The sequence below is a fragment of the Pseudarthrobacter sp. MDT1-40-2 genome, from assembly GCF_059383595.1.
Genome location: NZ_JBWZCL010000001.1, coordinates 744,517 through 800,862, shown reverse-complemented (window position 1 = coordinate 800,862; position 56,346 = coordinate 744,517). Strand labels below are relative to the sequence as shown.

Sequence of the window (56,346 nt, the reverse complement as noted above, 5' to 3'; positions counted from 1 at the left end):
CGTTGGGTGCATCGCCCAGGTTGATCACGTTGGCGGCGTCAAGGAGCTTCAGGCCGCCGCCTACCAGCAGGGCAATGCCGGCCGTGATGGCCACTGCCGGTGCCCCGGGGCCGGAAGGGCGGGGCTTGGCCGGTGGTGCCGGGCGTTGCGGCGGCATTCCTGCCGAACCCTGACCATATGGTCCTTCACCGTACGGTGCCCGGTAGGGGGCGCCGCCCGAGGCCACATACGGAGCGGCATAGGGCGCCGCGTAAGGGGTTGTATACGGTGCCGAACCAGCGGAGTAGTCAGGAGCGCCGTAGCTGGTAGTTCCGTAGGAACCGCCAACCTGGCCGGCAGCTGCAGTGCTCCGGCGGCCCCTGTCGACCAACAGGTAAACCACCAGGACAACGATGCCCAGCCAGAAGCACGCCCACAGGAAGCCGCCCAGTCCGCGCTCACCGCCCCAATAGCCGCCGCCCAGGCCACCAAAGCCCAGCAGGGTTGTGACGAGCGATCCTGTCATGCCACCGGTCCAACGGCCGGCCGCTGCTTCCTGGACGTGGATCCGTCCATCCGGCTCCGGCAGGAAAGCCCAGCCGATGCCGTAGAGAAGCACGCCGATCCCTGCGAACAGGGCCAGCACAATGAAGATTCCGCGGACAATAATCGGGTCGATGCCGAGCCTCGCTGCGACTCCACTGGAAACGCCGCCTACCCAGCGGTTCGATCCGCGCTGAATGCCACGGCTGCGGACCCAGTTGAAGAAGTCCTGGGGAGGCGGTGCCATGGTTGGCGGCCCCGAAGGCGTAGGCCCGGCGGATCCGGCGGCGCCCTGTCCGGTACGGTAGCCGCCACCGGGCTCCCCGCCTGGTTGTCCGTCCGTGGACCGGGGGAGGGGTTCTGTGGGGTTGGTCGGGGAACCTGCGCCGGGCTCCGGCGTGTGGCCCGCGCCGGCACCGTCCGGGCCGGCGGGGTCTTCAGGGGTGGGGTGCTGAGTGTTCATGCCTCAATCCTTCCCCGGTACGGGTATCCGCTCTACTGGGGGACACCCTGAACGCACCCTGAGTCACCCCCGGTTGGCGGCTGATTCCGCTCCGGGGTGCCCTGATCCGTGTTTGGATTGAATCATGACCACCGCTCCCCTCCGCCCTCCGTTGACCCGCAGCGGAGACCGCATGATTGCCGGGGTGTGTTCGGGCCTCGCCCGGCACCTCGGCTGGCCGGTGCGGAATATCCGGATCGCCATGGCGCTCGCGGCCGTGTTGGGCGGCTCGGGTGCTGTCTTTTATGCGTGGCTGTGGATCATGGTTCCCACTGCGGATGAAGCGGCCCGGCGCAATGCCCGCCGCCCGGCGTCGGCCATTGCTCCCGCCGTCAGCCAGCCTTTTGGTCCCAGTGCTGGGTTGTGGCCGGCCGGGCCCCCAGCACCCGGCTCCGGCCCCGAAGCTGGTGCCCCGCAGGGCGGCGAGGGCCCCGGCGGCCGCAGCGGGCCCAGCAGTCGCACCAACTTCAGCGGGCGCACAGAGGATGGCAGCGTCAACGGGGGCCTCCGAGGTTGGTCCACCATTCCCTACGGCAAGGAAATCCTCCTGGGTTCCGGGCTGCTCCTGGTGGCAGGGATCCTGATTGCACAAATGCTCGGTGCCAATGTCCCGTTGGGCACCATCATTCCAGCGGCTGCAGTGCTGGGCGGGGCTGCCATCGCATGGATGCAGCTGGACGAGAACCGCCGCACGGGCCTGCTGGAGAAGGCCGGTGCCCGCCAGCAGGGCGGCTGGGTGCGGGTGGCTGCGGGGTTGGCCCTGGTAGTTGCCGGCGTGCTGGTAACGGTGTCCGGCTCGGGGTCGTGGGAACAGACCTGGCTGGCACTCCTTGCATCCGTGGCCGTGCTGGGCGGCGTAGCCCTGGTACTGCTCCCGTGGGGCCTGAAGTTCTGGCGCGATCTCGAGATCGAACGGGCCGGCCGGGTCCGTGAAACCGAGAGGGCAGAGATTGCGGCCCACCTTCACGACTCCGTCCTCCAGACCCTCGCGCTGATCCAGCGGCGGGCAGGCAACGAGCACGACGTCGTCCGGCTGGCCCGTGCCCAGGAACGCGAGTTGCGTGCCTGGCTATACCGGGACACGGCCGCGGATCCCGCACAGCTATCAGAGCGGATCAAGGCAGCAGCGGCGGAGGTCGAGGATGCTTTGGGTAACGCCGTCGAGGTGGTGACCGTTGGGGACACCCTGGTGACCGAACAGCACGAAGCCCTGGTCCAGGCTTCCCGCGAGGCCATGTTCAACGCCGCCCGCCATGGGGGTGGGACAGTTTCCGTCTATGCGGAGATTGCCGGGAACAGCGCCGAAGTCTTTGTCCGCGACCGCGGGCCGGGATTCGATCCGCAGGCCCTGCCGCCTGACCGTTATGGAGTACGGGAATCGATCATCGGCCGTATGAAACGCCATGGTGGAGAAGCGGTTATCACCAGTTCAAATGAAGGTACCGAGGTCCGCCTGACACTGCCGGCCAGTACGGAAAATGTGGAGGCAAAGCCATGACACAGCAATCTGCGCGGGTGGTCATTGTGGACGACCATGCGATCTTCCGGTCCGGGCTCAAGGCAGACCTGGGCGACGGGATCGACGTCGTGGGTGAGGCCGCAACCGTTGAACAGGCCATCGCCGTCATCGCGCAGACGCGTCCCGACGTCGTGCTTCTCGACGTCCACCTGCCCGGCGGGCTGGGCGGCGGCGGGCGCGAAGTCATCGCCGGTTCCGCTCCGCTGCTGGGCAGCACTAAATTCCTGGCCTTGAGTGTCTCGGACGCCGCGGAGGATGTCGTAGCTGTCATTCGCGCCGGTGCCCGCGGCTACGTCACGAAAACCATCTCCGGGGTAGAAATCACCAACGCGGTGTTCCGGGTGGCCGGAGGCGACGCGGTGTTCTCCCCACGGCTCGCAGGGTTTGTGCTGGATGCCTTCGGCACGGCACCGGCGGACATCGCCGACGACGAACTTGACCGCCTTTCAGCCCGCGAGCTCGAGGTGATGCGGCTGATCGCCCGCGGCTACAGCTATAAGGAAGTAGCCAAGGAACTGTTCATCAGCATCAAGACCGTGGAAACCCACGTCTCAGCTGTGCTTCGTAAGCTGCAGCTGTCCAGCCGGCATGAGCTGACCAAATGGGCGGCAGAGCGCCGTCTCCTTTAGCAGGGCTCGTAAGGACCCTTACCGGGCTTTACCCAGGAAGTCCTGGAGCCGGGCAACGCCGGTGGCCAGGTCCTCGTCACCGAGTGCGTACGACAGGCGCAGGTAGCCGGAGGGGCCGAATGCTTCTCCCGGCACCACTGCCACCTCTACCTCGTCCAGGATCAGTGCTGCCAGTTCTGCCGAAGTCGACGGGGTGGCGGAACCGGCCGCCGTCGGGAATGCCTTACCCAGCAGCGCACGGACGTCCGCGTAGACGTAAAAGGCACCTGTCGGCGTCGGGCATTCGACACCTTCGATTGCGTTGAGTCCGGCAACTATCGCCTTGCGGCGGCGGTCAAAGGCCACCTTCATCTCGTCGACGGCGGTCAGCGGACCGGAGACCGCTGCCAGTGCTGCGACCTGCATGATGTTCGAGACGTTGGATGTTGCGTGCGACTGCAGGTTGGTGGCTGCCTTGATGACGTCGGCCGGACCGATCATCCAGCCGACCCGCCAGCCGGTCATGGCGTAAGTCTTGGCAACACCGTTGAGGATGACAACCTTGTCCCCGAGTTCGGGGGCGGCGGTGGCGATGGAGGTGAACGGGACGCCGTCGTACGTGAGGTGCTCGTAAATTTCATCGGTAACCACCCAGAGGCCCTTGGCCGCGGCCCACTTGCCGATCTCCGCGACCTGTTCCGGCGAGTACACCGAGCCGGTGGGGTTGGACGGCGAGACGAACAGCAGGATCTTGCTTCGCTCCGTCAGCGCGGCTTCCAACTGCTCAACGGTGACCAGGTAGTCCTGCTCAGGGCCCGCGAAGACCTCCACGGGTACACCGCCAGCCAGGCGGATCGCCTCCGGGTAGGTGGTCCAGAACGGGGTGGGGACAATCACTTCGTCGCCCGGGTCCACCAGGGTGGCGAAGGTGTTGTAGACGGCCTGCTTGCCGCCGTTGGTTACCAGGACCTGGGATGGGTCCACGGCGTAACCGGAATCGCGCAGCGTCTTGGCGGCAATGGCCTTCTTCAGTTCGGGCAGCCCGCCCGCGGGGGAGTAGCGGTGGTACTTCGGCTGACCGGCCGCCTCAACGGCTGCCTTGACGATGTAGTCCGGCGTGGGAAAGTCCGGCTCGCCGGCGCCGAATCCAATGACAGGCCGGCCAGCGGCCTTCAGCGCCTTGGCCTTGGCATCCACGGCGAGGGTGGCGGACTCGGCGATGGCGGAGATTCGGCGGGAAACGCGGGCGGCAGACATGGCAGGTCCGTTCGTCACTGGCAGCACGGGGCTGGTTTGGTGGATTGGTTCGGGTCCTACTCTATGCTGTTCGCCGGATATTCCAGGCTCTGCCGGATCAAATATGAACCACCGGGGAGAGGCCTGAACGCCCACTGGTTCCGCTTGAAACATGCCGCTGAAGTACGCCGCAGGACGCTGGTTCGACGTAGGGCAAGTTCTTGCGTAGACTGGTTCACCGGTGTTGAAAACACGGACGATGCGTTATGCCTTTCGAATTGTCTCGGTAATTGCCCTGGTAATTGCCTTGGTATCTGCTGGGCCGGCGCACCTCCGGAAGTGTTTTTGATCCATAGGGTAGTGGCGCAATTGGTAGCGCAGCGGTCTCCAAAACCGCAGGTTGCAGGTTCGAGTCCTGTCTGCCCTGCGCAAGCTGTTCCGGCGGGTAGCCGGAACCAGCGCAGCAACATGGTCCGGCTCCGGACCGGGTAAACCGACATCGCAAAGAAGAGTGAGGCTCTGGTGACCGAAACGGCTGCGGGCAGCTCCAAAGGCAGCCCGGCTAAAAAGGCTGGATTCTTCGCCCGCATTACTCTCTTCGTCCGCCAGGTTATTGGCGAACTGAAGAAAGTGGTATCTCCTACCCGGAAAGAGCTGATCAACTACACCATAGTGGTGCTGGTGTTTGTGGCCATCATGATGGTCATCGTCAGCCTGCTTGATATCGGGTTCGGAACCGCCGTCGGCTGGGTCTTCGGCAGCTCGGGTTCAACGGACCAGTAGGGCTATAGCTCCGCAGGCTGCGTGTTTCTCCGGTAACCGGAGCAATTCACGGGGTCTGTGGAATTGAGCCATTTAAATAGCATGTTTAGCAATGAGGAAGCAGGAGACCAAGTGTCTGAGCAGGAGCTCGAGGTAACCGGGACTGAGCTGGAAGAGTCCACGGACAACACGGCAGAGGCTACGGCTGGCGCCGGCGATGAGTCCGTGGCTGAGTCTGCTGCGCCCGCCGGCGAGTCCGACGAAGACATCGTTGCAGGCGAAGACGCCGAGCCCGCCGAAGACGCGGACGACTCCGAAGGTGCTGCCGATACAGAAGGCACGGAAGGCAGCGAAGCGGATGCACTCGCTGCTGCCGCCGCAACTGCTGCTGCCGATCCGGCTGAAGAGTTCAAGGCCAAGCTGCGCCGCCAGGAGGGTGACTGGTATGTCATCCACTCCTACGCAGGTTACGAGAACCGCGTGAAGGCAAACCTTGAGACCCGCATCCAGACCCTGGACATGGAAGATTACATCTTCGAAATCCAGGTGCCCATGGAAGAGGTCGTTGAGATTAAGAACGCTCAGCGCAAGGTCATCAACCGCGTCCGGATTCCCGGTTACGTCCTGGTCCGCATGGACCTCACGGATGCCTCATGGGGCGCCGTCCGCCACACTCCGGGTGTCACCGGCTTCGTGGGCAACGCCCACAACCCGGTCCCGCTGCGCCTCGATGAAGTCTTCTCCATGCTCGCTCCCGTCTTCGAAGAAGAGCAGGCCGAGAAGGGCAAGCCGGTCAACAAGCAGAGCCAGGCCCCCGTGGACATCGACTTCGAGGTTGGCGAATCCGTCATCGTCAAGGAAGGCCCCTTCGAGACCCTTCCCGCCACGATCTCCGAGATCAAGGTCGATTCCCAGACCCTGGTGGTCCTCGTGTCCATATTCGAACGCGAAACCCCTGTCACCCTGGCGTTCAACCAGGTCAGCAAGATCTAGCACCATCACAGAATTCGTTCCGCAACTGCCCGCTTAGCAGCGGCGGAACGGCCGGCCGCCTCGCCATGGCGGCCAAAAACCTGAGGCACGCTCCTGTGCCCCAGGACGTAATTGAGAGAAGGACCCTACATTGGCTCCCAAGAAGAAGGTCACCGGCCTCATCAAGCTGCAGATCCAGGCAGGTGCCGCTAACCCGGCCCCGCCGATCGGTCCTGCGCTTGGCCAGCACGGTGTCAACATCATGGAATTCTGCAAGGCGTACAACGCTGCGACGGAATCCCAGCGCGGCAACGTCATCCCCGTGGAAATCACGGTCTACGAAGACCGTTCATTCACATTCATCACCAAGACCCCGCCGGCTGCGGAACTCATCAAAAAGGCTGCCGGCGTAGCCAAGGGTTCCCCCACCCCGCACACGGTCAAGGTTGCAAAGCTCACCCAGGCCCAGGTTAACGAGATCGCCACCACCAAGATGGAAGACCTCAACGCCACCAGCCTCGAAGGTGCAGCAAAGATCATTGCCGGTACCGCCCGTTCCATGGGTATCACTGTCGAGGGCTAATAGCCCTCCCCGCCGGGAAACCGGCACCACCGAAACATTAAAATGTCGCAAGATCCGGGCTGGATAGAACAGCCGGAACGGCGACTGTGGCAGGGCCCAGCGCGGTCCGCAGACCACAACTGCACAAGGAGAAATAAGCAGCATGGCAAAGCGCAGCAAAGCATATGAGGCAGCAGCCGCCAAGATCGGGACAGACAGCGTCTACACCCCGTTCGAAGCAGTTACGCTCGCCAAGGACACCAACCCGTCCAAGTTCGACGCCACTGTAGAGGTTGCCTTCCGTCTGGGCGTTGACCCCCGCAAGGCTGACCAGATGGTCCGCGGCACGGTTATCCTTCCCCACGGCACGGGCAAGACGGCCCGCGTCCTGGTGTTCGCGAACGGTGACAAGGCAGAAGCAGCAATCGCTGCCGGCGCCGACTTCGTTGGTTCCGATGACCTGATCGAAAAGATCGCAGCCGGCTGGACCGACTTCGACGCAGCCGTGGCTACCCCGGACCTCATGGGCAAGGTTGGCCGCCTCGGTAAGGTACTGGGTCCCCGTAACCTGATGCCGAACCCGAAGACCGGCACCGTTACCGCTGACGTCGCGAAGGCTGTCAACGACATCAAGGGTGGCAAGATCGACTTCCGCGTCGACAAGCACTCCAACCTGCACTTCATCATCGGCAAGGTTTCCTTCGACGCCCTCAAGCTGGCCGAGAACTACGCCGCAGCACTGGAAGAGGTGCTCCGACTGAAGCCGTCCGCTTCCAAGGGCCGCTACATCCAGAAGGCCACCGTGGCCACCACGTTCGGCCCGGGCATCTCCGTGGACCCGAACGTCACGAAGGTCCTGACCGAAGCGTAAGCTTCCTCGAACAAAGCAAAGCCGCCCGGCATCACCGGGCGGCTTTGCTGTTTAACTGCCCGAACAAACCATCCCTGGTTTTCGTCGCGGCCGGGCGGGCAGAGGCTTAGGCTGGCAGGATGAGCAAGCGGACGGGCAGCCTGGACATCACCGCTGTGGCGGTTCCTCCCCTGCACTTCGAACCAGGGGAGCCCGGCGGCACACCTGCCGATGTGCCGCCGTCGGCCGATTTTGATGCCTGCCAGGCACTGCGCGAGACGGTGGAGCTGGAGCGCTGGGGAGACCTGGACCGGTGCCCTACCCGCGCAGAGAGCCTGGTGCACTGGCAGGGAACGCCCTACGAGGACCGGCGGCTGTTCCTGGCGCGGCTGGACGGTGAGCCGGTCGGGAGGTGCTCGGTTGAGCTGCCGCTGCGGGAGAACACGGCGACGGCGGGAATCCAGGTCATCGTGGCGCACGACTTCCGCATGCAGGGGCTCGGAACAGCCCTGCTGGAGTTTGCCGAGCGCGTGGCCATGCGGGAGCGCCGTACCTCGCTGGACGGATACGTGGAGATCCCGGCCGGACTGCTCGACGGCGCCACTGACCTTTTGCCCGCGAATTCCGGCTCCGGAGCCTTGCCGCTGTCCGAACCCGCCATTGCCTTTGCCTCGGCAGCCGGATATCAGCTGGAACAGGTGGAACAGTCCAGCCGGGTGGACCTTGAAGAAATTGAACCGAAGCTGGCCGAGCAGGAAGCGGCCATCCTTCCGCAGGCGGCCGGATACGAACTGGTGTGGTGGCGTGGATCGTGTCCGAAGGAGCTGCTGGACGGATTTGCCGCGCTCAAGCGTCGCATGAGCACCGACGTCCCTACTGCCGGCCTGGATTGGGAAGAGGAAGACTGGGACGCCGAACGGGTGCGGCGTGCTGAAAGTCAGCTTGCCCTCAGCGGGTATGAGTCGTTGCTGACAGCCGCCAAGGATCCCCTCAGCGGGCAGCTTGTGGCCTACACCGAGCTCAATTGGCGGCCCGGCTCGAGGACGGCGTTCCAGCAGGACACCCTCGTCATTTCCGGTCATCGGGGGCGAAACCTCGGGATGCGCGTCAAAATCGAGAACCTTCGCCGGGCCAGTCGGCAATGGCAGGACGCGCGGCACGTCTTGACGTGGAACGCCGTGGAGAACCGGCATATGCTGGCGATTAACATGTCGCTTGGTTTCAGGCCCGCCGGGTATCAAGGTGAGTGGCAAAAACGGCTGAATTGAGTCCCATGGCAGATAACGTACGGATTGAGCAGCTTTGGATTCCTGACTCGCTGGAAGCGGAGGATGCGCTCGACTTCCTCGCCGCGATCGAGGTGGGCCGCAAGGTCAGGATGCAAACGTGGGGGAGCGATGACCTGGCCTATACCGCGCAGGAAAAAATGCTGGAGCTGGCGGATCCGTATGAGCGCCAGATCATTCTGATCGCGCGGGTGGACGGTGAAATTATCGGCACGGCGGACATTGCCTTACCCCTGACCGAGGACCTTGACGTAGCAGAGTTCACGCTGGATATCCTGCCTGAGTTCCAGCGCAGGGGAGTTGGCCGCCGGTTGCTGGAGGCCGCCGAGCACCTGGCCAGGAGCGCGGGCCGCAGCCGGATCCTGGTAGACACCAACCATCCGGGGGCCACCTTGGATGAGTTCTCGCGCGGCCAGCTGGTACCCGAATCCGGCCAGGGATTTGTGCCGCTCGAAAGCCGCGAGGTGGACTTCGCACAACGCACCGGATACACCTTGGAGCACATTGAGCAGTTCAGCTCCTGCCTGCTGCCATTGGATACCAAGCTTGTTGGGGACCTCACCGCCGAGGCCGAGGAAGCCAATGCGGGGAGGTACCGGCTGCACCATTGGACGGATCGCTGCCCTGACGAGTGGCTGGAGGGCGTCGCACTCCTGGAAAACCAGGCCGGAGCGGACCTGGATGCGGACCTTCAAGGCGGCTTGGAGCAGGGCCTGGTGTTCGACGGCGCCATGTTGCGGGAAGCCGAAGACGTCACCATTGCCCAGGGCCGGCGTACGGTGGTCACCGCCGTCGAGGAAATCGCCAGCGGGGCACTGGTGGGGCTGACGACCATCACCGTCCTGGCCCACCGCCCGGACATCGTCTTCCAGGATGACACCCTGGTACTGCAGGGGCACCGAGGCCACAAGCTGGGCCTGCTGATCAAGGTGGCCAACATGGTCCGCCTCACCGAACAGTTCCCGGATGCCCGGGTCATCTACACCTGGAACGCTCCCGAGAACAGGTACCTGCTGACAGTCAACCGGCAATTGGGCTTCACCACCGCCGGGGTCACCGGAACGTGGCGGAAGGAACTGCCCCACATGGGGTCCAGCAGCAGCTGAGGGCGGATTTGGTGGTAGCCGGGCTTGTCCCGTAAGCTTGAACTACCAAAGACCGTCGGTTGTTGGAAATCCACCCCCTGAAGTTCAACTCACTTCTGCAGTTGCGCGCCAGGGAACCAGTGGGTCTCCGGACGAAGGCCCCTCAACGCAGGGCGGCCGGCGCAGGTGAACGAAGCAAAAACTCCGCAGGTTTGTTCTGTGTTGAGCCAAGCCCCGTGCATCTGCGCGGGGCGTTTTTAGTTTTAGCCCACCTGGGCAGGGACCTCCGAATACCGGCACTATTCCCGGAAGGAGGGTTATGGCAACGCCTACCAAGGTTTCAGCAGTAGCTGAGATCACTAACGATTTCAAGGAATCGAACGCCGCTGTCCTGACCGAATACCGCGGGCTCACCGTTGCACAGCTCAAGCAGCTGCGTGTTTCTCTCGGCCAGGACACCAAGTTCTCGGTCGTCAAGAACACCCTGACCGCCATTGCAGCCAAGGAAGCAGGCGTTGAAGCTTTCAATGACCAGCTCGCCGGCCCCACTGCAATTGCTTTCATCAAGGGTGACGCCGTTGCAGCTGCCAAGAGCCTGACGGATTTTGCCAAGACCAACAAGCAGCTGGTTATCAAGACCGGTTACTTCGAGGGCAAGGCACTGAACGCCAGCGAAGTTGTTGCCCTGGCAGCACTCGAGTCCCGCGAGCTGCAGCTCGCCAGGGTTGCAGGTGTCCTCAAGGCACCCGCCGCCGCCGCTGCACGCACCATTGATGCCCTGCGCCTCAAGCTTGAAGAAGAGAACGGTGCACCGGCAGCTGCCGAGGCTCCCGCCGCTGAAGAAGCCCCCGCAGAAGCTGAAGCTTCGGTTGAAGCTCCTGCAGCCGAAGAGAACTGATTTTCTCTTCCACCCAACAGACTCCGGTGTGTGAGGCCCCAGGCCGCACGTCACCACTAAAGGAAGGACGCCAACCATGGCGAAGCTCACCAACGAAGAGCTCATTGAAGCTTTCAAAGAACTGACCATCATCGAGCTCTCCGAGTTCGTTAAGCTCTTCGAAGAGACCTTCGAAGTTACCGCTGCTGCTGTAGCTGTTGCTGGCCCCGCCGGCGGCGGCGCTGCAGAAGAGGTCGAAGAGAAGACTGAATTCGACGTCGTCCTCGAATCTGCCGGCGACAAGAAGATCGCGGTTATCAAGGAAGTTCGTGCCATCACGTCCCTGGGCCTCAAGGAAGCCAAGGACGTTGTCGACAGCGCTCCGAAGGCCGTCCTCGAAGGCGTCACCAAGGAAGCTGCCGAGAAGGCCAAGGATCAGCTCGAAGCTGCAGGCGCCACCGTTACCGTCAAGTAACACACGCTTTCTGCTCCAAAGCACGCAGAAAACCCCGTCCACTTCGGTGGGCGGGGTTTCCTGTTTTAAACCGCCTGCTTTATATCGGGTGGCGGCGGAAGGAAACTTCGGGGCTTAGCCTGGCTCCGAAATATCCGCGACGACGGCATCCAGTGCGGCGATCAGGGCGTCAGAGTCCACAAAAGCACTCACGCCGTGTTCGCCGGCACCCATGGAAATCCGGTGCCCGGCCACGGCACTGTCCGCGTAAACCGGCCATGCCATGCGGCTGCCCAGCGGCGTGATGGTCCCGCGTTCGTAGCCCGTAGCTTCGAACGCGGCATCAGCAGGCGGCAGGGACAGTTTGTTGACGCCCACCAGCGCCCGCAGCTTGGGCCATGAGATCTGCCTGTCACCCGGTATCAGGGCGAAGAGGAACGTGCCGTCCTTGTGCTTGACCACCAGGGACTTCACAATATCCGACGGCGGGATCCCCAGGATCTGCGCCGCTTCAGGCAGGCTGCGGGCGGACTGCCGCTCCACCAGGTCCACTTCCAGGCCGAGCGCGCGTGCGCCGGCCAGGAACCTGTCCCGTCCGCTGGGGCCGGCGGCAGTACCCATTGAATGCTGACCGGTCATGGGCAGCGTCCCATCAGCGGCGTCGCACTGGCGGAGCCCACTAGTCGCGGTACAGCAGCAGGGCTTCGCCCTGACCGCCGCCGCCACAGAGTGAAACTGCCGCCTTGCCCTGGCCGCGCCGCTTCAACTCGAAGGCGGCATGCAGCGCAAGCCTGGCTCCTGACGCGCCAATTGGATGGCCAAGAGCAATAGCGCCGCCGTGGAGATTGCATTTGTCCAGCGGCAGCTTCAGGTCCTGCAGCGACTGCACGGCCACAGAACCAAAGGCCTCATTGATCTCCACGAAGTCCAGGTCCGCGGGAGTCCAGCCCGCCTTGTCCAGGGCGGCAAAGATGGCATTGGCAGGCTGGGAGTGCAGCGAGTTGTCAGGACCTGCAACCTGGCCCGGTTTACCCACTACCGCCAGGTACTCCAGTCCGTTTGCCTCGGCGTAGGCGCGGGACGTCAGCACAAGTGCGGAAGCGCCGTCGGAAAGCGGTGAAGAGTTGCCCGCCGTGATAGTGCCGTCTGTGGCAAAGGCCGCGCGCAGCCCTGCCAATGTGTCCACTGTGGTTTGGGGACGGATGCCCTCATCCGTGGCCACGAGGATGGGATCGCCCTTGCGCTGCTTGACGCTGATGGGCGTGATCTCTGCCGCGAGCACCTCCGCGGCCGCCGCCGCGCGCTGGTGCGAGGCTGCTGCTACTTCGTCCTGCGACGTCCTGTCGATCCTGCGGGAAATGTTGCCGCTCTCGGTGGAGAGGCCCATGGACTGTCCGTCGAACGCGTCCGTCAGGCCGTCATGGGCGGCCACATCCAAGGCCTGGATGGCACCGTAGGTCCAGCCCTGACGGGATCCGGGCAGCAGGTGTGGCGCCCTGGTCATGGATTCCTGGCCACCGGCCACCACAACCTGGGCATCGCCGCTGCGGATTGATCTGGCGGCGTCGATGACCGCTGTCAGGCCGGACAGGCACACCTTGTTGATAGTGACGGCCGGGACGTCCCAGCCGATTCCGGCACCGATTGAACTTTGCCGCGCAGGGTTCTGCCCGGCGCCCGCCTGCAGGACCTGGCCCATAATCACGGCGTCAACCTGCTCTGTGCTGATTCCGCCCGCAGCCAGGGCACCCTTGATGGCGTGGGCCCCGAGCTCGACAGCGGTGAAGCTGGCGAGTTGGCCGTTCAACTTCCCCTGAGGGGTGCGGGCTGCTGAAACGATGACAACGTCAGTGTTGTCTACGGTGTTGGTCATGGCAATCTTCCGTCCGGAGTCAATGTAGGCCTAGGCTACCGTGGCCTCGAACGCCGTGCGCTGAGAACGCCTGCATTCAAGGCCTCTTTTTAAACGTCCGACACCCGGCTGTAATTCCTGCAAGGGCACCATTCCAGGTACTGCCGAATGCGTCACCCTTCGCCTCCAGGGAAGCTGCGCAACAGGGTGCTTGCAATACGCGGGGATGTGAGGTAGACAAGATGACGGCTTTGGCGTATTGTGGATATTTGCGTCTTCCCTGTTTACCTTCAGCCTTCATATAGCGGTGGGCTTAGCCTGGCACCCGGTTAATTAACGCGCCGTCAACACGGCGTTGGACCGGCACCAGGTCTCCGGGTCATATAGCGGAACCGGAAAGGTAGCACTGCGGAGTCACTCCACAGGTGCACAACGGGGGAGATCTGAAAACGCCTGAAGGTCTGTGGAAGGATCCCTCTTGGTCGCCTCGAGCACCTCTAATAACGAAACCGCTAACACCGCCGACAGCACTGATGGTGCCACTCGCCGGCTCTCATTCGCAAAGATTCACGAACCTCTTGATGTTCCGAATCTCCTTGCCCTGCAGACGGACAGCTTTGATTGGCTGGTCGGCAACGAACGCTGGCAGGCACGCGTAGCGAAGGCCGTCGAAGAAAACGATCTCAGCGTCGCCACCACGTCCGGACTGTCGGACATCTTCGAAGAGATCTCCCCGATCGAGGACTTCCAGGGCACCATGTCCCTGAGTTTCTCCGATCCGGAGTTCGCTGATCCGAAGTACACCATGGCCGAATGCAAGGACCGGGACGCAACGTACTCGGCACCCCTGTACGTCAAAGCCGAATTCATGAACAACAACACGGGTGAAATCAAGCAGCAGACCGTGTTCATGGGTGACTTCCCGCTAATGACCGAGAAGGGCACCTTCGTCGTCAACGGCACAGAGCGTGTTGTTGTCTCGCAGCTGGTCCGTTCGCCGGGCGCCTACTTCGAGCGCACCGCTGACAAGACCAGCGACAAGGACATCTTCACCGCCAAGATCATCCCGTCCCGCGGTGCCTGGTTCGAGCTGGAGATCGACAAGCGCGACCAGGTCGGCGTTCGCCTCGACCGTAAGCGCAAGCAGTCCGTCACGGTACTGCTGAAGGCCCTCGGCTGGACCGAAGGCCAGATCCTTGAGGAATTCGGCCAGTACGACTCCATGCGCGCCACGCTGGAGAAGGACGCCACGGAAACCCGCGAAGACGCCCTCTTGGACATCTACCGCAAGCTTCGTCCAGGCGAGCCGCCCACAGTTGAAGCCGCAGAAGCGCTGCTGCGCAACCTGTACTTCGAACCCAAGCGTTACGATCTGGCCAAGGTCGGCCGTTACAAGATCAACCGCAAGCTGGGCATCGACCGCTCCCTTGGCGACAAGGAAGCTTCGGTCCTGCACGTTGAAGACATCGTTGCGATGATCAAGTTCCTGGTAGCCCTGCACGCCGGCGAGAAGACCCTCATGGGTAAGCGCGACGGCCAGGACCACGAACTGCGCGTCGAAATCGATGACATCGACCACTTCGGCAACCGCCGTATCCGCGCCGTCGGCGAGCTCATCGAGAACCAGGTCCGCACCGGCCTGTCCCGTATGGAGCGCGTCGTCCGCGAGCGTATGACCACCCAGGACGTCGAGGCCATCACGCCGCAGACCCTGATCAACATCCGCCCCGTGGTTGCAGCGATCAAGGAGTTCTTCGGAACCTCCCAGCTGTCACAGTTCATGGACCAGAACAACCCGCTGTCGGGTCTGACCCACAAGCGCCGCCTGTCGGCCCTTGGCCCGGGTGGTCTGTCCCGTGACCGTGCAGGCATGGAAGTCCGCGACGTTCACCCGTCCCACTACGGACGTATGTGCCCCATTGAAACCCCTGAAGGCCCGAACATCGGCCTGATCGGTTCCTTGGCCTCCTACGGCCGCATCAACCCGTTCGGCTTCATCGAGACGCCGTACCGTCTGGTCTCCGAAGGCGTTGTCTCCGACGAGGTCCAGTACCTCACGGCAGACGACGAAGCCGAAGTCCTCATCGCCCAGGCAAACGCCCCGCTCGACGAGAACAAGAGGTTCGCCGAAGAGACCGTGCTGGTCCGTGCCCGTGGTGGTGGGGGAGAGCCCGTGCTCGTCCCGGCTGCCGACGTCGAGTTCATGGATGTGTCCCCGCGCCAGATGGTGTCCGTGGCAACCGCCCTGATCCCGTTCCTCGAGCATGACGATGCAAACCGCGCACTCATGGGTGCCAACATGCAGCGACAGGCCGTGCCGCTGGTCCGTTCCGAGGCTCCCGTTGTGGGAACCGGCATGGAACGCGCAGCAGCCGTCGACGCCGGTGACGTCGTCATCGCGAAGAAGGCAGGCGTTGTCACCGAGGTCTCCGCTGAGCTGGTCATCATGCTCAATGACGACGGCACGGAAACCAACTACCGCATCAACAAGTTCGCGCGCTCCAACCAGGGCAACTGCTACAACCACCGCGTACTGGTCAGCGAAGGCCAGCGCCTGGAAGTTGGCGGCATCATCGCTGACGGTCCGGCAACGGACCAGGGCGAGCTTGCCCTCGGGAAGAACCTGCTCGTGGCATTCATGTCATGGGAAGGCCACAACTTCGAGGACGCCATCATCCTCTCGCAGCGCATTGTTGCCGAGGACGTCCTTTCCTCCATCCACATCGAGGAGCACGAGATCGATGCCCGCGACACCAAGCTTGGTGCCGAGGAAATCACCCGTGACATCCCCAACGTGTCCGAGGAAGTCCTGGCGGGCCTGGACGAGCGCGGCATCATCCACATCGGTGCCGAGGTTGAAGCCGGCGACATCCTGGTTGGAAAGGTCACGCCCAAGGGCGAGACCGAGCTGACCCCGGAAGAGCGCCTGCTCCGTGCCATCTTCGGTGAGAAGTCCCGCGAAGTGCGCGACACCTCCCTGAAGGTTCCCCACGGCGAGTCGGGCACCGTCATCGGAGTCCGCGTCTTCGACCGCGACAACGACGACGAACTGCCGCCGGGCGTGAACCAGTTGGTCCGCGTCTACGTGGCCGCCAAGCGTAAGATCACCGATGGCGACAAGCTCGCCGGCCGTCACGGCAACAAGGGTGTTATTTCCAAGATCCTCCCGATCGAGGACATGCCCTTCCTTGCCGACGGTACCCCCGTTGATATCGTCCTGAACCCGTTGGGTGTTCCGGGCCGTATGAACGTCGGCCAGGTGCTGGAAACGCACCTCGGCTGGGTTGCCAAGACCGGTTGGAAGATCGAAGGCGAGCCTGAATGGATGAAGCAGCTGCCGAACCTGCCCCGCGAGTCCGGTCCCACCACAGTGGCCACCCCGGTCTTCGACGGTGCCCGCGAAGAGGAAATCACAGGTCTGCTCGACTCGACCAACGTGACCCGTGACGGCGATCGCCTGATCAACTCCTCCGGCAAGACCCGCCTGTTTGACGGCCGCTCCGGCGAGCCGTTCCCGGATCCGATCTCGGTCGGCTACATGTACATCCTGAAGCTCCACCACCTGGTGGACGACAAGATCCACGCGCGCTCCACCGGCCCGTACTCCATGATCACGCAGCAGCCGCTGGGTGGTAAGGCGCAGTTCGGTGGCCAGCGCTTCGGTGAAATGGAAGTGTGGGCGCTCGAAGCTTACGGCGCCGCCTACACGCTCCAGGAACTCCTCACGATCAAGTCGGATGATATCCACGGTCGTGTGAAGGTCTACGAAGCAATCGTCAAGGGCGAGAACATCCCCGAGCCGGGCGTTCCTGAGTCCTTCAAGGTCTTGATCAAGGAAATGCAGTCGCTGTGCCTGAACGTGGAAGTACTTTCCACGGACGGAACCACAATTGAAATGCGTGACTCTGATGACGCAGTCTTCACGGCTGCGGAAGAACTGGGCATCGATCTGTCTCGTGCAGAGCCCAGCTCCGTAGAAGAGGTCTAGTCAGGATGTTCCGGGAAGGGCAGCCGGCCAGCCGCGCTGCTCTTCCCGAAACAGCCTCCCTCTTCCCGTAACCCAAGACTTCAGAATTTAGAGAACAAGAGAGAACAGGGACCATATGTCCAGCGAATCCTCCTTCGGCCTCATGCAAATCGGCCTCGCCACCGCGGAAGACATCCGTGGTTGGTCGTACGGCGAGGTTAAGAAGCCGGAAACCATCAACTACCGCACGCTCAAGCCCGAGAAGGACGGCCTCTTCTGCGAGAAGATCTTCGGCCCTTCCCGTGACTGGGAATGCTACTGCGGCAAGTACAAGCGCGTCCGCTTCAAGGGCATCATCTGTGAGCGTTGTGGCGTTGAAGTCACCCGCGCCAAGGTACGCCGCGAGCGGATGGGCCACATTGAGCTTGCCGCTCCCGTTACCCACATCTGGTACTTCAAGGGTGTTCCGTCCCGTCTGGGCTACCTCCTTGACCTGGCACCGAAGGACCTTGAAAAGGTCATTTACTTCGCCGCCTACATGATTACCAGTGTTGACGCTGATGCCCGTCACGAAGAACTGCCCAACCTCCAGGTTGAGCATGACATCGAGAAGAAGCAGCTGATCGACAACCGCGACTCCGACATCGCCACGATTGCCCGTGACCTCGAAAACGAGATCGCGCGCCTCGAAGGTGAAGGAGCCAAGGCCGCCGACAAGAAGAAGGCCCGCGACTCCGCCGACCGCCAGATGGCGAACGTGCGTAAGCGCGCCGACGCCGAAATCGAGCGCCTCGAGCAGGTCTGGGACCGCTTCAAGAATCTCAAGGTCGCTGACCTTGAAGGTGACGAAGGCCTGTACCGCGAACTGCGCGATCGCTACGGCATGTACTTCGAAGGCTCCATGGGTGCCGAAGCCATCAAGAAGCGTCTTGAGAACTTCGACATGCAGGCCGAGTCGGACCTGCTCCGCGACATCATTGCCAACGGCAAGGGCCAGCGTAAGACCCGTGCCCTCAAGCGCCTGAAGGTGGTCAACGCATTCCTGACCACCAACAACAGCCCGCTTGGCATGGTTCTTGACGCCGTTCCGGTGATCCCGCCGGAACTGCGCCCCATGGTCCAGCTGGATGGTGGCCGCTTCGCGACCTCCGACCTCAACGACCTCTACCGTCGTGTGATCAACCGCAACAACCGGCTCAAGCGCCTGCTTGACCTCGGTGCCCCGGAGATCATTGTCAACAATGAGAAGCGCATGCTTCAGGAAGCCGTTGACAGCCTCTTCGACAACGGCCGCCGCGGCCGCCCGGTTACCGGTCCTGGCAACCGTCCGCTGAAGTCCCTGTCCGACATGCTCAAGGGCAAGCAGGGCCGTTTCCGCCAGAACCTCCTCGGCAAGCGTGTTGACTACTCCGGCCGTTCGGTCATCGTCGTTGGCCCGCAGCTGAAGCTGCACCAGTGTGGCCTGCCCAAGCAGATGGCACTGGAGCTCTTCAAGCCGTTCGTGATGAAGCGCCTGGTTGACCTCAACCACGCCCAGAACATCAAGTCGGCCAAGCGCATGGTCGAGCGTTACCGTCCGCAGGTCTGGGACGTGCTGGAAGAGATCATCACCGAACACCCGGTGCTGCTCAACCGCGCACCTACCCTGCACCGCCTCGGCATCCAGGCATTCGAGCCGCAGCTTGTTGAAGGTAAGGCAATCCAGCTCCACCCGCTGGTTTGTGGCGCCTTCAACGCCGACTTCGACGGCGACCAGATGGCAGTCCACCTGCCGCTGAGCCCCGAGGCCCAGGCTGAGGCCCGCATCCTGATGCTGTCCTCGAACAACATCCTGAAGCCCTCCGACGGCCGCCCGGTTACCCTGCCTTCGCAGGATATGATCATCGGCCTGTACCACCTGACCACCAAGCGTGTCGGTTCAGCCGGCGAGGGACGCGTGTTCGGTTCGGTTGCGGAAGCCATCATGGCCTACGACCTTCACGAGCTGCACTTGAACTCCAAGGTCAAAATCCGCCTTGAGGGCTTTGTTCCGTACGCAGGCTGGGAAGCTCCGGAAGGCTGGGAGCCGGGTCAGACCGCTCTGGTCGAAACCTCTCTCGGACAGGTCCTTTTCAACCAGACGCTGCCTGAGGATTACCCCTGGGTAGAGGCTGTTGCTGACAAGGGCGAACTGTCCCGGATCGTCAACGACCTCGCTGAGCGCTACCCGAAGGTTGTTACCGCGGCAACGCTGGACAACCTCAAGGATGCCGGTTTCTACTGGGCAACCCGTTCGGGCGTCACCGTTGCCATCTCTGACATCGAGGTACCCAAGGACAAGCCGGCGATCCTCGCCGGTTACGAGACCATGGCTGCCAAGATCCAGGGCCAGTACGACAAGGGCCTGATCGACGACGACGAGCGTCGCCAGGAACTGATCGAGATCTGGAACAAGGCAACGAACGAAATCGCCCAGGCGATGCGTGACAGCCTGTCCCCGATGAACACCATCAACCGCATGGTGTCCTCCGGTGCACGTGGTAACTGGATGCAGGTCCGTCAGATCGCGGGTATCCGTGGCCTGGTGGCCAACCCTAAGGGTGAGATCATCCCGCGTCCCATCAAGTCCTCCTACCGCGAGGGCCTGTCGGTGCTGGAATACTTCATCGCCACCCACGGTGCACGTAAGGGCCTGGCCGATACCGCGCTGCGTACCGCCAACTCGGGTTACCTCACCCGTCGTCTGGTGGACGTGTCGCAGGATGTCATCGTCCGCGAAGAAGACTGCGGCACCGAGCGTGGCCTGGTCACGCCGATCGCCATCGCAGACTCCAACGGCGAGCTCGTCCTGGATGAGAACGTCGAGAACAGTGCCTACGCACGTACCCTGGCCGTCGACGTCGTCGATGCCAAGGGCAACGTACTGGCAGCTGCCGGAACCGACTGCGGCGACGTCGTCATTGACCAGCTGTTCGCAGCCGGCATCACCGAAGTCAAGGTCCGCTCTGTCCTCACCTGTGAGTCCAGCGTCGGTACCTGCGCACTGTGCTACGGCCGGTCCCTGGCTACGGGTAAGACCGTGGACATCGGCGAGGCCGTGGGCATCATTGCCGCACAGTCGATCGGTGAGCCCGGTACCCAGCTGACCATGCGTACGTTCCACACCGGTGGTGCTGTTTCCGCCAGCGGTGGCGACGACATCACCCAGGGTCTGCCCCGTATCCAGGAGCTCTTCGAAGCCCGTACCCCGAAGGGTGTCGCACCGATTGCAGAAGCAGCCGGCCGCATCACCATCGAGGAGACGGAACGCCAGATGCGTCTGGTGATCACGCCCGACGACGGCTCCGAAGAGATTGCTTACCCGGTCCTGCGCCGTTCACGCCTCCTCATCGAAGACGGCGAGCACGTCAGCGTTGGCCAGAAACTGATCAATGGTCCGGTCGATCCCAAGCAGGTGCTGCGCATCATGGGTCCCCGTGCCGCGCAGAAGTTCCTGGTTGACGAGGTCCAGGGCGTGTACCGCAGCCAGGGCATCGGTATCCACGACAAGCACGTCGAGGTTATCGTCCGCCAGATGCTGCGCCGCGTCACGGTCATCGAATCCGGTGAATCGGATCTGCTGCCCGGCGAGCTCGCCGAGCGCAGCCGCTTCGAGGACGCCAACCGCCGCGTTGTATCCGAGGGCAAGACGCCGGCTTCCGGCCGTCCCGAGCTCATGGGTATCACCAAGGCGTCGCTGGCGACCGAGTCCTGGCTGTCCGCAGCTTCCTTCCAGGAGACCACCCGCGTCCTGACGCAGGCGGCCATGGAAGGCAAGAGCGATCCGCTGCTCGGCCTCAAGGAGAACGTCATCATCGGTAAGCTGATCCCGGCCGGCACGGGTCTCCCGCGCTACACCGAGGTCACGGTGGAGCCCACTGAGGAAGCAAAGGCCAATCTGTTCACCGGCCCCAGCGCCTTCAGCGACTTCTCCTACGACACCCTGGGCGGCGAGGGAGCTCCTGAGTTCCACGCCATCCCGCTCGACGATTACGATCTCGGCAACGATTTCCGCTAACGGGCACAGCAGGTTCCCTCGTGTCGCACCCCGCGGCACGTAGGGACTCCGCCCCGCTCTTATGAGAGGCCCCGTTTCCCGCCGTGCATGCCATCGGTGGGGGACGGGGCCTTTCATATACACCCGATTAAGGCGCCAGGGCAAGCCGTGCTAGAATTTTGGTAATTGTTCTGTGTGGCAGTGGATGAAGGCCGCCGCAGCATCATTTTGGTTTTGTTCTCATGATGCTGGGCGTGAGCTTGTTTCCGGGTTGCGGGCTAGGTGCGCAACGAATGCCACACTTTTGCACGCCTACGCACTTGTTTCAACCCCATGGCTGCAGGGACAACGCCAAAACCGGCGCAGGGACGGCTGACGCCAGATTGCACCGGTAGAGATCAAACCAACGGAGAACACGAGAGTGCCTACGATTAACCAGCTGGTCCGCAAGGGCCGCACGCCTAAGGTCTCCAAGACCAAGGCTCCCGCCCTTAAGGGCAGCCCGATGCGCCGCGGTGTTTGCACCCGCGTTTACACCACCACCCCGAAGAAGCCGAACTCGGCACTCCGTAAGGTCGCACGTGTGCGCCTCAACGGTGGCGTTGAAGTGACCGCTTACATCCCCGGTGTGGGACACAACCTGCAGGAGCACTCCATTGTGCTCGTCCGCGGTGGTCGCGTTAAGGACCTCCCCGGTGTGCGCTACAAGATCGTCCGTGGCGCCCTTGATACCCAGGGTGTGAAGAACCGTAAGCAGGCACGCAGCCGCTACGGCGCAAAGATGGAGAAGAAGTAATATGCCTCGCAAGGGTCCGGCCCCGAAGCGGCCGCTAGTAGTAGATCCCGTTTACGGCTCCCCCCTGGTCACGCAGTTGATCAACAAGGTGCTGGTCGACGGCAAGAAGTCCACCGCCGAGCGCATCGTTTACGGTGCCCTTGAAGGTGCACGCGCAAAGTCCGGCGGCGACCCTGTCGCAGCCCTCAAGAAGGCCATGGAGAACGTCAAGCCTTCGCTTGAGGTCCGCTCCCGCCGTGTTGGTGGCGCTACTTACCAGGTTCCGGTTGAGGTCAAGCCCGGCCGCTCCACTGCCCTCGCACTGCGTTGGCTGGTCGGTTACTCCAAGGCCCGCCGTGAAAAGACGATGACCGAGCGCCTCCAGAACGAAATCCTGGATGCCTCCAACGGTCTCGGTGCCGCTGTGAAGCGTCGCGAAGACACCCACAAGATGGCCGAGTCCAACAAGGCCTTCGCACACTACCGCTGGTAATACTTTCGTGCGCCGCCGGCCCCGGCCGGCGGCGGACGAGTAGTTCATCCGAAAGGGAGACCCCGTGGCACAGGACGTGCTTACCGACCTCAGCAAGGTCCGCAACATCGGCATCATGGCCCACATTGATGCCGGCAAGACCACTACTACCGAGCGCATCCTGTTCTACACGGGTGTGAACCACAAGATTGGTGAGACGCACGACGGCGCCTCCACCACTGACTGGATGGAACAGGAAAAGGAACGCGGCATTACCATCACGTCTGCCGCCGTGACCTGCTTCTGGGAAAACAACCAGATCAACATCATCGACACCCCCGGCCACGTTGACTTCACTGTTGAGGTTGAGCGCTCCCTGCGCGTCCTCGACGGCGCAGTTGCTGTGTTCGATGGCAAGGAAGGCGTTGAGCCCCAGTCTGAGACCGTATGGCGCCAGGCTGACAAGTACAACGTCCCCCGCATCTGCTTCGTCAACAAGATGGACAAGCTGGGCGCTGACTTCTACTTCACCGTAGACACCATCATCAGCCGCCTGGGTGCCAAGCCGCTGGTCATGCAGCTTCCGATCGGTTCCGAAAACGACTTCATTGGCGTTGTGGACCTGCTCGAAATGCGCGCACTGGTCTGGCCTGGCGATGCCAAGGGTGATGTCACCATGGGTGCCAAGTACGAAGTCCAGGAAATTCCTGCTGATCTTCAGGCGAAGGCCGACGAATACCGTGCCGCCCTGGTTGAGACGGTTGCAGAAGCTTCCGAAGAGCTCATGGAGAAGTACCTCGAAGGTGAAGAACTCACCGTTGAGGAGCTGAAGGCCGGCATCCGCAAGATGACGATCAACTCCGAGCTCTACCCGATCTTCTGTGGTTCGGCGTTCAAGAACCGTGGCGTGCAGCCCATGCTGGATGCCGTCGTCGATTACCTGCCGAACCCGCTCGACGTCCCCCCGATGATCGGTCACGATCCTCGCGACGAAGAGAAGGAGCTTACCCGTAAGCCTTCTTCCGAAGAGCCGTTCTCCGCACTGGCGTTCAAGATCGCCGCGCACCCCTTCTTCGGCCAGCTCACCTTCATCCGCGTGTACTCCGGTCACGTGGAAGCAGGCGCACAGGTGGTCAACTCCACTAAGGGCAAGAAGGAGCGCATCGGCAAGCTGTTCCAGATGCACGCCAACAAGGAAATGCCTGTTGATGGCGCTACCGCCGGCCACATCTACGCAGCCATCGGCCTCAAAGACACCACCACGGGCGACACGCTGTGTGATTCGGCCAACCAGATCGTTCTTGAGTCCATGAGCTTCCCGGAGCCCGTGATCTCGGTTGCCATCGAGCCGAACACCAAGGGTGACCAGGAGAAGCTCTCCACGGCCATCCAGAAGCTCTCTGCTGAGGATCCGACCTTCCAGGTCTCCCTCAACGAAGACACCGGCCAGACCATCATCGCCGGCATGGGCGAGCTCCACCTGGACATCCTGGTGGACCGCATGCGTCGCGAATTCAAGGTCGAGGCAAACGTCGGCAAGCCGCAGGTTGCGTACCGCGAAACCATCAAGCGCGCCGTCGAACGCCACGACTACACCCACAAGAAGCAGACGGGTGGTTCGGGTCAGTTCGCTAAGATCCAGATTGCCATCGAGCCGATGGATACTGCCGAAGGCGAGCTGTACGCGTTCGAGAACAAGGTCACTGGTGGCCGCGTTCCCCGCGAGTACATTCCTTCCGTTGACGCAGGTATCCAGGATGCGCTGAACGATGGCGTCCTGGCCGGTTACCCGGTTGTCGGTATCAAGGCGACGCTGATTGACGGCGCTTACCACGATGTTGACTCCTCGGAAATGGCGTTCAAGATCGCCGGCCGTATGGCTTTCAAGGAAGCCGCACGCAAGGCGAACCCTGTTCTGCTTGAACCGCTGATGGATGTTGAGGTCCGCACCCCTGAGGAATACATGGGTGAAGTTATCGGTGACCTGAACTCCCGTCGTGGCCAGATGCAGTCCATGGAAGATGCACAGGGTGTCAAGGTCATCCGTGCGCACGTCCCGCTGTCCGGCATGTTCGGCTACATCGGCGACCTGCGTTCGAAGACCCAGGGCCGTGCTGTTTACTCCATGACCTTCAACAGCTACGCCGAGGTCCCGAAGGCCGTTGCCGACGAGATCATCCAGAAGACCCGCGGCGAGTAGTCTTCGGACATTCAAAGCAAACAACCTTGGGCGTGACTCCGGTCAACGGAACACGCCCGGTGCAGCTGGCCGGAACCGGTCGGGCGCAGTCCGGCTCAGCCGGTCCCGGCCATCTGCACGAACAGGCTCGAGGCACTAGTATTAGTACCTGAATCTGCAATTTCACCAATCCAAAGCCCCCCAAGTAGACTTACCTGAGTTTCTGCCGCGATAAGCGCGGTTGAAGGGTAAGTCATTTGAAAACGTTCTAGGAGGAACCTGTGGCAAAGGCAAAGTTCGAGCGGACTAAGCCGCACGTTAACATCGGCACCATTGGTCACGTTGACCACGGTAAGACGACGTTGACGGCCGCCATTTCCAAGGTGCTGTACGACAAGTACCCGGATCTCAACGAGAAGCGCGACTTCGCGTCAATCGACTCTGCTCCCGAAGAGCGTCAGCGCGGCATTACCATCAACATCTCCCACGTTGAGTACCAGACCGAGAAGCGCCACTACGCACACGTAGACGCCCCGGGTCACGCTGACTACATCAAGAACATGATCACCGGTGCTGCACAGATGGACGGTGCAATCCTCGTGGTTGCCGCCACTGACGGCCCGATGGCACAGACCCGCGAGCACGTTCTGCTCGCCCGCCAGGTTGGTGTTCCCTACCTGCTGGTCGCGCTGAACAAGGCCGACATGGTTGATGACGAAGAACTGCTGGACCTCGTTGAAATGGAAGTCCGTGAGCTCCTGAGCTCACAGGGCTTCGATGGTGACGAAGCGCCCGTCGTTCGCGTTTCCGGCCTGAAGGCTCTGGAAGGCGATCCCGAGTGGGTCAAGTCCGTCGAGGACCTGATGGCTGCCGTAGATGAGTCCGTTCCGGACCCCATCCGCGACCGCGACAAGCCCTTCCTCATGCCGATCGAAGATGTTTTCACCATCACCGGCCGTGGCACCGTTGTTACGGGCCGCGCCGAGCGTGGAACCCTCGCCATCAACTCCGAGGTTGAGATCGTCGGCATCCGCCCGGTCCAGAAGACCACGGTTACCGGTATCGAGATGTTCCACAAGCAGCTCGACGAAGCATGGGCCGGCGAGAACTGTGGCCTCCTGCTCCGCGGTCTGAAGCGTGATGACGTAGAGCGTGGCCAGGTTGTCGTCAAGCCGGGTTCCATCACCCCGCACACCGACTTCGAGGCTAACGTCTACATCCTCTCCAAGGACGAAGGCGGACGTCACAACCCGTTCTACTCCAACTACCGCCCGCAGTTCTACTTCCGCACGACGGACGTTACCGGCGTTATCACCCTGCCTGAGGGCACGGAAATGGTTATGCCCGGCGACAACACTGAGATGACCGTTGCGCTCATCCAGCCCATCGCAATGGAAGAGGGCCTCGGCTTTGCTATCCGCGAAGGCGGCCGCACCGTTGGTTCAGGACGAGTCACCAAGATCAACAAGTAGCATCTGCTGCTTGGGATGACCCGGACGGCGACGGCCGTGGTCTTCCATAGCAACCCCGCTGCATACGCAGCGGGGTTGCTTTTTGCTATATTTATCCAGTCAATGGATTTAATCTGTGGGTTCCTCATTTCCTGACACGGCCGGACAGGTCCTTAACCAACGGAAGGCTCTGCCATGAACGATGCCTCGTACGAAGCCGGCTATCGAGCGGGGCACCTGCAGGGTTGGCGCGATGCGCTGGCCAAGGTCGAACAGGATGCTATGGAACGTTCGACGGCGGCGGGCCGAGCGCCGGAGTACGTCGCAATCCAGGCGCCGGAAACCCAGTCGCCACGCCTGCACCCGGCTGCCGCGCATCCGTCTGGTCCGGCCGCGTCCGACCCTCGGTTCGCTTCCCGACTCCCGGCCGCCTCAGCACCTGTGGCCTCGTCAGCACGCACGGCCCCAACCGTGCGGCCGGTCAGCGCAACGGCGCTAAAGCCGGCCCCAGGCCGAACCCCCGCCGACCTGCGCGCGCGCCAGGAGAAGCGTGACCGGCAGAACATCAACATCATCTTGTACGTGGCGAGCCTGTTGCTGGTGGCAGCCGCAGCCTTGTTCATCGGAACCGGCCTGCCGCCCGCCCTGCGCTTTGCCGGGGTATGTGCAGTAACTGCCGCGTTCTATGGTGCTGGGATGGTGCTGCATGCCCGTGCGCCACAGCTCCGGCCGGCCGCAGTCGCGTTCGCCGGGACCGGGCTCGCACTGGTGCCAATCGTGGGCCTGGCCATGTATAACTTTGCCCTCCCCAACGGCCCACTTGCCTGGTTGCTGACCTCGCTGCTGGGTGTGGTTGCTTATATGGCGGCCGCAGTCAGGCTCAACAGCAGGGTGCTGGTCTATCTGTCGCTGACGTTCGTGATCTCAACTGCAGTGTCCGGCGTCTCGGTGCTTGGCGGGGCCTTGGTCTGGCATTTCACCGGGTTGATCGGGGTCGCCGTGTTGCTCACGTTGCTTTCCCTCCGCCGGCCCGGCTGGATCCCGCCGCTGTACATCAGGCCGCTTCGGGACGTCCATCCCTACCTTGTGCCCGCCGTCGCGGGGATTGCCACAGTAGCTCCGCAGCTGGGTGCGGCCGAGCATTCGTTGGTCATGGCCATGGCGACTGCGTACTTCACGGTGATGGCCATCGCCGATGCCAAGCGCCGGACCGCCTATTTCTACGGTGCCCGTGTGACCCTCACGCTCGGTGCCGTCAGTCTTGGCTGGCATCTGGGCAGCGGGTTCCAGGACGGCTTCCTGTTGGCATCCATGGTGCTTGCCGGCCAGGCGATCTTCGTTGCCGTTGGCCGCGAAAGCCTGCAACGCTGGATGCCTGCGCGCCCGGCGGTACCGCAATCCAGAACGGCGGCCGTCCGATGGCGAACGGATGCGGTGGTGACCTTCGGCCTGCAGCTACTGCTTACTATGGCGTTCGGCTTCTCCTCGTGGTTTATCAATCTGCCCCTGACTGCTCAGCCGGACACCGTGACTCCGCTGCTTGTACCTGTTGTGGCGGCGCTGCTCACGGCCATGGTAATTGCCCTCCTGCTGGGCGGCCCGGCAGAAGGGGCGCCTCCCGCCGCCATTGCTGCCGCCCTCGTGCTTTCCGCGGAACTGGACCGGTGGGTTGTCGCCGGAATGTTCATCGCTGTTGCCATCTTCTGGGGAGTCCGCACAGGCAATGCGGCGGAGGCGGCACGCAGCCGGCTGGTCCTGGCCGCCCGGTGGGCCGGTACCGCCGCGGTGCCGTTCGTGGTCCTGGCTGCCGAGGGCCCCCACCCGGAGCAGGCTTCGCATGCCCTGTTGGCGTTGGTTTTAGCAATAGTGTGCCAGCAACTGGCAACCGCAGTAATGGTCCTTTTCCGGGTTCCGGCCGCCGCTCCGGCCGGTTCTTTGGCATGGTTCACCGGGGCAGGACTCGTCGCCTTTGCGGTTCTGACAACCATGGACCGCAGCGAGGGGCACGGCTTCACCGTAGTGAGTGGCCTGTCCTTGCTGGCTGCCACTTTGGTGGCAGCGTTCTGGCTTCTCCTCCACCGCCAAGACGGTATGGAACCCCCGGCACAGGTTGTCGGTCGGTTATGGCAGTTTCCCGAGGTATTGCCTTTCGTGGCCGCGGGTGTCACGGTGCCACTGTTGTTCCTCGAGGCGGGCCGCGGTGCAGGCAACTCTGCCCTTGCTATGGTGCTGGCCTACTTCGTGGCGTGCGGGGCGAAGGTCCAGCTCCCCGAACATCGGGCGGCTTACTGGCTGCTGTCCAGGGCGGCCGGGACCGGCCTGGCGCTGTCCCTTTTCCTGCACTGGAATGCCGGCAGCGGTCCATGGGTTTTCGGCGGCCAACCCGTAGGGGCAGCTGCGGTGCTGGTGCTGGTCCTTGCCGTGCAGCTGGTATTCCCGCTTGCCTCGGAACTGCGGACGGGGGCGCCATCATGGGTGGCTGCTGATGTGGGGGCGGGCCTGGCTCTCCAGCTTGTTGCAGCGGCCGCGGTTGTTTTAGCACAGCCGGGTCAGATCCAGCTGCTCAGCGTTGTGGCAACAGTCTCGCTCAGCTCGGCAGTTTCAGGATACGTTCTTCGCGGCAGGCCTGCGGCCATCTGGTGCGCGCCGGCCACCTTCCTTGTACTACTGGTTACGCTGTGGGGAGACCTGGCCGGTACCGAGATGGTGCTGGCCGTCTTTGCCGCCTTCAGTACGGTGATGGTTGTGGCGGCTGCATCCCGCAAGGCCAAGGGAAGCTACTTCGTTGCCGCCAGGGTGCTCACCGCCGCCCTGGTCGTGGTACTGAGCTATGACATCGCGGCGTCTTCTACGGTGGTGACGCTCACGCTCGCCGCCGTTCTCGCCGCCCAGCATGTTGTCCGGTGGCTGATGCGCCGCCGGCTTGCCGATGTTCCGTTCCAGCAGGCAGCAGTCTGGATCACGCTGGCAGGCCAGGCGCTGTTGCCGCTGGGCTATCTGCTGCAGTCATTCAGCGGCAACACCGTGGAGGCCGATGGCGGCCGATGGGTGCTGTTCGTATCGTTGGGTCTCCTGGCGGTTTCGGCAATTGTGGCCAGGAAACTGTTCAGTGCGCTCGGCGCCTCCTACTTTGTGCCGTATTCAGTGCTGTTCGGCGTCCTGATGCTCGGGCCGCTCGATGTCATGGGTCAGCTGCCGGGGGTGTTCGGTCAGGAGCTGCTGGACAGCAGGGGAGTGGCCGCCTTGCTGATGGCGTTGGCCCTGGCCGCAACAGGAGCAGGTATCGTCCGGCGGCATCACAACGCAGCCGGGCTGGAACACTGGCTGTGGGCGGTCAGTGCAACTACCTTCAGCGTTGTTGCGGTCCTGGGGGCATGGGCAACTGCTGACCCGGTGGAGGACTGGCTCGCCGGAATTGCGTTGCTGGTCCTTGCTGTTGTGTTGTTCGCTGTGACATGGCTGGAAGCACTTCGCTGGGCCTGCCCGCCGGCAGCCGCTCTGGTCCTGCCGGGCGGCTATGTCCTCGCCGCGGGAGCGGCTGCGGGGAGCGCCTTGGACCTCGGCCGTCGATGGGAGGGTTATTTTCCTTGGCTCGCCGGGATAGTTCCGGCAGCCATGGTCCTGTATTTGATGAGGTTTCTCCTCGGTTCCTGGTTGGCCCATCAGGACGTGGCGCGGTGGAGCCTTGCTGTCACTGCTGGCGCCGGGTTTGCGTTCGCAGCCCTGGTGGGCCTGCAGGACGATGGCACCGCCTGGGTTGGTGCCGCGCTGGTGCTGGTCACTGCCGCCATCGCCCGGGCTGAGGCGCCACAGGCGCATCGCCGGGCTGTGCTGGAACTGGGCGCACTCGCCGTTACGGCCTCCGTGCAGCGGGCGGCCCTGGTGCCGTTGAGCGGCCCCGGCCCTTGGCCCGACTTTTTCTGGCTGTTGCAGTGGTACGTGATCCTGGCCGCTGTGCTGGGCGCCCTTCGCTTCGTCAGCGGGCAGGACCTGGCAGGCAGGCTGATCCTGGGAGCCGGTGCAGGCCTGCTGACCCTGAGCGGGGTGCTGGTGATCTTCGGCGGAAACGGGGGCCAGCAGCTGTGGATGCTGGTTGCCATGGCCGTACTGATGTTGGGCGGCTTCCTCCTGGGGGAGCGGACCTTCCTCTGGTGGGGAGCAGCCGGCGTGGCGTTGTGCGTGATGTGGGCGATGCGGGAGTACACCTTTGCGCTTTTGGCACTGATCGCCGTCGGACTTATTGCCTTTGCGCTCTGGCGCCTGAACCGCAGCAAACCCGGGAACTGATATGCCGCCGTCGAACAGCAGCTTCCGCGGTGCGGGCAATGCCGCAACTGATAGGCTTGCACCCGACGAAGGGACTCACCATGACCTGGCTTATCTTCCTCCTGGTGGCGGTGGCCGTTGTGGCCGGCGTCTTCTGGGTACGCAAGCACTTCAGCCGTGAGATCGACCGCGCCAAGCGCATCAACCGGTCGAACCGGAAAGAGTAGTCACTCCGCACGCTCATTTGAGCCTCCTGCAGGACCCCCGGGCAGGGTCCTGCACCCACCCGCAAAGCCGGGATTCGCTTCTGCCGATAATATCCGGCATACTAGATGAGTTGTTCAAGCGCTTCTTCGCGTCCCGATCCGGATAATGCCGGGTGTCAGGGTCCAAGTTGAAGACCAAACATAACCCAAACCCCTGGAATGCGGATTTGTATGCGTGGAAATCGCGACACGCCCGACCGCGGGGGTCGGTTACGCCGGCAGGTTGAGGAACCCGGATTCTTCCGGATTCAGCTTGTGCGGCGGGTGGTAGTCCAGACTTCAAATGCTTCGGCAGCCACATGCAACATGCAAGTAAACAGGGCAGCCCTATTCAGGGGAAGCAAAGACTGAAAGAGAGTCAGGCGACATGGCGGGACAAAAAATCCGCATCCGGCTGAAGTCATATGACCACGAGGTCATTGATGTTTCAGCGCGGAAGATCGTTGAGACGGTCACGCGCGCAGGCGCAACGGTAGTTGGCCCCGTGCCGCTGCCTACGGAGAAGAACATTTACTGTGTTATCCGCTCTCCGCACAAGTACAAGGACAGCCGCGAGCACTTTGAAATGCGCACGCACAAGCGTCTTATCGACATCATCGATCCCACGCCCAAGGCTGTCGACTCGCTTATGCGCCTCGACCTGCCGGCCGACGTGAACATCGAAATCAAGCTGTAGGGAGGTGCTGAGAGACTATGACCGCAACCCGTAACGTAAAGGGCCTGCTGGGCACGAAGCTCGGCATGACCCAGGTCTGGGACGAGAACAACAAGCTCATCCCCGTCACTGTGGTCCAGGCAGATTCGAACGTCATCACCCAGCTGCGTAACGCAGAGGTAGATGGCTACGTCGCTGTTCAGATCGGCTACGGCCAGATCGATCCCCGCAAGGTCACCAAGCCGCTGGCTGGTCACTTTGAAAAGGCAGGCGTCACGCCTCGCCGTCACGTCGTCGAAATCCGTACCGCAGATGCTGCTGAGTACGCGCTTGGCCAGGAGCTCTCGGTAGAGGTCTTCGAAGCCGGCCAGAAGATCGACGTCATTGGCACCTCCAAGGGCAAGGGCTTCGCCGGTGTTATGAAGCGTCACGGCTTCCACGGCGTTGGAGCTTCCCACGGTGCCCACAAGAACCACCGTAAGCCCGGTTCAATCGGTGGCGCATCCACCCCGAGCCGCGTCTTCAAGGGCATGAAAATGGCCGGCCGCATGGGCGCCGTTCGTCACACCACCATGAACCTCACGGTTCACGCGGTTGACGTCGAGAAGTCGCTGCTCCTTATCAAGGGTGCCGTTCCCGGCGCCCGCGGCCAGGTCGTCCTCGTACGCACTGCTGTGAAGGGAGCCTAGTTCAATGGCTAACACTGTCCAGGTAGACCTGCCTGCAGAGATCTTCGACGTACAGACCAACGTGCCCCTGCTGCACCAGGTCGTCGTTGCACAGCTCGCTGCTGCCCGCCAGGGTACCCACAAGACCAAGACCCGCGCTGAAGTTTCAGGTGCAGGCCGCAAGCCGTTCAAGCAGAAGGGCACCGGCCGCGCCCGTCAGGGTTCAATCCGTGCTCCTCACATGACCGGCGGTGGCATCGTCCACGGCCCGACTCCTCGTGACTACAGCCAGCGGACCCCCAAGAAGATGATTGCTGCTGCACTGCGCGGCGCACTCTCCGACCGTGCCCGTAACGGCCGCATCCACGTCGTTGCTGACCTGGTAGAAGGCACCAAGCCCTCTTCCAAGGCAGCACTGGCTACGCTGCGCGGCGTCTCGGACCGCAAGAACCTGTTGGTCGTCATCGAGCGCTCCAACGATGTTGCCGCACTGTCCGTGCGCAACCTCGAGGCAGTTCACGTTCTGTATGTAGATCAGCTGAACACCTACGACGTACTCGTGTCCGATGACGTCGTCTTCACCAAGGCTGCTTACGAGGCATTCGTTGCCGCGAAGGCTGCAAACAATGAGGAGGATGCCAAGTGAGTGCAGCCACCATCAAAGATCCTCGCGACGTCGTGCTTGCACCCGTCGTTTCGGAAAAAAGCTACGGCCTGATCGATGAGGGCAAGTACACCTTCCTGGTGGACCCCCGCTCGAACAAGACCGAGATCAAGCTGGCCGTGGAGAAAATTTTCTCCGTCAAGGTCGAATCGATCAACACCATCAACCGTGCCGGTAAGCGCAAGCGGACCAAATTCGGATGGGGTCAGCGCAAGAACACCAAGCGTGCGATTGTCTCCCTCAAAGAAGGCACTATCGACATCTTCGGCGGTCCGCTCGCGTAGCGGAGACCACTTTAACGAGGAAATAAATTATGGGAATCCGTAAATACAAGCCGACTACACCGGGCCGTCGGGGCTCGAGCGTAGCGGACTTCACTGAAATCACGCGGTCGACGCCGGAAAAGTCGTTGGTTCGTCCCCTCCCGAAAAAGGGTGGACGTAACAACTCCGGCAAGATCACGACCCGTCACAAGGGTGGTGGGCACAAGCGCCAGTACCGTCTGATCGACTTCCGTCGTCACGACAAGGACGGCGTCAACGCCCGCGTTGCCGAAATCGAGTACGACCCGAACCGTACGGCTCGCATCGCGCTCCTGCACTACGTTGATGGCACCAAGCGTTACATCATCGCCCCGAACAAGCTCTCACAGGGCGACTTCGTTGAGGCCGGCGCCAATGCCGACATCAAGCCGGGCAACAACCTGCCGCTGCGCAACATCCCCGTGGGTACTGTTATCCACGCCGTTGAGCTGCGTCCAGGTGGCGGTGCCAAGATGGCCCGCTCCGCCGGTGCGTCTGTTCAGCTTGTCGCCAAGGAAGGCCGTTTCGCCCAGCTGCGTCTGCCCTCCGGCGAAATCCGCAACGTTGATGTGCGCTGCCGCGCAACCATCGGCGAGGTCGGTAACGCCGAGCAGTCGAACATCAACTGGGGCAAGGCCGGCCGTATGCGCTGGAAGGGTGTCCGTCCGACGGTCCGTGGTGTAGCCATGAACCCGGTCGACCACCCGCACGGTGGTGGCGAGGGTAAGACGTCCGGTGGACGTCACCCCGTCAACCCCAACGGTAAGCGCGAAGGTCGCACCCGCCGTCCCAACAAAGAGAGCGACAAGCTTATTGTTCGTCGCCGTCGTACTGGCAAGAACAAGCGATAGGAGCCTGGACACATGCCACGCAGCCTGAAAAAAGGTCCTTTCGTTGACCAGCACCTCTTTGTAAAGGTCGCCAGGGAAAACGATAAGGGCACTAAGAACGTCATTAAGACCTGGTCCCGCCGGTCGATGATCATCCCCGACATGCTCGGGCACACGATCGCCGTACACGACGGACGCAAGCACATTCCGGTGTTTGTCACTGAGTCGATGGTCGGGCACAAGCTCGGCGAATTCGCTCCTACGCGGACATTCCGCGGCCATGTCAAGGACGACCGTAAGGGCAAGCGCCGCTAGGCGCCTGCACTTACGTCAAAGACGAGAGAAGGAAAGCAATGGAAGCCAAGGCAATTGCGCGTCACATCCGCGTAACGCCTATGAAGGCCCGGCGCGTCGTCAACCTTGTTCGTGGTTTGCAAGCGAATGAGGCTCTGGCAATTCTGAAGTTTGCCCCCCAGGCAGCTTCGGAGCCGGTATTCAAGGTAGTTCAGTCGGCAATCTCCAACGCCCGGGTCCTCGCGGACCGCGACGGCGTTGCGTTTGACGAAGGTGACCTCATCATCAGCGAAGCCTTTGTTGATGAAGGCCCGACCATGAAGCGGTTCCAGCCGCGTGCTCAGGGTCGTGCATTTCAGATCAAGAAGCGCACCAGCCACATCACTGTGGTAGTCGCTTCCCCCGAGAAAGAGGAGGTTCGCTAAGTGGGACAGAAAGTAAACCCGCACGGGTTCCGACTCGGCATCACCACCGATCACGTATCGCACTGGTTCGCTGACAGCACCAAGGCCGGACAGCGGTACAAGGACTTCGTTCGCGAAGACATCCGTATCCGCCAGCTCATGTCCACGGGCATGGAGCGCGCCGGTATCGCCAAGGTCGAAATCGAGCGCACCCGTGACCGTGTCCGCGTGGACATCCACACGGCACGCCCGGGCATCGTCATTGGCCGCCGTGGAGCAGAAGCAGACCGCATTCGCGGCGAGCTCGAAAAGCTCACCGGCAAGCAGGTTCAGCTGAACATCCTCGAGGTCAAGAACCCCGAGATGGAAGCACAGCTTGTTGCCCAGGGCGTTGCTGAGCAGCTCACTTCCCGCGTGGCATTCCGCCGTGCGATGAAGAAGGCCATGCAGTCCGCACAGCGTGCAGGTGCCAAGGGCATCCGTATCGCCTGCTCGGGTCGACTGGGTGGCGCTGAAATGTCCCGCTCGGAGTTCTACCGCGAAGGCCGTGTGCCCCTGCACACCCTTCGTGCGAACATCGACTACGGCTTCTACGAAGCCAAGACCACCTTCGGCCGCATTGGCGTGAAGGTCTGGATCTACAAGGGTGACGTCACGGCGAAGCAGCTGGCCCAGCAGGCCGCTGCTGCTCCGTCCCGCGGCCGTGGTCCCAGCGATCGTCCGGGCCGCCCGGGTGGCGCTGACCGCGGTGACCGCCGTCGTCGCAACGACCGTCCGGCAACCGAGGCAGCTCCGGCTGCCGAGGCTCCGGCAGCTGAGGCAGCAGTCGCCGCTCCGGCGCAGGCTGTAGAAGGAGGACAGGCTTAAATGCTTATCCCACGTCGAGTCAAGCACCGTAAGCAGCACCACCCGGGTCGTTCCGGCGCTGCTACGGGCGGCACCAAGGTCTCCTTCGGTGAGTACGGCATCCAGGCGCTGAGCCCGGCTTACGTCACCAACCGTCAGATCGAGTCTGCCCGTATTGCGATGACCCGCCACATCAAGCGTGGCGGCAAGGTCTGGATCAACATCTACCCGGACCGTCCGCTGACCAAGAAGCCCGCCGAAACCCGCATGGGTTCCGGTAAGGGTTCACCGGAATGGTGGGTCGCGAACGTCAAGCCGGGCCGGGTTCTCTTTGAGATCTCCGGCGTCGAGGAATCGGTAGCTCGCGAGGCACTGCGCCTTGCAATCCACAAGCTCCCGTTGAAGGCACGCATTCTGCGTCGCGAAGGTGGTGAATAGAAATGGCAGTAGGATCCAAGGATCTGGCTCCCGCACAGCTGGACGGTTTCGATAACGAGCGTCTGGTCGAGGAGCTCCGCAAGTCCAAGGAAGAGCTGTTCAACCTGCGTTTCCAGTCAGCCACCGGTCAGCTGGAGAACCATGGTCGTCTGCGCGCGGTAAAGAAGGACATCGCACGTATCTACACCGTTCTCCGCGAACGCGAACTGGGCATTCGTGCCGAGGTTGCCGCACCGGTTGTGGAAGCCAAGGAAGAGAAGAAGTCCAAGAAGGCTGCAACCAAGAAGGCCGACAAGGCCGAAACGGTTGAGACCGAGGAGGATGCCAAGTGAGTGAAAAGGACGAGAACGTGACGGAAACTGTTTCCGCAGCAGCCGAGGCTGTTGAGCGCGGTTACCGTAAGACGAAGCGCGGTTACGTGGTCTCGGACAAGATGGAGAAGACCATCGTTGTCCAGGTTGAAGACCGCGTAAAGCACGCCCTTTACGGCAAGGTCATCCGCCGCAACACCAAGATCAAGGCTCACGACGAAGAGAACACCGCCGGCATCGGCGACCTCGTTCTCCTCGCCGAGACCCGCCCGCTGTCCGCTACCAAGCGGTGGCGTCTGGTAGAGATCCTCGAAAAGGCCAAGTAGGTCTTTTCCGTGCGGGCCCCTGTTCCCTTGTGGGAGCAGGGGCTTTCGCTTTTAAGGCCTGCATGGCCCGGTTACTCTGAATCGTCGCTGCGCGGGTTCTGAAGCGTCGCTGCATGGCCAGCGGCTGCCGTGTGATATGGGGGAGAGGCTCTGGTGTGCTAGGATATTGAGTTTGTATGGCGCCTTTCGTGCGCCGTCATCAACTCGTAAACAATCGTGCCACGGCATAATGCCCCCTTGCTTCCGATCCCTTGGGTCCGGGGCTGGGGTGCACATGTTTTTGGCACGGGAGTTTAGGCCTGGTCTGGCAAAATCCAGGCAGGTCAAGAGACACCCCGATCAACCGTTCCGCAAGGCTCATTCCGTAGGAAGATTTTCGGTCTGAGAACCGGCGCGACGCAAGGAGTAGATAGTGATTCAGCAGGAGTCGCGACTCAAGGTCGCCGACAACACGGGTGCTAAGGAAATCCTTACCATTCGCGTTCTCGGTGGATCTGGCCGTCGCTACGCAGGTATTGGTGACGTCATCGTCGCCACCGTCAAGGATGCAATCCCGGGCGGCAACGTAAAGAAGGGCGATGTCGTCAAGGCTGTCATCGTCCGTACCAAGAAGGAACGCCGCCGTGCGGATGGTTCCTACATCAAGTTTGACGAGAACGCAGCTGTGATCCTGAAGGCTGACGGTGACCCCCGTGGTACCCGCATCTTCGGACCGGTTGGTCGTGAACTCCGTGACAAGAAGTTCATGAAGATCGTTTCTCTGGCTCCGGAGGTGCTTTAGTCCATGGCTAAGATCAAGAAGGGTGACCTGGTTCAGGTCATCACTGGCGCCAAGGCTGAGCGCGGCGGCGACCGCGGCAAGCAGGGCAAGGTCCTGCGTGTATTCCCGGACACCAACCGTGTGTTGGTCGAGGGCATCAACCGCGTCACCAAGCACACCAAGGTCGGTCAGTCGCAGCGCGGCACCAAGACCGGTGGCATCGAAGTTGTCGAAGCTCCGATCCACATCTCCAACGTGGCTCTGGTAGACCCGTCCACCAAGAAGCCCACCCGCGTAGGGTTCCGCATCGACACCGTTGAGCGCAATGGCGTAAAGCGTGAAGTGCGTATCCGCGTGGCCAAGAGCTCAGGGAAGGACATCTAATGACTGAGACTCTCGAGACTCCGGCAGCGAAGATTGTTCCTCGTCTGAAGACCAAGTACGCAGAATCCATCAAGAGCACGCTCACCGATGAATTCAAGTACGAAAACGTCAACCAGGTTCCCCGCCTGGTCAAGGTTGTTGTGAACATGGGTGTTGGAGATGCCGCCAAGGACTCCAAGCTGATTGAGGGCGCTGTCCGCGACCTCACCCTGATCACCGGCCAGAAGCCGCAGGTAACCAAGGCCCGCAAGTCGATCGCACAGTTCAAGCTGCGCGAAGGCATGCCCATCGGTGCGCACGCTACCCTGCGTGGCGACCGCATGTGGGAATTCCTGGACCGCCTGGTCACCCTGGCGCTCCCGCGTATCCGCGACTTCCGTGGCCTCAGCGGTCGCCAGTTCGACGGAAACGGTAACTACACCTTCGGTCTGACCGAACAGGTTATGTTCCACGAGATCGACCAGGATTCCATCGACCGCGTACGCGGTATGGACATCACGGTTGTCACCACTGCCAAGACCGATGACGAAGGCCGCGCGCTGCTGAAGGCGCTTGGTTTCCCGTTCAAGGCCGAAGACTAATCAACTACGTAAAAGGTCCGGCGGTCCGGCTCTACGCAGTATCCCTGCAGAAGCCAGCCCGCGGAAACCGTTATGAGGAAGGGCAAGAGCCCACATGACAATGACTGATCCAGTCGCAGACATGCTTACGCGTCTGCGCAATGCAAACTCGGCTTACCACGATTCCGTGTCCATGCCGTACAGCAAGCTCAAGGCACGCGTTGCCGACATCCTGAAGGCCGAAGGCTACATCGCCGGCTGGAAGGAAGAGGACGCAGAGGTCGGCAAGAAGCTGACTCTCGACCTGAAGTTTGGTCCGAACCGCGAGCGTTCCATCGCTGGCGTCCGCCGCATCTCCAAGCCTGGCCTGCGCGTTTACGCGAAGTCCACCAACCTGCCGCATGTGCTGGGTGGCCTGGGTATCGCAATCCTGTCCACCTCTTCCGGCCTGTTGACTGACAAGCAAGCCGGCAAGAAGGGCGTGGGCGGCGAAGTCCTCGCCTACGTCTGGTAACGGGAAAGGAAGAGAATAATGTCACGTATTGGACGTCTCCCCATCACCGTTCCTGCCGGCGTTGAGGTCAAGGTTGACGGCTCTGTCGTCAGCGTCAAGGGTGCCAAGGGCGAGCTGAACCACACTGTGGCCAGCCCGATCGAGGTCACTCTGGAAGCAGAAACCCTGACTGTCGCCCGCCCGAACGACGAGCGCGCCTCCCGTTCACTCCACGGCCTGACCCGCACCCTGATCTCCAACATGATCGAGGGCGTAACCAAGGGCTACGAGAAGAAGCTTGAAATCGTTGGTACTGGTTACCGCGTTCAGGCCAAGGGATCAGACCTTGAGTTCGCTCTCGGCTACAGCCACCCGGTCAGCGTTACCGCCCCGGATGGCATCACCTTTGCAGTTGAGTCCCCGACCAAGCTCTCTGTTGCAGGTATCAACAAGCAGCAGGTCGGCGAGGTTGCTGCCAATATTCGCAAGCTGCGTAAGCCTGACCCGTACAAGGGCAAGGGCATTCGCTACGCCGGCGAAGTCATCCGCCGCAAGGTCGGAAAGGCTGGTAAGTAACCATGGCCATCGCAATTAACAAGAAGCGTACGAACAAGAGCAAGGCTGCTTCACGCAGCCGCCGCCAGCTTCGTATCCGCAAGCGCATCTCCGGTACGCCTGCACGCCCCCGTCTGGTTGTAAACCGTTCGGCACGCCACGTATTTGTCCAGGTTGTCGACGACACCATTGGTCAGACCGTAGCGAGCGCTTCCACCCTGGAAGCGGACCTCCGTGCATTCGACGGCGACAAGACCGCCAAGGCCAAGCGCGTTGGTGAGCTGGTTGCCGAGCGTGCGAAGGCTGCCGGTGTTGAAGCCGTAGTCTTCGACCGTGGTGGCAACAAGTACCACGGCCGGATCGCCGCCGTCGCTGACGGTGCACGTGAAGGTGGGCTGTCGCTGTGACGGAAGCAAACAAGGAAAAGGACACTGTGTCTGCAGATCAGAAGGCCCCTGAAGCCGCTGAAGCCACTGCCCCCGCAGCTGCCGCCGACGACCGCCGTGGTGGCGCCCGTCGCGGTGGCGAGCGTGGCGGCGAACGTGGTGGCCGTGACGGCGGCCGTGGTGGCCGTGGTGGCCGCGACGGCGGCCGCGAAGCCGAGAAGAGCCAGTTCGTAGAGCGCGTTGTAACCATCAACCGCGTTTCCAAGGTCGTCAAGGGTGGTCGTCGCTTCAGCTTCACCGCACTCGTCGTCGTTGGTGACGGTAACGGTATGGTCGGCGTCGGCTACGGCAAGGCGAAAGAAGTTCCCGCCGCAATCGCAAAGGGCGTCGAAGAAGCCAAGAAGTCCTTCTTCCGCGTTCCCCGCGTTGGCAGCACCATCCCGCACCGTGTGCAGGGTGAAGCTGCTGCGGGCGTCGTAATGCTGCGTCCGGCTTCTGCCGGTACCGGTGTTATCGCCGGCGGTCCGGTGCGTGCGGTACTGGAATGCGTGGGCATCCACGACATCCTGTCCAAGTCGCTTGGATCTTCAAACGCCATCAACATCGTTCACGCGACTGTTGATGCCCTGAAGCGCCTCGAAGAGCCGGCAGCCGTGGCAGCACGCCGTGGCCTGCCGCTGGACGAGATCGCTCCTCCGGCTCTGGTTAAGGCACTGATGAACCAGAAGGTAGGTGCCTAGCTCATGGCTAAGAACCTGATTCCCTCCGACGCACAGTTGGAGATCACTCAGATCAAGTCCGCCATTGGCGGCAAGCTGAACCAGCGTGAAACCCTTCGGTCCCTCGGCCTGAAGCGGATCGGCCACACTGTGGTCCGTACCGCCGATGCCGTGACGGTTGGCATGCTCAACACGGTTCCGCACCTGGTAAAGGTAGAGGAGGCGAAGTAAATGGCAGAGAAGAACACCGCCGAAAAGGCACAGGGCGCCGCTGCTGAAAAGCAGAACGCACTGAAGGTTCACCACCTGCGTCCCGCCCCGGGTGCCAAGACCGCCAAGACCCGTGTTGGTCGTGGTGAAGGTTCCAAGGGTAAGACCGCTGGTCGCGGTACCAAGGGTACGAAGGCCCGCTACCAGATCAAGGCTGGCTTTGCCGGCGGCCAGTTGCCGCTGCACATGCGCCTGCCGAAGCTGCGCGGCTTCAAAAACCCGTTCCGGGTTGAGTTCCAGGTTGTGAACCTGGACAAGCTCAACGAACTGTTCCCCGAAGGTGGCGACGTCACCGTGGAGAACCTGGTTGCAAAGGGTGCCGTTCGCAAGAACCAGCCCGTCAAGGTGCTCGGCACCGGCGACATCACCGTTAAGGTGAACGTCACGGCCGACGCATTCTCGGCAAGCGCAACTGAAAAGATCGCAGCAGCAGGCGGAACCACCACCGTCCTCTAGGGAAACCTGGAGCCGGCGTTGCTTTGGCACGTTGCAGACTCCCGGTATGTAGGGCTTCGGCCCCGCATACCGGGAGTTTTTTCTTAACCCGTTTCCCACCGGGCGGGTCCACGATTGTTCGCATTCCGTATCAACCCGTTAGACTCGGTTGTTGGGATTCTTTGACGCCCATCACTCCACTCTCTTAACACCTCAGGAGGACGCGTGCTTAGCGCATTTGGCCGGGCCTTTCGCACGCCTGATCTGCGACGCAAGTTGCTGTTCACGCTGGGAATTATCACGATCTTCCGCTTGGGTGCCTTCATCCCCTCGCCGGGCGTGGACTACCAGAACGTCCAGCAGTGCTTGGCGGCCGGCCAGACAGCCGGTGGGCTGTACCAGTTGGTCAACCTGTTCAGTGGCGGTGCGCTGCTGCAGGTGTCGGTCTTCGCATTGGGCATCATGCCGTACATCACGGCCAGCATCATCGTTCAACTGCTCCGGGTGGTCATTCCCCGGTTCCAGGAACTGTATGAGGAAGGTGCCGCTGGACAGTCAAAGCTGACCCAGTACACGCGGTACCTCACCATCGCCCTTGGCCTGCTGAACGCCACCACGCTGGTTTCTCTAGCCCGCTCCGGACAGCTGCTGCCAGGTTGTGCGCTGCCCATCATCCCCGACGACAGTGTCATCGCCACCATCCTCATCATCATCACGCTGACGGCCGGTACCGGCCTGATCATGTGGATGGGCGAACTCGTCACCGAAAAGGGTGTGGGCAACGGCATGTCGCTGCTGATCTTCACCTCGATCGCAGCGTCCTTCCCCACCTCCCTCGGCGCCATCTGGTCCTCGCAGGGCCCGGGTACCTTCTTCATGGTCCTGGTGATCGGCCTGATCACGGTTGCCCTGGTGGTCTTCGTTGAGCAGTCCCAGCGCCGCATCCCGGTGCAGTACGCCAAGCGCATGGTAGGCCGGCGGACCGTGGGCGGAACCAGCACGTACATCCCCATCAAGGTGAACATGGCCGGCGTCGTACCTGTCATCTTTGCTTCTTCGATGCTGTACCTGCCGGGACTGATCGCCCAGTTCAATACCCCCACCAACGGTGACCCGATTCCGGGCTGGGTCGAGTGGATCAGCAACAACCTTGTGTTGGGCGACCAGCCCATTTACATGGCGCTCTACTTCGGCATGATCGTCTTCTTCACTTACTTCTATGTTGCGATCACCTTCAACCCCGAAGAAGTCTCAAACAACATGAAGAAGTACGGCGGCTTCATTCCCGGTATCCGTGCGGGCAAGCCCACAGCGGACTACCTGCAGTACGTGCTGGCCAGGATCACCCTCCCCGGCGCCCTCTACCTGGGCTTCGTGGCGTTGATTCCGCTGGTGGCGCTCGTACTGATCAATGCCAACCAGAACTTCCCGTTCGGAGGTACCTCGATCCTGATCATGGTGGGGGTTGGCCTGGAAACGGTAAAGCAGATTGACGCGCAGCTCCAGCAGCGTCACTACGAAGGGCTATTGCGATGACCAAGATGCTGATAATCGGACCTCCCGGTTCCGGCAAAGGAACACAGGCGGAACGGATCTCCGAGCGGCTCGGCGTCGTGGCGATCTCCACGGGCGACATCTTCCGCGCCAACGTCAAGGGCGAAACCCCGCTGGGCCTCGAAGCCAAGAAATACATGGATGCCGGCGATTTCGTTCCGGACAGCGTCACCAACAAGATGGTCCGCGACCGCCTCAGCGAATCCGACGTCGAAGACGGTTTCCTGCTGGATGGTTACCCACGCACCACCGCCCAGGTTGACTACCTCGATGGGATCCTGGCGGAGGCCAACGACTCGCTCGACGTCGTCCTGCAGCTGACCGCCGATGACGAAGAACTTGTGACCCGCCTGTTGGGCCGTGCCAAGGAAACGGGCCGCAGCGATGACAACGAGACCGTCATCCGCCATCGCCTGGACCTTTACCATGAGCAGACCGAAGCTGTAGTGGCCAAGTATGCCGAACGCGGCATCCTGACCCGTGTTGACGGCATCGGTGGAATCGACGAGGTCACCGATCGCGTCATGCAGGCCATCAAAGAGGCCCAGAGCGCCTGAAAAGGGCGCAGGACTGACAAAGGCTCCTTCCGGCTACCGGGAGGAGCCTTAGTCATTGAAAGGAAGCACCATGGCATTCGGCCAGCCCCGCATTGAATACAAGAACAACCAGCAGATGCGCACTATGCATGAGGCCGGACTGATCCTCAGCCGCGCCCTTGATGCTGCGGTCGCCGCCGCCGCCCCTGGTGTAACCACCAAGCACCTTGACGACGTCTTCGCCGCCGTCTTGAGCGAAGCCGGTGCAAAGTCCAACTTCCTGGGCTATCACGGCTTCCCGGCCAGCATCTGCACATCCGTGAACGACGAGGTGGTGCACGGCATCCCTGGCGGGCGCCAGCTGGAAGATGGCGACATCATCTCCATCGACGGCGGTGCGATTGTTAACGGCTGGCACTCGGACTCGGCACGCACGGTGATCGTGGGCAACGCCGACCCTGAAGACCAGCGGCTCTCCGAAGTCACCGAGGAAGCGATGTGGCACGGAATTGCGGCCCTTGCCAAGGGCAAGTTCGTGGGAGACATCGGCGCAGCGATCGACGACTATGTGTCCTCCGTTCCGGGCAAGAAGCTCGGCATCCTCGAAGATTACGTTGGCCACGGTATCGGCTCCGAAATGCACATGGCACCTGATGTTCTGAACTACCGCACCAGCCACCGTGGTCCGAAGATCCGCGCGGGACTGTGCCTGGCGATAGAGCCCATGCTGGTGCGCGGCAGCATCGAAACCGCAGTATTGGATGATGACTGGACTGTGGTCACCACGGATGGCTCCCGTTCCTGCCAGTGGGAGCACTCGGTGGCCGTGCACGAGGCGGGCATCTGGGTCCTTTCAGCAGCCGACGGCGGTGCCTCCCGCCTGGTTCCACTGGGCGTTACCCCGGTACCGATTCCATAGGAGCCCGTGGTCGCCCCCGTGGTCGAGCGCCTCTGGCCGAGCTTGTCGAGATCCAGGCACCGGGGTTTCCACAGGCTCATCCGCCGTCGGGGCACAATGGGGGCATGGGAGCGATCACGGATGTACCGGGAATCAGAGTGGGCCACAACCAGCGGACCGGTGAGGGCTGGCTGAGCGGCGTCACTGTGGTTCTGCCGCCTGTTGGCACCGTTGGTTCCGTGGACGTCCGCGGCGGCGGACCAGGCACACATGAAACCGATGCCCTCGCTCCCACCACGCTCGTAACAACCGTCGACGCCGTGGTCCTCACCGGCGGCAGTGCCTACGGATTAGCCACCGCCCACGGCGCGCAGCGCTGGTGCGAGGAAAACGGTCGCGGTTTCCCCGTCAGCGGGGGAGTAGTGCCGATTGTTCCCGCTGCCGCGATCTTTGACCTGGGCCGCGGGGGCGACTTCAGTGCCCGTCCGACGGCGGAGATGGGCTACGCGGCAACCGTCGCCGCCGCGGCGCACGAGGAAGGCCACGACGTCGAACGCGGGAGCGTGGGTGCCGGCACCGGGGCGCTTATTGACCACGGGCAGTTCAGGGGCGGGGTTGGGACAGCGTCGATGACGCTCGAAAACGGCGTTGTTGTCGGGGCGCTGGCGATCGTGAATGCACTCGGCGCGCCGGTGGATCTCGACAGGCTCGATCACCAGGACGAGGATCCCGGCAGGCCAAGTCACCGGGGTCTCGACCAACAGCCACCGCTGAACACGACCTTGGTGGTGGTTGCTACCAACGCCGTACTGGACGTGGCTGAGTGCTACCGGACGGCGTCGGCTTCGCACGCCGGACTGGCGCGGGCGCTGAACCCTTCACACACCCTGGCCGACGGCGATACCGTTTTCTGTCTTTCAACCGGAACATTGGCACTTGACCGCAGTGACGAAGCCGCCCGGCGGGTCAGCCTTATCACCCTGCAAAGCGCGGCCGCCGACGTCGTACGGCTGGCAATCCTGGACGGGATCCCTGGAACCGTCCACTAGCCCTCCTGCCTGTCTATACTGATTAGCTTTCTCCACTGTCATGCAGTAGTGTTGTTTGTTGGTTGTCTGCCCTGCCACGCCCTTTTGGGTCTGGGGGCGGTAATCGATCCAAACAAAAACGTCCGTGGTCCTGCCTGTGCAATCCGGTGGGCTGCGGCAAACAACAGTTAGCGGAGGGTATGGCCAAGAAGGACGGGGTCATTGAGATCGAGGGCGTTGTGACGGAGGCGCTGCCCAACGCGATGTTTCGCGTTGAGCTGACCAACAAGCACATCGTTCTGGCGCACATCTCAGGAAAGATGCGTCAGCACTACATCAGGATTCTCCCGGAGGACCGCGTAGTGGTGGAGCTCAGCCCGTACGACCTCACCCGTGGTCGTATCGTCTACCGCTACAAGTAAATTGCTGGGCGGCCCAAGCGCAAGCTGATAGCTGCTCCAGTTGACCAACTGTTACACGCAAAGGAACGCCATGAAGGTCAAGCCGAGCGTCAAGCAGATCTGCGAAAAGTGCAAAGTGATCCGCCGTAATGGCCGGGTCATGGTGATCTGCGAGAACCCGCGCCACAAGCAGCGCCAGGGCTAATTTCCCTCTTCGGGAAACCCTGGGCCGCAACCCACGCAAGTAAATAAAAGGCAGCACAAGCTGTACTGGGACATTGAGCAGTAAAGAGCCCGGACAGCTAACCCCCGGTCGGAGGCTGGGGCCGCACAGTACGTGCGGGTGTACTGCCTACGACCTCCGGTTTATACAAGGAGTACTGCCACTATGGCTCGTCTCGCTGGCGTAGACATTCCCCGCGAAAAGCGGTTGGAAATTGCGCTTACTTACATCTACGGCGTGGGTAAGACCCGTGCACACGAAACCCTGGCCGCCACTGGCATCAGCGCTGACGTTCGCGTCAAGGACCTGACTGATGCCCAGCTGGTAGAGCTGCGTGACTACATTGAAGGCAACTACAAGGTTGAGGGTGACCTTCGCCGCGAAGTAGCAGCAGATATCCGCCGCAAGGTTGAAATCGGCAGCTACGAAGGTATCCGCCATCGCAAGGGCCTGCCAGTACGTGGACAGCGTACGAAGACGAACGCGCGTACCCGCAAGGGCCCGAAGCGTACCGTTGCAGGCAAGAAGAAGGCCCGTTAATCCTCCCCACTTGCTCCCTAAAATCGCTGGCGCGATTTCAGGGAACCCTGCAAGTGTGGGCCCAATTAACCGGCTCCCCAATAACTTTCTGTAGGAGAAAAAATGCCCCCGAAGACTCGTGGCGCGGTTCGCAAGCCGCGTAAGAAGGACAAGAAGAATATCGCGCTTGGCCAGGCGCACATCAAGAGCACGTTCAACAACACCATCGTTTCCATCACGGATCCGAACGGTGCTGTCATCTCCTGGGCTTCCTCAGGTGAGGTTGGCTTCAAGGGTTCGCGTAAGTCCACCCCGTTCGCTGCCCAGATGGCTGCTGAAGCCGCTGCAAAGCGCGCGCAGGAGCACGGCATGCGCAAGGTTGACGTATTCGTCAAGGGCCCCGGCTCTGGCCGCGAAACCGCAATCCGCTCGCTGCAGGCCGCCGGCCTCGAGGTTGGCTCCATCCAGGACGTCACCCCCGCAGCCCACAACGGCTGCCGCCCGCCGAAGCGCCGCCGCGTCTAAGGACCTGAGCGTTGGAGGAGCTTGCCCGGACCAGCAATGGTCCGGGCAGGCCCGGCCACGTTAAGGACAACAGACTCGATTTTCCACCACCTGTGTTGCGTCATATAGCGGATGCTCGCCGAAAGGAAACCTAAGTGCTCATTGCACAGCGCCCCACCCTCTCCGAAGAGGTAGTCTCCGAAAACCGTTCACGGTTCATCATTGAACCCCTGGAACCGGGCTTTGGCTACACCCTCGGAAACTCCCTCCGCCGTACCCTGCTCTCCTCCATCCCCGGTGCCGCTGTAACCAGCATCCGGATCGATGGCGTGCTGCACGAGTTCACCACGGTTCCGGGTGTGAAGGAAGATGTCACTGAGATCATCCTGAACATCAAGAGCCTGTCGGTCTCCTCCGAGCATGATGAGCCGGTTGTTGCCTACCTGCGCAAGCAGGGACCCGGAGTCGTCACCGCTGCGGACATTGCTCCGCCGGCCGGCGTCGAATTCCACAACCCGGATCTGCACATTGCCACGCTGAACTCGAAGGGCAAGTTCGAACTTGAACTGACCATCGAGCGCGGCCGCGGCTACGTTTCAGCAGCTCAGAACAAGTCCGGCGACGCAGAGATCGGCCGCATTCCGGTTGACTCCATCTACTCGCCGGTGCTGAAGGTTACTTTCCGCGTGGAAGCAACCCGTGTTGAGCAGCGCACCGACTTCGACAAGCTGATTGTCGATGTCGAGACCAAGCAGGCCATCGCCCCGCGCGATGCGGTTGCTTCCGCAGGCACCACCCTGGTGGAACTGTTCGGTCTGGCCCGCGAGCTGAACACCGCAGCCGAAGGTATCGAGATCGGCCCGTCGCCCACTGACGCTGCTTTGGCAGCTGACATGGCACTGCCGATCGAGGACCTGGACCTCACGGTCCGTTCCTACAACTGCCTCAAGCGTGAGGGCATCCACACCGTGGGTGAACTCGTGGCCCGCTCCGAGGCTGACCTGATGGACATCCGCAACTTTGGTGCGAAGTCCATTGACGAGGTCAAGGCAAAGCTGGTTGAACTGGGCCTGTCCCTCAAGGACTCGCCTCCCGGTTTTGACCTCGCAGCGCGTGCCGCAGCAATTGAAGAGGACGACGCCGCTTACAGCGACGACGAGCTCTAACAAGCAGATCTTGGCCGCCGGGTCCAGCGATGGACCTGACCGGCTTACATAACAGGAGAAACAATTATGCCTACCCCCACTAAGGGTCCGCGCCTCGGTGGCGGCCCGGCTCACGAGCGTTTGATGCTCGCGAACCTGGCAGCTGCACTGTTCGAGCACAAGCGGATCACCACCACGGTGACCAAGGCCAAGCGCCTGAAGCCGTATGCAGAGCGCCTGGTCACCTTCGCCAAGCGTGGCGACCTCGCTTCCCGCCGCCGCGTGCTCGGCCTGATCAGCAACAAGGGCGTCGTCCACGAGCTGTTCACCGACATCGCGCAGGCAGTGGAGAACCGCGACGGCGGGTACACCCGCATCACCAAGATCGGCAACCGCAAGGGCGACAATGCTCCCATGGCTGTCATCGAACTGGTTCTCGAGCCGCTTTCGGCCAAGCAGGCTGTTGTAGCCGAGGCTACTGCTGCCGCTGAGCGGAACGCAGCCAAGGCTGCTCCGGCCGCCGAAGAAGCTCCCGCCGAAGATGCCGTTGAGACCGAAGAGACCACCCCGGTGGTTGAATCTGTCGAGACCGAAGCTGCTGCCGAAGAGGCCCCGGCCGCTGAGGAAGCTGCTGCAGAGGCTCCGGCCGAGGAAAAGGAAGCGAAGTAATTCGCTGATTTTCTTCGCATAGACTTAAGTCTATGAACGAACAAAAACCCGCGGCCCCCGTTTTAGGGGGCGGCGGGTTTTTGCGTATCCGGCTTGATGTCGCGTACGACGGCGGCCCCTTCAGCGGGTGGGCCATCCAGCCTGATCAGCGGACGGTCCAGGGGACCCTGGAGAGTGCCCTTGAGCTCCTGGTGCGGCGCCTGGTCCGCGTAACCGTTGCCGGCCGTACTGACGCCGGCGTCCATGCCCGCGGTCAGGTGGTGCACCTGGATCTCACTGAAGCTGAGTGGGTGGGCTTGAACCGCGGAGTTGAGCTTGATCCCGCCGTGGCCCTGCTCCGGCGTTTGCGGGGGGCCCTCAGCCGCATCCTGGGCGACCTCACCGGGGCGATCGAGGTGCGCGGCGTATCTTTGGCCCCGCCCGGGTTCGATGCCCGGTTCTCCGCCCTTTGGCGCCGTTACAGCTACCGCATCGCGGACGGTCCGGCGCTGTGGGACCCGCTGGGCAGATACTCCACGCTGTGGCACAAGAACCGGCTGGATGTCGACCTCCTGAACCAGGGCGCGGCACAGCTGCTGGGGCTGGAGAACTTCCGCTCCTACTGCAAGCCCCGCGAAGGGTCCACCACCATCCGGGAGCTCCAGCGCTTCGAGTTTGCCCGCGGCGAAGATGGCATCATCGTAGCTACCGTCCAGGCGGACGCCTTCTGCCACAATATGGTGCGGGCCTTGATTGGGGCTTCGCTGTGTGTGGGGGAGGGCGTGGAGCCACCTGGCTGGCTCCACGAGAGGCTGCTGGCCCAGAAGCGGGACGCGAAGTCCGTGCTGGCGCCTCCTCACCCCCTGGTGTTCGAGGAAGTAGCGTATCCGTCCGACGGCGAGATGCTGGCCCGTGCCGAGCTCACCAGGGCGCTGCGGCAGTGATGCAGCCAGGACATTGCCTCTCCGGGCTTCGCTGACCTCCCCGGCCGGCAATAGAACCTCTCAAGGGGTAACGGATCCAGCTGCCCCCAATGTCAGCGGCTGGACTCCGTTAAGCAAAGAATGGCACCGGCGCCTAGGGACAACAACGCCCGGCGGTACTCGACTTTTTATCTGCGTCATTACTTGGGGCATCCGGAGCTGTCACTTAGTACTCGGTTTTAGCGGCAAGCTGCGCCTGGATAGGCACAACGAGTCCCCAGCGCAGCAGGACAAAGCCACGTCTAACTGGCCCTGAAAAGGGACTGCACGCCCATGGGGACGGCCTGCATACGTCTCCCCAGCGTCGCCCTAAACCCCTTGAGCTGGCTGCCACGGGAGCCCATTTTGACCCGGAGCCCGGGTTCAGGCTATTCTTGGTAGTCGTTGTGCGTGTCCTATCTCGATGATGCGTGTCCGCTTGAGAATCCGGTTGCAGGATAACTACTCAGCGGTCACATTCGGGACATAAGGATGACTGGTTACATAGAGCCCTCACCTCTGTTCCGGTAGCGCATAGATAGTAGGTGCACGCGATTGAGCGACACCTAAACAAGAACGCCAGAATAAGAACGAGGCAAACACCGTGCGTACGTACACCCCGAAGCCCGGCGATATCAACCGCCAGTGGCACGTCATTGACGCCACAGACGTTGTCCTTGGTCGTCTCGCCAGCCAGACCGCAATCCTGCTGCGCGGCAAGCACAAGGCCACCTTTGCATCCCACATGGACATGGGCGATTTCGTCATCATCATCAACGCCGAGAAGGTAGCCCTGACCGGCGCCAAGCTGGAGCAGAAGCGCGCATACCGCCACTCCGGCTACCCGGGCGGCCTGACCTCCACCACCTATGCGGAACTGTTGGAATCCAACCCGGTCCGCGCCGTGGAAAAGGCCATCCGTGGCATGCTCCCGAAGAACTCCCTCGCTGCGCAGCAGCTGGGCAAGCTGAAGGTGTACCGCGGTGCCGAGCACCCGCACGCCGCCCAGCAGCCCAAGACTTTCGAAATTTCCCAGGTCGCCCAGTAGTCCTGGCCACCAAACAACTTATACAAGGAGAATCGTGGCTCAGAACGAAGAACTGACCACCGAAGCCGTTGAGGCTGAGGAAAACCTGACCAGCTACACCTCTGAGAGCGGCGCTGCTGAAGCAGCTGCTCCGGAGAAGGAGCGCCCGGCCCTTACGGTTGCCGGCGCAGCAGTTGGCCGTCGCAAGGAAGCTGTTGCCCGCGTCCGGATTGTCCCGGGCTCCGGCAAGTGGACCATCAATGGCCGCGACCTGGCCAACTACTTCCCCAACAAGCTGCACCAGCAGGACGTCAACGAGCCCTTCCGGATCCTGGATCTGGATGGCGCCTACGATGTCATCGCCCGTATCCACGGTGGCGGCATCTCCGGTCAGGCCGGTGCACTGCGCCTCGGCATCGCCCGTTCACTGAACGAGATCGATACTGAGAACAACCGCGCCACCCTGAAGAAGGCCGGCTACCTGCGTCGTGACGCCCGCGTCATCGAGCGTAAGAAGGCCGGTCTCAAGAAGGCCCGCAAGGCTCAGCAGTACTCCAAGCGCTAAATCCGCTTGCGGCGCCCCGGCGCTCAACAAAACCCGTTCCGCCCCAGTGGCGGGACGGGTTTTGTGCTTTCCGTGTCACGCACTCCTGAGCTGGCAAGCTCCGCCAAGGCAGGGCATCGGGGGAGCATCGCCTAGACTTGACCGGTGTCTAGATTATTTGGAACAGACGGTGTCCGCGGATTGGCCAATGGCCTGCTGACTTCCGAACTCGCAATGCAACTGGCCCAGGCCGCCGCCGTGGTGCTTGGCCATGACCGAAATACGTCGGGCGCCCGGCCCCGTGCCGTGGTGGCCCGTGACCCACGGGCCAGTGGCGAGTTCATCGCCGCGGCCGTGGAAGCCGGGCTGGCGAGCTCCGGCATTGACGTCTATGACGCCGGTGTACTGCCCACTCCCGCCGCCGCATACCTGGTGGCCGATCTGCAGGCAGATTTTGGCGTGATGATCTCCGCCTCCCACAACCCGGCTCCGGATAACGGCATCAAATTCTTCGCGAAGGGCGGCCAGAAGCTCCCGGACGACGTAGAAGACGCCATCGAGGCGCAGATGACCCAGGACGCCTTCCGGCCTGTGGGCGGCGATGTGGGACGCATACAGCGCTTCTCCGACGCCGAGGACCGCTACATCGTGCACCTGCTGGGCACCCTTCCGCACCGCCTCGACGGCCTTAAGGTGGTCCTGGACTGCGCCCACGGCGCTGCCAGCGGCTGCTCGCCCCAGGTATTCAAGGACGCCGGGGCTGACGTGATCGTCATGGGTGCTGAGCCTGACGGGCTGAACATCAACGACGGCGTAGGGTCCACGCACCTTGGCCCGCTCAAGCTCGCGGTGGTGGAGCACGGCGCAGATCTGGGCATTGCCCATGACGGCGACGCCGATCGCTGCCTGGCCGTGGACCACGAGGGCAACGAGGTGGACGGTGACCAGATCATGGCCATCCTGGCCGTGGCGCTGAAGGCTTCCGGCAAGCTTGTCGACGATGTCCTGGTGGCCACCGTCATGAGCAACCTGGGACTGAAGATCGCCCTGCGTGAAGCGGGAATTCACCTTCGCGAGACCGCCGTTGGCGACCGGTACGTTCTCGAGGGAATGCGCGACGGCGGGTTCAACCTGGGCGGCGAGCAGTCCGGCCACGTGATCTTCGCCGATCACGCCACCACCGGCGATGGCGTCCTGACCGGCCTGCAGCTGGCGGCACAGGTGGCCCTCACCGGCAAGCCCTTGAAGGAGCTGGCCACCGTGATGACCAAGCTTCCCCAGGTGCTCATCAACGTCCGCGGCGTGGACCGCTCCCGGGTGCACGGCGACGTAAAACTGGCTGCCGCCGTCGCTGTTGCCGAAGCACGCCTGGGTGACGGAGGACGCGTGCTCCTGCGCCCGTCCGGAACCGAACCTGTGGTTCGTGTCATGGTGGAAGCACCGGACGAGGCCACCGCGCAGGAAGTGGCTGAGCACCTGGCCCAGGTGGTCCGCACCGAACTGGCGCTGGAACTCGTCACCGACTCGTAAGAGCCTGAAGCCCAGCGCTTGAACAACGACAGCAGCCCGCCTCCTGAGGAGACGGGCTGCTTTTGGTTGTGTGCCGCTGTTAGACCTGACGGGACCGCAGCGAATCGCGGATCTCGGTGAGCAGGGCAATCTGGGGATCTACTGCCTCTTCCTTGTCAGTGATGCCAAGGCGGCGGTTACGGCGCTCGAGCATATGGTTCATGGGGACAATAACGATGAAGTAGATCGCTGCGGCCACCAGGACAAAGGAGATGACGGCGGAAATAACGGATCCATACATGAATCCTTCCCACTGCATCTCTTCAATTCCGTTGGCATTGAAGAGCCGGCCGATCAGCGGGGTCAGCAGGCCATCCACGATGGAGGTTACAACCGAGCCGAAAGCGGCACCGATAACGACAGCGACGGCAAGGTCAATGACGTTGCCTTTCATCAGGAAACTCTTAAATCCACTCAGCATGGATCAAAAGTAGCGCACATCTGATCAGGGATAGCCCGGCGCTGCGCCGGTACCAAAGTATTCCTCCAGCGTGTGGATGCCTTTGTTGGTCATGTCAGTGGCTGCTTCGACGCCGATGTAGCGCAGGTGCCAGGGCTCGTAGTAGTAGCCTGTGACCGGATGGAACATCCACTGGTACCGCACCACGAAGCCGAAGCGGTGGCCATTGACCGCCACCCACACGCCTGCCGGCTGTTCCGCGAAGCAGGGCTGGAAACTGCAGGCCCCGCTACCGTCCGCGACATCAAACGCCCAACCGGTCTGGTGCTCCGAATAGCCGGGCCTGGCCGAGGCCGTGTCCGCATCCGCCTGACCACGGGCAGCGACGTAATTGTTATACGTGGTGACCTGGGTGCCGTAGGAACGGTAGCCGCTGGCCAGGGTGAGGTAGACGCCGTCGTTTGCTGCCGCCGCGAACATCGCTTCGGCCGCCGCCGCCGTCGTGCTGTTCAGCAGGGCTGACTCCCCTGATGTGGCAAGTGCCACGGACGGCTGAACGAGATCCGCCGGAACGTAATCAGCAGGCTGCAGCGGGCGGTTCTTATTCACCACCAGCCAGGGACTGGCCGGATCGGTCAGGGAGAACTGGCCGGGCAGGGCAGCGGACGGCGCAGGTTCCGGAACCACGGGAGCTTCGCTGACCGGCTCCGCTGTCTCGGCAGGGACTGAAGGTGATGAGGACGCAGCTGCGGACGGGGTGCCGGAAGCGGTTGCCGCCGTCGAACCTTCCGCCGTCTGTACGGGGCCAGCGGGGGCGGGCGGGCTGCACGCGGTCAGGACGGTGAGTCCGGCACCGACTGCAAGGAACGCGGTGAAGCTGCGGCGGCTGGCCCCGGACGGTGCAGGTTCACAATCCCGGCACATGGCTAGACCTTCCTCAGCAGCATGCGCCGGATGGAGTGGTCGGCATCCTTGGTGAGCACCAGCTGGGCCCGCCCACGGGTGGGAAGCACGTTTTCCTCAAGGTTGGGCTCGTTAATGCGCTTCCAGATACCCCGGGCAGTTTTCTCCGCCTCTTCGTCAGACAACGTGGCGTAGCGGTGGAAGTATGACTCGGGCTGCGCGAAGGCCGTAGTGCGGAGCTTGCGGAACCGGTCCACGTACCACTCCTCTATATAGGAGGTCTTGGCGTCAACGTAGATGGAAAAGTCGAAGAAGTCGCTCAGCGCGAGCCCCTGCCGGCCATCATGCCGCGGACGCGCCGGGGCCAGCACGTTCAGGCCTTCGACAATGAGCACGTCCGGGCGGCGGACCAGCACTTCGCGGCCGGGCACAATGTCATAGGTGACGTGCGAATACCAGGGCGCGCGGACTTCCTCCGCGCCGCCCTTGATGGCACTGACAAACCGCAGCAGTGCCCGCCGGTCATACGATTCCGGAAAACCTTTGCGGTCCAGGAGCTGGCGGCGCTTCAGCTCGGCAAGCGGGTACAGGAAACCATCGGTAGTGATGAGTTCAACATTCGGCGTCCCGGGCCACCGCCGCAGCATCTCGCGCAGTACCCGGGCGATCGTGGACTTGCCAACCGCCACGGAACCGGCCACGCCGATCACAAACGGAGTGCGCTGGGTACTCTCGCCAAGAAACGTGGTGGTGGCGGCATGCAACTGGCCTGCGGCTTCCACGTAAAGGTGCAACAGGCGCGAGAGCGGCAGGTAGACATCACGGATTTCCGTCATGTCCAGGGGATCACCGAGGCCGCGAAGGCGCAGGACATCCTCCCAATTGAGGGGTTGCTCCATCTGGGCGGCCAGGCGGGACCACGTGTGGCGGTCCAGCTCCACGAAAGGAGAGGTACCCTCTCCGTTCGCTTCGTTGCGTTGCAAAGTCACTTTAGTGATTCTGCCCCTTCCCGACGCCCAGAGCGAACCGGGACGGCACAAAACGCCCGGGAACAAGCGCCACCCCCGCTCCGGAGGCCCGCCGATGAGGGCTCTGATGTTAAGGCAGCACCCCGGAGACGTTAGGGTTAAGCCTATGTGTGGAATCGTTGGATACGTGGGCCGGGTCAACGGCCAAGAAGCTTCAACCCATGGCGCCCTGGACGTTGTCCTGGAAGGCCTGCGTCGTCTTGAATACCGGGGCTATGACTCCGCTGGAGTGGCAGTAGTAGCGGATGGTGTCATCTCCACCCGTAAGAAATCCGGGAAGCTGGCTAACCTGCTGACCGAACTGGAAGAGCAGCCCTTGCCCGCATCGCTCACCGGAATCGGTCACACCCGCTGGGCCACCCACGGCGGACCCACGGACCGTAATGCCCACCCGCACCTCGCGGACGGCGGCAAACTGGCAGTGATCCACAACGGGATCATTGAAAACTTTGCGGAAATCAAGCAGGAACTGCTGGCCAAGGGCGTGACCTTCCTCTCCGAAACGGACACTGAGGTAGCGGCGGCCCTGCTGGGCGACATTTTCCGCACCCAGCTCAAGGGGGACGTCAGTAACGGCGCCCTGACCAAAGCCATGCAGCTGGCGTGCCAGCGCCTCGAAGGTGCCTTCACCCTGCTGGCCGTCCACGCCGACCAGCCGGACGTTGTGGTTGCCGCCCGCCGCAACTCACCCCTGGTGGTGGGCCTGGGCGACGGCGAGAACTTCCTCGGCTCCGATGTCTCCGGCTTCATCGACTACACCCGCCGCGCCGTCGAGCTGGGTCAGGACCAGATCGTCACCATCACCGCGGACACCGTGGAGATCACCGACTTCTTCGGCGTCCCCGGGGTTGGCAAGGAATACCACGTCGATTGGGATCCGGAATCTGCCGAAAAGGGCGGCTTCAGCTCCTTCATGGAGAAGGAAATCCACGACCAGCCAGACGCCGTGGCGCAGACCCTGTTGGGCCGCTCGGACCTTAACGGCAAACTGACACTTGACGAAATCCGCATCGATGTTGAGCTGCTTAAGCAGGTTAACAAGATCATAGTGTTGGCCTGCGGCACTGCCGCTTACGCGGGCATGGTTGCGAAATACGCGATCGAGAACTGGTGCCGGATCCCAACCGAGGTTGAACTGGCCCACGAGTTCCGCTACCGCGACCCCATCCTGGATGAGAAAACGCTGGTGGTGTCCATCAGCCAGTCCGGCGAGACCATGGACACGCTGATGGCCGTGCGCTATGCCCGCGAGCAGGGCGCCAAGACCATCTCCATCTGTAACACCAACGGTTCCACGATCCCGCGGGAATCAGACGCCGTGCTGTATACGCACGCCGGCCCGGAAATCGCCGTGGCGTCCACCAAGGCATTCCTGGCCCAGATCACCGCCGCCTACCTGCTGGGCCTGTACCTGGCACAGCTGCGCGGCAACATCTTCAGCGGCCAAATCAAGGACGTCCTGGCGGACCTGTCCAAGATTCCTGCGAAGATTCAGACCATCCTGGACAACGCCGGCCCCCTGCGTGAGCTGGCCCGCAGCATGGCCAATGAAAAGTCGGTGCTTTTCCTTGGCCGCCACGTGGGTTACCCGGTGGCCCTGGAAGGCGCGCTCAAGCTCAAGGAGATCGCCTATATCCACGCGGAGGGCTTTGCAGCCGGCGAGCTCAAGCATGGCCCGA

The 56,346-nt window shown here is 62.3% G+C and carries 60 protein-coding genes and 1 tRNA gene (2 of these 61 cut by a window edge); 54 read left to right on the top strand and 7 right to left on the bottom strand.

Annotated elements, in window-relative coordinates; translation table 11 throughout:
- Positions 1–985 carry the 5' portion of a PspC domain-containing protein gene (locus tag AC50X5_RS03735; protein WP_494974750.1) on the bottom strand. The gene continues 530 nt to the left of window position 1, outside the view, so 985 of the gene's 1,515 nt are visible here — the first part of the coding sequence; the start codon lies at positions 983–985; its stop codon lies beyond the left edge, outside the window.
- A gap of 124 nt (positions 986–1,109) precedes the next feature.
- On the opposite strand from AC50X5_RS03735, the gene AC50X5_RS03730 reads away from it, so the two are divergent.
- Both AC50X5_RS03730 and AC50X5_RS03725 read left to right on the top strand, forming a co-directional pair.
- Positions 1,110–2,522, top strand: coding sequence for an ATP-binding protein (locus AC50X5_RS03730; RefSeq protein WP_494974749.1), 1,413 nt, complete (start codon positions 1,110–1,112; stop codon positions 2,520–2,522).
- Positions 2,519–3,172: a LuxR C-terminal-related transcriptional regulator gene (locus AC50X5_RS03725; RefSeq protein ID WP_494974748.1), complete on the top strand. Its 654-nt coding sequence runs from the start codon at positions 2,519–2,521 to the stop codon at positions 3,170–3,172. Before AC50X5_RS03730 ends, AC50X5_RS03725 begins: the two co-directional genes overlap by 4 nt.
- 18 nt (positions 3,173–3,190) lie before the next feature.
- Here AC50X5_RS03725 and AC50X5_RS03720 read toward each other — a convergent pair whose 3' ends face one another.
- Positions 3,191–4,408: a pyridoxal phosphate-dependent aminotransferase gene (locus tag AC50X5_RS03720; RefSeq protein ID WP_494974747.1), complete on the bottom strand. Its 1,218-nt coding sequence runs from the start codon at positions 4,406–4,408 to the stop codon at positions 3,191–3,193.
- A gap of 333 nt (positions 4,409–4,741) precedes the next feature.
- Between AC50X5_RS03720 and AC50X5_RS03715 the strand changes: the two genes are divergently transcribed.
- The 9 genes from AC50X5_RS03715 (at position 4,742) to rplL (ending at position 11,256) form a co-directional block, all read left to right on the top strand.
- Positions 4,742–4,814, top strand: a tRNA-Trp gene (locus tag AC50X5_RS03715).
- Positions 4,815–4,909: 95 nt separating this feature from the next.
- Positions 4,910–5,170: a preprotein translocase subunit SecE gene (gene secE, locus AC50X5_RS03710; RefSeq protein WP_463934673.1), complete on the top strand. Its 261-nt coding sequence runs from the start codon at positions 4,910–4,912 to the stop codon at positions 5,168–5,170.
- A gap of 111 nt (positions 5,171–5,281) precedes the next feature.
- Positions 5,282–6,142 (top strand): transcription termination/antitermination protein NusG, encoded by an 861-nt coding sequence (gene nusG, locus AC50X5_RS03705; protein WP_494974746.1) that lies wholly within the window; start codon positions 5,282–5,284, stop codon positions 6,140–6,142.
- A gap of 130 nt (positions 6,143–6,272) precedes the next feature.
- The gene (gene rplK, locus AC50X5_RS03700) at positions 6,273–6,704 is read left to right on the top strand and encodes a 50S ribosomal protein L11 (RefSeq protein WP_248759567.1); all 432 of its coding nucleotides are present in this window, start codon (positions 6,273–6,275) and stop codon (positions 6,702–6,704) included.
- Positions 6,705–6,846: 142 nt separating this feature from the next.
- Positions 6,847–7,554: a 50S ribosomal protein L1 gene (rplA, locus tag AC50X5_RS03695; RefSeq protein WP_463934670.1), complete on the top strand. Its 708-nt coding sequence runs from the start codon at positions 6,847–6,849 to the stop codon at positions 7,552–7,554.
- A gap of 119 nt (positions 7,555–7,673) precedes the next feature.
- Positions 7,674–8,801: a GNAT family N-acetyltransferase gene (locus AC50X5_RS03690; protein ID WP_494974745.1), complete on the top strand. Its 1,128-nt coding sequence runs from the start codon at positions 7,674–7,676 to the stop codon at positions 8,799–8,801.
- 5 nt (positions 8,802–8,806) lie between these two features.
- Positions 8,807–9,925 carry a GNAT family N-acetyltransferase gene (locus AC50X5_RS03685; protein WP_494974744.1) on the top strand — a complete coding sequence of 373 codons (1,119 nt, stop codon included), beginning with the start codon at positions 8,807–8,809 and terminating at the stop codon, positions 9,923–9,925.
- 298 nt (positions 9,926–10,223) lie between these two features.
- A complete protein-coding gene (gene rplJ / locus AC50X5_RS03680; protein WP_494974743.1) occupies positions 10,224–10,802 on the top strand; it encodes a 50S ribosomal protein L10 in 579 nt (192 codons plus the stop codon).
- A 76-nt stretch (positions 10,803–10,878) separates the two neighbouring features.
- Positions 10,879–11,256: a 50S ribosomal protein L7/L12 gene (rplL, locus tag AC50X5_RS03675; RefSeq protein WP_493984317.1), complete on the top strand. Its 378-nt coding sequence runs from the start codon at positions 10,879–10,881 to the stop codon at positions 11,254–11,256.
- A gap of 114 nt (positions 11,257–11,370) precedes the next feature.
- Here the strand turns inward: rplL and AC50X5_RS03670 are convergent, their stop codons facing one another.
- Both AC50X5_RS03670 and AC50X5_RS03665 read right to left on the bottom strand, forming a co-directional pair.
- A complete protein-coding gene (locus tag AC50X5_RS03670) occupies positions 11,371–11,874 on the bottom strand; it encodes an aminoacyl-tRNA deacylase (protein WP_494974742.1) in 504 nt (167 codons plus the stop codon).
- 40 nt (positions 11,875–11,914) lie between these two features.
- Positions 11,915–13,108, bottom strand: a complete 1,194-nt coding sequence (locus tag AC50X5_RS03665) for an acetyl-CoA C-acetyltransferase (protein WP_494974741.1) — start codon at positions 13,106–13,108, stop codon at positions 11,915–11,917.
- Positions 13,109–13,565: 457 nt separating this feature from the next.
- On the opposite strand from AC50X5_RS03665, the gene rpoB reads away from it, so the two are divergent.
- From rpoB to glmM, 42 genes are all read left to right on the top strand, one after another.
- Positions 13,566–17,075, top strand: a complete 3,510-nt coding sequence (gene rpoB, locus AC50X5_RS03660) for a DNA-directed RNA polymerase subunit beta (RefSeq protein WP_493984321.1) — start codon at positions 13,566–13,568, stop codon at positions 17,073–17,075.
- A 115-nt stretch (positions 17,076–17,190) separates the two neighbouring features.
- Positions 17,191–21,090 carry a DNA-directed RNA polymerase subunit beta' gene (locus AC50X5_RS03655; protein ID WP_493984322.1) on the top strand — a complete coding sequence of 1,300 codons (3,900 nt, stop codon included), beginning with the start codon at positions 17,191–17,193 and terminating at the stop codon, positions 21,088–21,090.
- 400 nt (positions 21,091–21,490) lie between these two features.
- Positions 21,491–21,865 carry a 30S ribosomal protein S12 gene (rpsL, locus tag AC50X5_RS03650; protein WP_009358312.1) on the top strand — a complete coding sequence of 125 codons (375 nt, stop codon included), beginning with the start codon at positions 21,491–21,493 and terminating at the stop codon, positions 21,863–21,865.
- Between the two features lies 1 nt (position 21,866).
- Positions 21,867–22,337, top strand: coding sequence for a 30S ribosomal protein S7 (gene rpsG / locus AC50X5_RS03645; protein ID WP_056543994.1), 471 nt, complete (start codon positions 21,867–21,869; stop codon positions 22,335–22,337).
- Between the two features lie 64 nt (positions 22,338–22,401).
- Positions 22,402–24,516: an elongation factor G gene (gene fusA, locus AC50X5_RS03640; RefSeq protein WP_463934661.1), complete on the top strand. Its 2,115-nt coding sequence runs from the start codon at positions 22,402–22,404 to the stop codon at positions 24,514–24,516.
- Between the two features lie 260 nt (positions 24,517–24,776).
- Positions 24,777–25,967 (top strand): elongation factor Tu, encoded by a 1,191-nt coding sequence (gene tuf, locus AC50X5_RS03635; protein ID WP_493984323.1) that lies wholly within the window; start codon positions 24,777–24,779, stop codon positions 25,965–25,967.
- A gap of 174 nt (positions 25,968–26,141) precedes the next feature.
- Positions 26,142–30,233, top strand: coding sequence for a hypothetical protein (locus AC50X5_RS03630; protein WP_494974740.1), 4,092 nt, complete (start codon positions 26,142–26,144; stop codon positions 30,231–30,233).
- 80 nt (positions 30,234–30,313) lie between these two features.
- Positions 30,314–30,439 carry a hypothetical protein gene (locus tag AC50X5_RS03625; RefSeq protein WP_463934658.1) on the top strand — a complete coding sequence of 42 codons (126 nt, stop codon included), beginning with the start codon at positions 30,314–30,316 and terminating at the stop codon, positions 30,437–30,439.
- 406 nt (positions 30,440–30,845) lie between these two features.
- On the top strand, positions 30,846–31,154 hold the full coding sequence (rpsJ, locus tag AC50X5_RS03620; protein WP_038464699.1) for a 30S ribosomal protein S10: 309 nt from the start codon (positions 30,846–30,848) through the stop codon (positions 31,152–31,154).
- A 17-nt stretch (positions 31,155–31,171) separates the two neighbouring features.
- The gene (gene rplC, locus AC50X5_RS03615; RefSeq protein WP_330187432.1) at positions 31,172–31,822 is read left to right on the top strand and encodes a 50S ribosomal protein L3; all 651 of its coding nucleotides are present in this window, start codon (positions 31,172–31,174) and stop codon (positions 31,820–31,822) included.
- 4 nt (positions 31,823–31,826) lie between these two features.
- Complete coding sequence (gene rplD, locus AC50X5_RS03610) at positions 31,827–32,447, top strand: 50S ribosomal protein L4 (protein ID WP_463934657.1); 621 nt, start codon at positions 31,827–31,829, stop codon at positions 32,445–32,447.
- On the top strand, positions 32,444–32,749 hold the full coding sequence (gene rplW / locus AC50X5_RS03605; protein WP_463934656.1) for a 50S ribosomal protein L23: 306 nt from the start codon (positions 32,444–32,446) through the stop codon (positions 32,747–32,749). Before rplD ends, rplW begins: the two co-directional genes overlap by 4 nt.
- 29 nt (positions 32,750–32,778) lie before the next feature.
- A complete protein-coding gene (gene rplB / locus AC50X5_RS03600; protein ID WP_463934655.1) occupies positions 32,779–33,618 on the top strand; it encodes a 50S ribosomal protein L2 in 840 nt (279 codons plus the stop codon).
- Positions 33,619–33,630: 12 nt separating this feature from the next.
- Positions 33,631–33,912, top strand: a complete 282-nt coding sequence (gene rpsS, locus AC50X5_RS03595) for a 30S ribosomal protein S19 (protein WP_011775591.1) — start codon at positions 33,631–33,633, stop codon at positions 33,910–33,912.
- 38 nt (positions 33,913–33,950) lie between these two features.
- Positions 33,951–34,316, top strand: coding sequence for a 50S ribosomal protein L22 (gene rplV / locus AC50X5_RS03590; RefSeq protein ID WP_463934654.1), 366 nt, complete (start codon positions 33,951–33,953; stop codon positions 34,314–34,316).
- A complete protein-coding gene (rpsC, locus tag AC50X5_RS03585; RefSeq protein ID WP_493984325.1) occupies positions 34,317–35,162 on the top strand; it encodes a 30S ribosomal protein S3 in 846 nt (281 codons plus the stop codon).
- On the top strand, positions 35,163–35,579 hold the full coding sequence (gene rplP, locus AC50X5_RS03580; RefSeq protein WP_013601829.1) for a 50S ribosomal protein L16: 417 nt from the start codon (positions 35,163–35,165) through the stop codon (positions 35,577–35,579).
- Positions 35,580–35,581: 2 nt separating this feature from the next.
- A complete protein-coding gene (rpmC, locus tag AC50X5_RS03575) occupies positions 35,582–35,911 on the top strand; it encodes a 50S ribosomal protein L29 (protein ID WP_056737810.1) in 330 nt (109 codons plus the stop codon).
- The gene (rpsQ, locus tag AC50X5_RS03570; RefSeq protein WP_330187437.1) at positions 35,908–36,216 is read left to right on the top strand and encodes a 30S ribosomal protein S17; all 309 of its coding nucleotides are present in this window, start codon (positions 35,908–35,910) and stop codon (positions 36,214–36,216) included. The genes rpmC and rpsQ overlap by 4 nt, the downstream gene beginning before the upstream one ends.
- Before the next feature lie 412 nt (positions 36,217–36,628).
- Positions 36,629–36,997: a 50S ribosomal protein L14 gene (gene rplN, locus AC50X5_RS03565; protein ID WP_024366126.1), complete on the top strand. Its 369-nt coding sequence runs from the start codon at positions 36,629–36,631 to the stop codon at positions 36,995–36,997.
- Between the two features lie 3 nt (positions 36,998–37,000).
- On the top strand, positions 37,001–37,360 hold the full coding sequence (rplX, locus tag AC50X5_RS03560) for a 50S ribosomal protein L24 (protein WP_330187438.1): 360 nt from the start codon (positions 37,001–37,003) through the stop codon (positions 37,358–37,360).
- Positions 37,360–37,941 (top strand): 50S ribosomal protein L5, encoded by a 582-nt coding sequence (gene rplE / locus AC50X5_RS03555; protein WP_494974739.1) that lies wholly within the window; start codon positions 37,360–37,362, stop codon positions 37,939–37,941. The genes rplX and rplE overlap by 1 nt, the downstream gene beginning before the upstream one ends.
- A 94-nt stretch (positions 37,942–38,035) precedes the next feature.
- Positions 38,036–38,434, top strand: coding sequence for a 30S ribosomal protein S8 (rpsH, locus tag AC50X5_RS03550; RefSeq protein WP_284976373.1), 399 nt, complete (start codon positions 38,036–38,038; stop codon positions 38,432–38,434).
- 18 nt (positions 38,435–38,452) lie between these two features.
- A complete protein-coding gene (gene rplF, locus AC50X5_RS03545) occupies positions 38,453–38,989 on the top strand; it encodes a 50S ribosomal protein L6 (RefSeq protein WP_330187440.1) in 537 nt (178 codons plus the stop codon).
- Positions 38,990–38,991: 2 nt separating this feature from the next.
- A complete protein-coding gene (gene rplR, locus AC50X5_RS03540) occupies positions 38,992–39,375 on the top strand; it encodes a 50S ribosomal protein L18 (protein ID WP_463934651.1) in 384 nt (127 codons plus the stop codon).
- On the top strand, positions 39,372–40,094 hold the full coding sequence (gene rpsE / locus AC50X5_RS03535; RefSeq protein ID WP_425256349.1) for a 30S ribosomal protein S5: 723 nt from the start codon (positions 39,372–39,374) through the stop codon (positions 40,092–40,094). Before rplR ends, rpsE begins: the two co-directional genes overlap by 4 nt.
- A 3-nt stretch (positions 40,095–40,097) precedes the next feature.
- Positions 40,098–40,304, top strand: a complete 207-nt coding sequence (gene rpmD / locus AC50X5_RS03530; protein ID WP_330187443.1) for a 50S ribosomal protein L30 — start codon at positions 40,098–40,100, stop codon at positions 40,302–40,304.
- Positions 40,305–40,799: a 50S ribosomal protein L15 gene (rplO, locus tag AC50X5_RS03525; protein ID WP_493984326.1), complete on the top strand. Its 495-nt coding sequence runs from the start codon at positions 40,305–40,307 to the stop codon at positions 40,797–40,799.
- Between the two features lie 204 nt (positions 40,800–41,003).
- Positions 41,004–42,314, top strand: a complete 1,311-nt coding sequence (gene secY, locus AC50X5_RS03520; RefSeq protein ID WP_463934649.1) for a preprotein translocase subunit SecY — start codon at positions 41,004–41,006, stop codon at positions 42,312–42,314.
- Between the two features lie 5 nt (positions 42,315–42,319).
- A complete protein-coding gene (locus tag AC50X5_RS03515; RefSeq protein ID WP_463937932.1) occupies positions 42,320–42,889 on the top strand; it encodes an adenylate kinase in 570 nt (189 codons plus the stop codon).
- 70 nt (positions 42,890–42,959) lie between these two features.
- Positions 42,960–43,787 carry a type I methionyl aminopeptidase gene (gene map, locus AC50X5_RS03510; RefSeq protein ID WP_494974738.1) on the top strand — a complete coding sequence of 276 codons (828 nt, stop codon included), beginning with the start codon at positions 42,960–42,962 and terminating at the stop codon, positions 43,785–43,787.
- 104 nt (positions 43,788–43,891) lie between these two features.
- Complete coding sequence (locus AC50X5_RS03505; protein ID WP_494974737.1) at positions 43,892–44,815, top strand: P1 family peptidase; 924 nt, start codon at positions 43,892–43,894, stop codon at positions 44,813–44,815.
- Between the two features lie 179 nt (positions 44,816–44,994).
- Positions 44,995–45,216, top strand: coding sequence for a translation initiation factor IF-1 (gene infA, locus AC50X5_RS03500; RefSeq protein WP_009358723.1), 222 nt, complete (start codon positions 44,995–44,997; stop codon positions 45,214–45,216).
- A gap of 70 nt (positions 45,217–45,286) precedes the next feature.
- Complete coding sequence (rpmJ, locus tag AC50X5_RS03495; protein WP_009358722.1) at positions 45,287–45,400, top strand: 50S ribosomal protein L36; 114 nt, start codon at positions 45,287–45,289, stop codon at positions 45,398–45,400.
- Between the two features lie 183 nt (positions 45,401–45,583).
- On the top strand, positions 45,584–45,958 hold the full coding sequence (rpsM, locus tag AC50X5_RS03490) for a 30S ribosomal protein S13 (RefSeq protein ID WP_028275004.1): 375 nt from the start codon (positions 45,584–45,586) through the stop codon (positions 45,956–45,958).
- 102 nt (positions 45,959–46,060) lie between these two features.
- The gene (gene rpsK / locus AC50X5_RS03485; protein WP_018769149.1) at positions 46,061–46,462 is read left to right on the top strand and encodes a 30S ribosomal protein S11; all 402 of its coding nucleotides are present in this window, start codon (positions 46,061–46,063) and stop codon (positions 46,460–46,462) included.
- Between the two features lie 134 nt (positions 46,463–46,596).
- Positions 46,597–47,607, top strand: coding sequence for a DNA-directed RNA polymerase subunit alpha (locus AC50X5_RS03480; protein ID WP_463934646.1), 1,011 nt, complete (start codon positions 46,597–46,599; stop codon positions 47,605–47,607).
- Between the two features lie 66 nt (positions 47,608–47,673).
- The gene (gene rplQ / locus AC50X5_RS03475; protein ID WP_494974736.1) at positions 47,674–48,255 is read left to right on the top strand and encodes a 50S ribosomal protein L17; all 582 of its coding nucleotides are present in this window, start codon (positions 47,674–47,676) and stop codon (positions 48,253–48,255) included.
- Between the two features lie 32 nt (positions 48,256–48,287).
- Entirely contained in the window at positions 48,288–49,178 is an 891-nt protein-coding gene (truA, locus tag AC50X5_RS03470; RefSeq protein ID WP_494974735.1) for a tRNA pseudouridine(38-40) synthase TruA, read from the top strand.
- Between the two features lie 622 nt (positions 49,179–49,800).
- Complete coding sequence (rplM, locus tag AC50X5_RS03465) at positions 49,801–50,244, top strand: 50S ribosomal protein L13 (protein WP_463934632.1); 444 nt, start codon at positions 49,801–49,803, stop codon at positions 50,242–50,244.
- Positions 50,245–50,278: 34 nt separating this feature from the next.
- Positions 50,279–50,788: a 30S ribosomal protein S9 gene (gene rpsI / locus AC50X5_RS03460; protein ID WP_494974734.1), complete on the top strand. Its 510-nt coding sequence runs from the start codon at positions 50,279–50,281 to the stop codon at positions 50,786–50,788.
- A gap of 144 nt (positions 50,789–50,932) precedes the next feature.
- Positions 50,933–52,297, top strand: coding sequence for a phosphoglucosamine mutase (glmM, locus tag AC50X5_RS03455; protein WP_494974733.1), 1,365 nt, complete (start codon positions 50,933–50,935; stop codon positions 52,295–52,297).
- 79 nt (positions 52,298–52,376) lie between these two features.
- Here glmM and mscL read toward each other — a convergent pair whose 3' ends face one another.
- From mscL to coaA, 3 genes are read right to left on the bottom strand one after another with little or no spacing between them, the layout of a single operon-like run.
- Positions 52,377–52,757 (bottom strand): large conductance mechanosensitive channel protein MscL, encoded by a 381-nt coding sequence (mscL, locus tag AC50X5_RS03450; protein WP_494974732.1) that lies wholly within the window; start codon positions 52,755–52,757, stop codon positions 52,377–52,379.
- Positions 52,758–52,781: 24 nt separating this feature from the next.
- Positions 52,782–53,660 carry a M15 family metallopeptidase gene (locus AC50X5_RS03445; protein ID WP_494974731.1) on the bottom strand — a complete coding sequence of 293 codons (879 nt, stop codon included), beginning with the start codon at positions 53,658–53,660 and terminating at the stop codon, positions 52,782–52,784.
- A 2-nt stretch (positions 53,661–53,662) separates the two neighbouring features.
- Entirely contained in the window at positions 53,663–54,628 is a 966-nt protein-coding gene (gene coaA, locus AC50X5_RS03440; RefSeq protein WP_494974730.1) for a type I pantothenate kinase, read from the bottom strand.
- A 145-nt stretch (positions 54,629–54,773) separates the two neighbouring features.
- On the opposite strand from coaA, the gene glmS reads away from it, so the two are divergent.
- Positions 54,774–56,346, top strand: the 5' portion of a protein-coding gene (gene glmS, locus AC50X5_RS03435) for a glutamine--fructose-6-phosphate transaminase (isomerizing) (protein WP_494974729.1). 320 nt of this gene lie beyond the right edge of the window; 1,573 of the gene's 1,893 nt are visible here — the first part of the coding sequence; it begins with the start codon at positions 54,774–54,776; its stop codon lies off the right edge, out of view.

What these genes read in the sequence shown, in the direction of transcription:
- AC50X5_RS03730 (WP_494974749.1), top strand. Translation starts at nt 1,110, where the DNA reads ATGACCACCGCTCCCCTCCGCCCTCCGTTGACCCGCAGCGGAGACCGC.
- AC50X5_RS03725 (WP_494974748.1), top strand. Translation starts at nt 2,519, where the DNA reads ATGACACAGCAATCTGCGCGGGTGGTCATTGTGGACGACCATGCGATC.
- AC50X5_RS03720 (WP_494974747.1), bottom strand. Translation starts at nt 4,408, where the DNA reads ATGTCTGCCGCCCGCGTTTCCCGCCGAATCTCCGCCATCGCCGAGTCC.
- rplA (WP_463934670.1), top strand. Translation starts at nt 6,847, where the DNA reads ATGGCAAAGCGCAGCAAAGCATATGAGGCAGCAGCCGCCAAGATCGGG.
- AC50X5_RS03690 (WP_494974745.1), top strand. Translation starts at nt 7,674, where the DNA reads ATGAGCAAGCGGACGGGCAGCCTGGACATCACCGCTGTGGCGGTTCCT.
- AC50X5_RS03685 (WP_494974744.1), top strand. Translation starts at nt 8,807, where the DNA reads ATGGCAGATAACGTACGGATTGAGCAGCTTTGGATTCCTGACTCGCTG.
- rplJ (WP_494974743.1), top strand. Translation starts at nt 10,224, where the DNA reads ATGGCAACGCCTACCAAGGTTTCAGCAGTAGCTGAGATCACTAACGAT.
- rplL (WP_493984317.1), top strand. Translation starts at nt 10,879, where the DNA reads ATGGCGAAGCTCACCAACGAAGAGCTCATTGAAGCTTTCAAAGAACTG.
- AC50X5_RS03670 (WP_494974742.1), bottom strand. Translation starts at nt 11,874, where the DNA reads ATGACCGGTCAGCATTCAATGGGTACTGCCGCCGGCCCCAGCGGACGG.
- AC50X5_RS03665 (WP_494974741.1), bottom strand. Translation starts at nt 13,108, where the DNA reads ATGACCAACACCGTAGACAACACTGACGTTGTCATCGTTTCAGCAGCC.
- AC50X5_RS03655 (WP_493984322.1), top strand. Translation starts at nt 17,191, where the DNA reads ATGTCCAGCGAATCCTCCTTCGGCCTCATGCAAATCGGCCTCGCCACC.
- rpsG (WP_056543994.1), top strand. Translation starts at nt 21,867, where the DNA reads ATGCCTCGCAAGGGTCCGGCCCCGAAGCGGCCGCTAGTAGTAGATCCC.
- AC50X5_RS03630 (WP_494974740.1), top strand. Translation starts at nt 26,142, where the DNA reads ATGAACGATGCCTCGTACGAAGCCGGCTATCGAGCGGGGCACCTGCAG.
- AC50X5_RS03625 (WP_463934658.1), top strand. Translation starts at nt 30,314, where the DNA reads ATGACCTGGCTTATCTTCCTCCTGGTGGCGGTGGCCGTTGTGGCCGGC.
- rpsJ (WP_038464699.1), top strand. Translation starts at nt 30,846, where the DNA reads ATGGCGGGACAAAAAATCCGCATCCGGCTGAAGTCATATGACCACGAG.
- rplC (WP_330187432.1), top strand. Translation starts at nt 31,172, where the DNA reads ATGACCGCAACCCGTAACGTAAAGGGCCTGCTGGGCACGAAGCTCGGC.
- rplD (WP_463934657.1), top strand. Translation starts at nt 31,827, where the DNA reads ATGGCTAACACTGTCCAGGTAGACCTGCCTGCAGAGATCTTCGACGTA.
- rplB (WP_463934655.1), top strand. Translation starts at nt 32,779, where the DNA reads ATGGGAATCCGTAAATACAAGCCGACTACACCGGGCCGTCGGGGCTCG.
- rpsS (WP_011775591.1), top strand. Translation starts at nt 33,631, where the DNA reads ATGCCACGCAGCCTGAAAAAAGGTCCTTTCGTTGACCAGCACCTCTTT.
- rplV (WP_463934654.1), top strand. Translation starts at nt 33,951, where the DNA reads ATGGAAGCCAAGGCAATTGCGCGTCACATCCGCGTAACGCCTATGAAG.
- rplP (WP_013601829.1), top strand. Translation starts at nt 35,163, where the DNA reads ATGCTTATCCCACGTCGAGTCAAGCACCGTAAGCAGCACCACCCGGGT.
- rpmC (WP_056737810.1), top strand. Translation starts at nt 35,582, where the DNA reads ATGGCAGTAGGATCCAAGGATCTGGCTCCCGCACAGCTGGACGGTTTC.
- rplX (WP_330187438.1), top strand. Translation starts at nt 37,001, where the DNA reads ATGGCTAAGATCAAGAAGGGTGACCTGGTTCAGGTCATCACTGGCGCC.
- rplE (WP_494974739.1), top strand. Translation starts at nt 37,360, where the DNA reads ATGACTGAGACTCTCGAGACTCCGGCAGCGAAGATTGTTCCTCGTCTG.
- rpsH (WP_284976373.1), top strand. Translation starts at nt 38,036, where the DNA reads ATGACAATGACTGATCCAGTCGCAGACATGCTTACGCGTCTGCGCAAT.
- rplF (WP_330187440.1), top strand. Translation starts at nt 38,453, where the DNA reads ATGTCACGTATTGGACGTCTCCCCATCACCGTTCCTGCCGGCGTTGAG.
- rplR (WP_463934651.1), top strand. Translation starts at nt 38,992, where the DNA reads ATGGCCATCGCAATTAACAAGAAGCGTACGAACAAGAGCAAGGCTGCT.
- rpmD (WP_330187443.1), top strand. Translation starts at nt 40,098, where the DNA reads ATGGCTAAGAACCTGATTCCCTCCGACGCACAGTTGGAGATCACTCAG.
- rplO (WP_493984326.1), top strand. Translation starts at nt 40,305, where the DNA reads ATGGCAGAGAAGAACACCGCCGAAAAGGCACAGGGCGCCGCTGCTGAA.
- AC50X5_RS03515 (WP_463937932.1), top strand. Translation starts at nt 42,320, where the DNA reads ATGCTGATAATCGGACCTCCCGGTTCCGGCAAAGGAACACAGGCGGAA.
- map (WP_494974738.1), top strand. Translation starts at nt 42,960, where the DNA reads ATGGCATTCGGCCAGCCCCGCATTGAATACAAGAACAACCAGCAGATG.
- AC50X5_RS03505 (WP_494974737.1), top strand. Translation starts at nt 43,892, where the DNA reads ATGGGAGCGATCACGGATGTACCGGGAATCAGAGTGGGCCACAACCAG.
- infA (WP_009358723.1), top strand. Translation starts at nt 44,995, where the DNA reads ATGGCCAAGAAGGACGGGGTCATTGAGATCGAGGGCGTTGTGACGGAG.
- rpmJ (WP_009358722.1), top strand. Translation starts at nt 45,287, where the DNA reads ATGAAGGTCAAGCCGAGCGTCAAGCAGATCTGCGAAAAGTGCAAAGTG.
- rpsM (WP_028275004.1), top strand. Translation starts at nt 45,584, where the DNA reads ATGGCTCGTCTCGCTGGCGTAGACATTCCCCGCGAAAAGCGGTTGGAA.
- rpsK (WP_018769149.1), top strand. Translation starts at nt 46,061, where the DNA reads ATGCCCCCGAAGACTCGTGGCGCGGTTCGCAAGCCGCGTAAGAAGGAC.
- rplQ (WP_494974736.1), top strand. Translation starts at nt 47,674, where the DNA reads ATGCCTACCCCCACTAAGGGTCCGCGCCTCGGTGGCGGCCCGGCTCAC.
- truA (WP_494974735.1), top strand. Translation starts at nt 48,288, where the DNA reads ATGAACGAACAAAAACCCGCGGCCCCCGTTTTAGGGGGCGGCGGGTTT.
- mscL (WP_494974732.1), bottom strand. Translation starts at nt 52,757, where the DNA reads ATGCTGAGTGGATTTAAGAGTTTCCTGATGAAAGGCAACGTCATTGAC.
- AC50X5_RS03445 (WP_494974731.1), bottom strand. Translation starts at nt 53,660, where the DNA reads ATGTGCCGGGATTGTGAACCTGCACCGTCCGGGGCCAGCCGCCGCAGC.